Here is a 56340-nt window from a genome sequence, read left to right on the forward strand (position 1 = left end):
CCCCAGCCCTCGCCGTGGTCCGCACGCCACACCCAGGTGTGGTCGATGATCGTGTCGTCGCTGTTGACGACGATGCTCGTGGTCGCCTTGCCGGGACCCGCCCCGCCGATCCGCACGAACACGTCCTGCAGCGAGGTGGGGTTGGCGGAGTGGTCGGCCGAGGCGTTCTCGGGGCCGACCTCGATCAGCGTCTCGGAGTTCACCGGGCCCGCGTCGACCAGCAGGCCCGCGAGCTTCACCCCGTCCACGTCACCGACCTTGATCGCGGTCACCCCGTTGTCCGGGATGATCGTGGCCAGGCCGAGGCCGAGGGCCACGGTGTCCGCGCGGTTGATGGTGATCGTCTCGTCGATGTGGTAGACGCCGGGCGTGAAGAGCAGGTGCAGGCCCTGCTCCACGGCCGCGTTGATCGTTGCGGCGTCCGCGCCCTCCTTCACGACGTAGAACTGGTCCAGCGGGATCGACTCGCCGGCCGGGGTGCCGTCGGCCCACGAGACACCGCGCGCGTTCTCGCGCTTCTCGGGGACGAAGACCTTGTAGTCGGCGCCGTCGAGGTAGAGGAAGGGCTTCTCGCGTGAGATGGGTGTGGTGTCGAGCGTGGTGTACGGCGGCTCCGGGAAGCTGTTGGCCGGTGCGCCCTCGACGCCCGAGAACGTCATGTTCCAGACGCCGTTGACCCAGCCGCCGACGGAGCTGTCGCGGGTGTACCACTGCTGCTGCGAGTACGGGCCGACCTCGCCGTCGATCTTGGAGTCGGCGATGTAGCCGCCGCTGGCCCAGCCGTAACCGTCGGGCGCGAGGTTCAGCCCGCCCTTGACGTGCATCCGGCGGAACGGGGCCGCCTGGGAGACCGCCCAGCGGTTGGTCCCGGAGACCGGGTTGAGCGTCAGGTTCTCCGCCGAACGCCAGAAGTTCTGCGTCGCGTTGCCGTCGAACCAGCCCGCGTCGACCGTCACATCACCGTTGAACGTGGTGTCGTTCGGGTTGAGGCCGAGACCCGCGATCTGCGTGTAGAAGCCGATCTGCGCGTTGATGTTGTCGTACGTGCCCGGCTTGAACATCAGCGCGTGGCGGTCGAGGCCGAACTGCGCGGACTCCTGCTTCTTGAAGATCTCGTCGACCTTGCCCTGGATGTCGGGCGTGGACGGGTCGAAGACATGGACGTTCGGACCGAGGTCGCCGCCGCCCGGCACGGCCTCGGCCTCCTCGCCGAAGGCCGTCTGGGCCGTGGGCACGGACATCAGCATCGCCACGGCGAGCGCGGCGAACCCGAGGGCCCGGGTGCGGAGGCGGGTGCATGGGGCGGTGGGGGGAGTGGGGGGAGCATGCATGAGGTACGTCTCCTGGGTCGTGGTACGTGTGCACGACGAACGGGCGAGAGAGCCTGGGGGGAGGTTTGGGAGAGCGCTCTCTCGTTACGCCGATGTTTCCCCTGTGGGCCTGTACGCGTCAAGAGGTGTGCGTCAGGAGCCTCGGAAGATGCGGCTGAATCCAACAACTGACCCTGAATGTCGGGAAATTGGCGGTCCCGGCGCGGTGGGGGAGGGTCGCTGACTTCAGAAGCTGACGTCGTGCCTGGTCGAGGCGGTGGACAGGCGGACGCGCCGCGCGCGGGGGACCATGGGGCCATGAGTTCCCCCGCCGGTCCGGAACGCCCACCCCGCGAAGCCGATCAGATCAAGGTCTGGTTCCGGGTGGCCCCGCGCGAGGACGGGCCGCCGCCGTACGAGACGGAGGGCTTGTGGGCGACACGGCTCGGCCCGGACACCGCGCGGGTGGACAACGTGCCCTTCCTCCGGGACGGGGTCGCCGAGGGCGAGACCGTACGGTTCCGGACGGACGGCGACGGAGTGCACTGGGCCGTCGGCCGGGTGACGGACTCCGGCAACTGCACGGTCCGGGTGCTGCCCGTGCCGGACGGTCCGCTCGGGCAGGACGTTCGGGCCGTGCACGAGCGACTCGCCGGATTCGGGCTCACGGGCGAGGTCTTCAGCGCCGATTTCCCGCTGGTCGCCCTGACCGTGCCCGGCGGCGCGGACCTGCGCGGGGTGAAGGCGCTGCTCGCCCGGGGCCGGGACGAGGGCTGGTGGCACTTCGAGGTCGCGTGCGACACGGATGCCTGGCGGTCGGCGTAGGACACGGGTGCGGGAGCGTCCACGGGCGCGTGGAGTACCGGTGTGCGGAGACCCCTCTCGGGTTACGCCTCCGGCTCGCCGATCGTCCGGATCACCCGGGCCGGGTTGCCGACGGCCACCACGTTCGCGGGCAGGTCCTTCGTGACGACCGCCCCGGCGCCGACCACCGTGTTCTCACCGATGGTCACCCCGGGGCAGACGATCACCCCGCCGCCCAGCCACACGTTGTCGCCGATGGTGATCGGCTCGGCGGCCTCCCACTTGGCGCGGCGCTGCTCGGGGTCGACGGGGTGGGTCGGGGTGAGGATCTGGACGTTCGGGCCCATCTGGACGTCCGCGCCGATGGTGATGCGGCCGACGTCCAGGAGGACCGCGCCGAAGTTGATGAACGTCCGCGGGCCGATGGTGGTCTGGTAGCCGTAGTCGACCCGCAGCGGCGGCCGTACCTCCACGCCCTCGCCCACTTCGCCGAGCAGCTCGGCCAGCACCGCGCGCCGGGCCTCGGGGTCGGCGGCCGACGTGGCGTTGTAGCGCTCGCTCAGCACGGCCGCGTGCAGGGCCTCCGCCGCCAGTTCGGGGTCGTCGGCGAGGTACAGCTCGCCGGAGAGCATGGCTTCCTTCTGGCTGGGCCTGGCGTTGTCGCTCATGTCGTCTCTTCCGGTGCGGGATGTGCGGTGCGGGGTGTACGGGACGCTCGCGGTGACGGTGATCCGTCCGCTCCGAGCAGTCTGCCCCCGTCGGCGTCGACCGGCGCACGCAGCCCCGGGGCCAGCGCCAGCGTCACCGCCACCGAGAGGCCCGCGACCGCCGCCATGCCCGTCGCCGGGGAGGTCACCTGGGCGATGCCGCCCGCCACGGCCGCGCCCACCCCCTGCATCGCGAGCATCCCCGAGGAGCTGAGTCCGAGCGCGTGGCCGCTCAGCTCCTGCGGGGTGAGGGCCAGCAGCCGTTCCTGGAGCAGCAGGCTCGCGGCGAAGCCGACGCTCGCCACGACGACCACCGCCAGGGCGACGGGCAGCCCCGGGCGCAGCGCGAAGAGCAGGTAGGGCGCGGCCAGCAGCAGCCGCAGCGGCGCCCCCAGCCGGGCCCGCCATCGGGCGGCCACGAACCGCCCGACCAGTGTGTCCCCGGCGAGCATCCCCAGGGCCCCGCAGGCGAAGAGGAGCCCGGCGTGCCCGGGCGCGTACGCCACGTACAGGGACTCGCAGCCGACGACGAGCCCGTTGGGCACCCACAGCGCCAGGAACACGTACCGGCGCGGCGTGGCCGACCAGAGCAGCGCGTTCGTCCGCCAGGTCTCCCCGATCGAGGGGCGGCCGGTCGCCCTCGGGGGCCGGGCGGTCAGCCCGAGCCGGGTCACGGCCGCCGCGACGACGTACAGGGCCGCCCCGACCAGCAGCGTGCCGCGCGCCGAGAACACCGCCACCAGCGCCCCGCCCACCGCGAATCCGCAGATCTGCATCGCACCGCCCGTCATGTTCAGCACCGAGCGGCCGAGCAGGAACCCCTCGCGCGGCACGATCTCGTTGAGCAGCCCGTACCGCACGCCCCCGCCCGGCGACGCCGCCACCCCCATCACCAGCAGAACCGCGAACGCGGCCCACAACGGCAGCCCGGGGACGGCCTGGACGCAGGCGGCCCCCGCCGACAGCAGGGCGAGCGCGGTCAGCGCGGAGCGCGGCGGCAGCCGGTCCGCCGCCGACAGCAGGGTGAGCGCCCCGGCCACCTGGGCCAGCGACGGGCCGAACATCGCCAGCGCGGAGAGCAGGGGCGAGCCGGTCCGGGCGTACACGAGGGTGCCCAGCGCCAGGCCGGTCGCGGTCTGGGCGGCCGTCTGCACGGAGACGGCCGCGAAGAAGGGGGTGAACTCCGGGGTCCGGAACAGTTCGCGGTAGGTGCGCATGGACGGAGTCTCCGGACGCCGTCACCGGGGCCGTTACTGTTTCGCGCGGACGCGAAAGCCTGGGGCGGGTCGGCCCGGAGCCGACAAGGTGGACAGGAAAGAACGGGCGGTGGTGGGCGTGGGCTGGTGGCAGGTCAGTGCGGACACGCTCGCGAGCAGCCGGTTCGTCGTCTCGCCGCTCGCGGAGGCCGTCGCGAGCCTGCTGCTCCTGGAGCGGGCCACCGCCGCGCACCCGGGGGAGCGTGCCTGGCTGGAGGCCCATCTGCCCGCGTACCGGCGGCGGGCGGCCGGCGACCCGGTCTCCGCGCTGGTGATCCGCTCCGCCCTCGCGCCCCGCTGGACCGCCGACTTCCTCACCCCCGCACCGGTCCCCGCCCCGCCGGGCCAGGCCCCGCCCTCCTTCGCCGAGGAGCTGGCACGGGTCCGGGCGACCCCGCCCGACCGGGCGCGCGCCGATCTGGCCGTGGCGCTGGGCGGGCCGCTGCCCGCCGCGCTGGACCGGGACGATCTGGCCGAGCGCGCCGCCGACGCCGTCGCGTGGGTCTGGACGCACACCGTGCTGCCCGACTGGCCGAGGCGGCAGCGGGTCCTGGAGGCCGATGTGGTCGCCCGTACAGCCCAGTTGGGCCGGGCGGGCTGGGCCGAGGCCCTGAACGGCATGCGGCCCGGGGTCCGTTGGCTGGGCGGCAGCCGACTGCAGATCAACACCTACGACAACCCGCCCCGCGAACTGGACCGCGCCCAGCTGCTGTTCATCCCCGTCACCCCGAACCAGTCCTGGGTCTGCTGGGACATCCCGCACCGGTACGGGCTGGTGTACCCGTGCTCCGGCGCGCTCGCCGGGGCCGGGCACATGCCCGTACCCGCCGCCCTGGGCGCGCTCATCGGCCCGGCGCGGGCGGCCGTCCTGTCGCTGCTGGCCTCCCCGCTCAGCACGACGCAGCTCGTCGCGCTGACCGGCCAGGGACTCGGCTCCGTCGGCCGCCATCTGCGGATCCTGCTGGACGCCGGACTGGTCCGCCGCCGCCGGGCGGGCCGCTCCGTGCTCTATTTCCGTACCGAGGCGGGCGACATCCTGGCGCGCGGCGCGGGCTGAGAAGAGGCGAGAGCGCCCGGTGCACGCCCCCGCGCGCCCCCGGGCGGCGGCCTTTCCTGGCGCGGCGAGGATCGGATACGCATCAGTACGAGGTGCGCTCCGCATGGTTGGCGCGCATGTACGAGTCGTGACAACGGTGACTATGGGCACCGCTCGTCGTTATGACAACTTCTCTCTCGCCGCGAACGACGCGGAGGAACCGAGTGAGGGGGCCGTGGGTGAATCCGGAGTACGCCGCGTACTGCCAGGCGGACCGCCGCTTCTACGACGCACCTCACCGTTCCCTCGGGCCGGGCGGAGCCGTCGACGCGGAGAGCTCGTTCTACGCGGCCGTCCGTGGCTCCGCCCCCGAGGGGTGGACCCGCTCCCGGCGCGGTGACTGGCTCTCCTACAGCCCCGACGGGCTGCGGCTGCCGGCCCAGGGCTGGAAGATCCACATATCCGCCGCCCTCGACAACGCGGCCTCCGTGCTCGACCGGGTCACCGCCCACTGTCTGGAGCACCGGATCGCCTTCAAGTGCATACCGAACGCGGGGCTGTTGGCCCTGCGGAACGCCAAGTACGCGGACCGGGCGGGCAGCGGGAAGTTCATCACCGTCTACCCGCCGTCCGAGGAAGCGTTCCCCGAGGTGTGCACCGCCCTGATGCAGCTCCTGGAGGGCGAGCACGGCCCGTACATCCTGAGCGATCTGCGGTGCGGGAACGGGCCCGTGCACACCCGGTACGGTGCGTTCGCCGCCCGCTTCTGCTCCGGTCCGGACGGGCGGCCCGTGCCCGCCGTCGCCGACCCGCAGGGCCGGCTCGTCCCGGACGACCGGGGCCCCGCCTTCCGCGTCCCCTCCTGGGTGACCCCGCCCGGCTTTCTGATGCCGCACCTCGAAGCCCGGGCCGCCGTGGGCCTCGCCGACCTCCCGTACGCCGTCGAGAAGGCGCTGCACTTCTCCAACGGCGGCGGGGTCTACCTCGGCCGCGACACCCGCACCGGCGAGCAGGTCGTCCTCAAGGAGGCCCGGCCGCACGCCGGTCTGGCCGCCGACGGGGCGGACGCCGTGGCCCGGCTCGAACGGGAGAGGACCGCCCTGGAACACCTGGCCGGGCTGGACTGCGTCCCGGACGTCCGGGACGTGTTCCAGGTCGGCGACCACCACTTCCTGGTCCTCCAGTACATCCCCGGCACCACCCTCAACACCGTGTTCGCCCGCCGCTTCCCGCTCGCCCGGCAGCACCCGTCACCCGAACTCCTCGCCGAACACACGGCGTGGGCGGAGGAGTTGTACGGGCAGGTCGAGCGGGCCGTCGAGGCGGTGCACGAGCGGGGCATCGTCATCAGCGATCTGCACATGAGCAACGTCATGGTCGACGAGGAGGCCGGACGGATCGTCCTGCTCGACTTCGAGGCGGCCTCCCCGGCCGCCGATCGCCGCCGCCAGATCGTCGCCAACCCGGCCTTCGTCGCCCCGGCCGACCGGCGCGGCACCGACATCGACCGCTACGCACTCGCCTGTCTGCGGCTCGCCCTGTACCTGCCGCTCACCACCCTGTTCGGCATCGACCGCACGAAGGCCGCCGGGCTCGCCCGCGACATCGCCCGCGCCTTCCCGGTCGCGGAGGAGGCGCTGCGACCGGCGGTCGAGGAGATCCTGCGGGACATGCGGAACGCGGGGGAGGCCGGCGCCCGGCCCGCTCCGGCCGCGACTTCCGGTACGACGCCCGCCTCCGCGTCCGGCCGCGACTCCGGCCAGGCTTCCGGCTCCGGCCGCGACTCCGGCACGGCCTCGGCTTCCGCCTCCGGCCTCGCTTCCGCTTCGCCCGCCGATCTCCGCGACTGGCCGCGCGCCCGCGACGCTCTCGCCCGGGCCGTCACCGCCTCCTGCACACCGGAGCGCGACGACCGCTGCTTCCCCGGGGACATCGCCCAGTTCGCCACCGCCACCGGCGGCCAGTCCTTCGCGTACGGGGCGGCCGGGGTGCTCTACGCCCTCCACGAGACCGGTGCCCCACCGTGCGCACCGGCCGAGGACTGGCTCCTGCGGCACGCCAAGGACCCGGCGTCCGGCAGCCCCCTCGGCTTCTACGACGGGCTCACCGGCATCGCCTGGACCCTGCACCGGATCGGCCGCACCGCCGAGGCCGCCGACCTCCTCCGGATCATCCTCGACCAGCCCCTGGAGGGACTCGCGCCCGGGCTGCACAACGGGTACGCGGGCATCGGCCTCGCCCTCGACGACCTGGCCCGCACCGCATCCGCCACCGACGCCCCGGCCCTGTCCGCCGCCGCGGACCGCTGCACCGCCCTCGCCGTCCGCGCGCTCGTCGACGGTCCGCCGTCGCCCCGCACCGGACTGCTGCACGGCGCGAGCGGCATCGCCCTGCTGCTGATCCGCAGGTACGCGACCACCGGGGACACCGCCCTGCTCGACCTGGCCGCCGCCGCACTCCGCCGCGACCTGGAACGCTGCCGGGCCGGGGACGACGGGTCACTCCTCGTCGTCGAGGGCAAGCGGCTGATGCCGTACGTCGGTTCGGGCAGCGCCGGCATCGCGGCCGTCATCGACGCCTACCTCGCCCAGCGTCCCGACCCGGAGCTGGAGACGGCGGGCCGGGCCCTGCTCCCGGCCGCGCTCTCCGCCTTCTACGTCCAGCCCGGACTGTTCAGGGGCTCCGCCGGACTCCTGCTGCACCTCGCGGCCACCCCGCTGTGCGACCCGGCCGACCGGCAGCGCGCGATCGACCGCCACACCGACCTGCTGGGCAGTCACGCCCTGGCGTTCGGCGGCGGACTCGCCTTCCCCGGGGAGCAGTTGATGCGCCTGTCGATGGACCTGGCCACCGGGACCGCCGGCGCTCTCCTCGCCCTGGGCGCCGCTGCCGGCCGCCCCACCGGACTTCCCTTCCTGCCCGCCGCTCCGGCGGCGGCACACCCCGGCCGCGCGAGCGGCCCCACGAACCGGCCCCGTTAGGGGCCGTCGGACCGGCCCCACCCGGGGTCGTTCCAGCACCACCGCCCAGAGCACCACCAATCGTCCCCGAAAGGACACATCATGGCGCTTCTCGACCTTCAGGCGATGGACACCCCGGCCGAGGACTCCTTCGGCGAGCTCGCCACGGGCAGCCAGGTCTCGCTGCTGGTCTGTGAGTACAGCTCCCTCAGCGTGGTCCTCTGCACCCCGTGACCCGCACCGGCCGGCCCGTCGGTGAGCACCACCGACGGGCCGGCCGGCCACGTGCCCGCTGGGGCCGCACCCCCGACCCGAAAGGCGACCCCGTGCCGCTGCCGCACCCGGACCCGAGCCCCGGCACGGCGTCCGGCGCCCGACGGCTCGCCCGGCAGCACCCGGCCGCCCTCACCTGGCTGTTCCTCTGCTCCACCAGCGGGGCGCTCGCCGCCCTCGCCCTGCCCGCCGCCCTGGGACACACCGTCGACCGGCTCGTCTCCGGCGGGCCCGTGCCCTGGTCCGGGCTGCTGCTCTGCGCCGCCCTCACCCTCGCCGAGACCGGGTTCGACGCGGCGGCCGCCGTGACCGGCACGACCACCAGCGCCCGGCTCACCGCACACCTGCGCACCCGCACCGCCGCCCGGATCCTGGCCGCCGAACCCCGCCGGGCCCTCGCCCTGCCCACCGGCGACCTCACCGCCCGGCTCACCGCCCGCACCGCCGACGCCGCCTCCGCGCCCGTCACCGCCGCCGGAGCCGTCGCGGGCGTCCTGCTCCCGCTCGGCGCGCTCGTCGGGCTCCTCCTCATCGACGTCTGGACGGCCGCCGCCCTCCTCCTGGGTGCCCCTCTGCTGGTCCTCCTGCTCCGCACCTTCACCCGGGGCACCGCCGACGCCGGGGCCGACTACCAGCGGGCCCAGTCGCTCATCGCCCACCGGCTCACCGAGGCGCTGGACGGCGCCGACACCATCCGCGCCGCCCGCACGGGCGCCCGCGAACACCGCCGCGTCCTGGAACCCCTGACCGCCCTCGCCGACCACGGCCGCCGCACCTGGACCGTGTACGGGCGGGCCGTCGGCCGCAGCGGCCTCCTGCTGCCCCTGCTCATGCTGCTGGTCCTCGCGGTCGCCGGACTCCGGCTCGGCGCGGGCGCGATCGGCGTCGGCGAACTCGTCGCCGCCTCCCGCTACGCGAGCCTCGCCGTCGGCATCGGCTCCCTCACCGGAGCGCTCGGCTCCCTGGCCCGCAGCCGCGCCGCCGCCCGGAGCCTCGACCCGCTCCTCACCCTCGCCCCGCTGCCCCACCGCGGCCTGGGCCCGGTCCCCGACGCCCCCGGACACCTCGAACTCCGCGACGTCGGTGTCGAACAGGACGGCCGACCCCTGCTGACCGGGGTCCACCTGACCGTCCCCGGCGGCACGTCCCTGGCCGTCGTCGGACGCTCCGGCTCCGGCAAGTCCCAGCTGGCCGCGGTCGCCGGGCGGCTGCTCGACCCGGACACCGGCAGCGTGCTGCTCGACGGCGTCCCGCTGGACGGCATGGAACCGGCCCGGCTCCGCCGCGAGGTGGCGTACGCCTTCGCCCGCCCCGCCCTCCTCGGCACCACCGTCGAGGACACGATCGCCCACGGCCCCTGGACCGCCGCGCCCGACGCCGTGCGCGAAGCGGCCCGCGCGGCCCGCGCCGACGGGTTCCTCGCGCTGCTCCCGTACGGCTACGCCACCCCGGTCGCCGACGCCCCGCTCTCCGGCGGCGAACGCCAACGCCTGGGGCTGGCCCGTGCGTTCGCCCACCCGGGCCGGCTGCTGATCCTCGATGACGCGCTGTCCAGCCTCGACACCGTGACCGAGCACCACGTCCGCCGCGCCCTCGACGCGCGGGCCGGGCGCTGCACCCGGATCATCGTCGCGCACCGGCTGTCCTCGGCCGCGCGGGCGGACCGGGTCGCCTGGCTGGAGGACGGCCGGCTCCGCGCGACGGGCCGCCACGACGAGCTGTGGGAGGACCCGGACTACCGGGCGGTCTTCAGCACGGACACCAGCGCGCCTTCCCCCCTCGCCGCAGCGGAGCCCCGATGAAGCCCGGCCACGACCCGGCACGCCCCGCGCGCGACACCGCCCTGCGCCGGGTCGCCCGCGAGGCCCGGCCCTTCCTGCGGGCGCGCACCGGGGCGATCCTGCGGCTGTCCGGGTGGTCCCTGCTGGAGTTCGCGCAGACCTTCCTCAGCGGATACGGGGTCGCCCGCGCCCTCGACGACGGCTTCCTCGCCGGACGTCCGGCGACCGGCCTCCTCTGGCTGGCCGTCGCCGCCGTCGCCGTGCTGCCCTCCGTGCTCGCCGCCCGTGGAGTGTTCGGCCGGCTCGCCGACCTGGTGGAGCCGCTGCGGGACGGGCTGGTGCGGCGTGCGGTGGCGCGGGCGCTGTCGGGCGCGCTCGGCCGTTCCGGCCATGTCGGCACCCGGTCCCTCTCCCAGGTCACTCATCAGAGTGAGATCGCCCGGGACGGCTGGGCCGGACTCGTCCTGACCCTGCGGTCGTTCGTGTTCACGGCCGCCGGAGCCGTCACCGGCCTGCTGGCCCTCTCGCCCGCCCTCCTCCTCATCGTGCTGCCGCCCCTGGTCCTGGGGGCCGCGCTGTTCCTCGGCACCCTGCCGCCGATGGCCGCCCGCCAGCGCGCCTACCTCGCCGCCGACGAGGCGTACGCCGCGCACGCGGGGGAACTCGCCGCCTCCGTACGCGACATCGCCGCCGCCGGAACCGCCGAGCGGACGGTGGCCGAGTCCCGGGCCCTCGCCGACGCCCAGCTCGCCGCCTCCCGTTCGCTGGCCCGCTGGTCGGCCGTCCGGGTGGTGGCCCTCGCGGTCTGTGGCCGGTTCCCGCCGCTCCTGCTGCTCCTGGGGGCGCCCTGGCTGCTGCGGAACGGGCTGACACCGGGCGGTCTCGTCGGCGCGCTGACCTACCTCACCCAGGCGCTGGCCCCCGCCGTCCAGGCGCTGATGACCATGCTGGGCACGGCGGGCGGCCGCCTCGTCGTGGTCCTGGACCGCTTCACGGACGCCCCGCCCCCGCCCGCCGACGAACCGGCCCGTGAGGCCGCCCCGCCCGCCTCTCGGAGTGCTGCCCGGGAGGCCACCCCGGTCGCCGAACTCCACGAGGTCACCTTCGCGTACGGGCCCCGCGCCCACCCCGTCCTGGACCGGCTCTCCCTGACGGTCGGGGCGGGCGAGCACCTCGCGGTCGTCGGCCCGAGCGGCAGCGGCAAGTCGACCCTGGCCGCCGTCCTCGCCGGGACCGAGCGGCCCACCGGGGGAGCGGTGCGGTGGCGGGGGCGCCCGGCGCGGCCGGCCGACGCCACCTCCGTACGCGTCCTGCTGCCCCAGCACGCCTATGTGTTCAGCGGCTCGCTGCGGGACAACCTCCGCTACCTCAGGCCCGACGCCCACGACCGGGAGATCGCGGCCATGGCGGACGCGGTCGGCCTGGACACGCTCCTCTCCCGGCTCGGCTCCCTCGACGCGGCCGTCGAACCGGACCGGCTCTCCCAGGGCGAACGGCAGCTCGTCGCGCTCGGCCGGGCCTACCTCGCCGCCCCGCCGCTGCTGATCCTCGACGAGGCCACCAGCCGGCTCGACCCGGCCGCCGAGACCCGCGCCGAGCTGGCGTTCGCCACCCTGCCGGGCGCGCTGGTCGTCGTCGCCCACCGGCTCAGCTCGGCCCGCCGCGCCGACCGGACCCTGGTGATGGACGGCCCCCACACCCAGTGCGGCACCCCCGGCGAACTCCTGCGCTCCAGCGCCCTCTACCGCGACCTGTCCGGCCTCTGGGAGCCGGAGGAAGCGGATGCGGTGCCGGGGCGGGACGTGCCGGAGGAAGCGCGGCGGGAACAGCGGCGGCTCGTCGAGGAGCGCGCCATCAGATCCACCCCGCCTCCTTCGCCCGTCTGATCGCGTCCAGCCGATTCCGCGCCCCGGACTTCCGGATGGCGGCGGCCAGATAATTGCGAACGGTCCCCGGCGTCAGGTGCAGTCGCGCGGCTATCCCGGCCACGTTGTCACCCTCCTCGGCCATCGAGAGCACACTCAATTCCCTCGGCGATAACGGCATGTCGGCCACCTGCAGGAGACTGAAGGCCAGCGATTCGTCGATATGCCGTCCACCGTCCGCCAGTTTGTGCATCACCTCGGACAGGTCGTCCACCGGGCGGTACTTGTCGATGTAGCCGAGCGCTCCCGCCTCGTACGCCCGCCGCAGGCCGCGCGGCTGGTCGCTGCGGGTGAGTACCGCGAGGGGATACGTTCCTCCATGCGGTGCGGTGACCGTCTTCACCTCGTCGAGTACGTCCCGTGCGCCCGGACAGTCGAGGTCGGTGAGCAGCACGTCGGGGCACCCGCCGCTCAACGCCGCACGTATCGCACCGCGTTCGGCGGTGCGGACCTCTATGCCCCGCCCCGTGCCGAGGAGCGATGCCAGCGATGCGCGCCACAACGGCACGGTGTGGACCAGCAGCACGGTTGTCATCAATCTGCCCTCAGCTCTTCTCTTGCGCCCGCCCAACGCGGAATGCGATGGACCGTACGCGCCCCGTGACGGGTTTCCAGTTGAGCGCATGGGCATTCGTGTACGCCGACGAACGGGCCGAATAACGCCACCGTTGGGCGCGGAAGGGGGCGTTCGGATGTAAACCGGGAGCGCACATCGCTCACGGACCCATCCGTCTCGCCACGGCCGGGGCACTGGCACGAGTGAGGTCAGGCGGATTTCCGTGGATCGGCGGAGCCGTGGATCCGCCGATCCACGGAAATGCTTACCGGAGAACCGGGTTCAGTTCAGCAGGGCGCGCGCCGCGTGAGCCTTGCGCCGGATGTTCTCGGCCGTTGTCGGCTCGATCTCGGCGAGGATCTCCGCATATTCCTCCATCTCCGCCGCCCCGCGCAGGAATTCACCGCGCTGGACGAGGAGCTGGGCGTGCTCGTAGCGGAGCCTGGCCGGATGCGAGGGCAGGAGCAGCGACAGCTCCACCGCCCACAGGGCCACGTCCGTGCGCTCGGGCCGGGCCGCCGCCCATGCCCGGATGTTGTTCAGGATCCGCAGCACGATCTCCAGCGGGCGGGCGGGAACCATCATCGACGGCTCCAGCGCCGCCCCGGTCGCCCCGGTGACCAGCAGCTCCGCGTCCTGGCCGGTCAGCGGCGCGCCCCCGGCGAACGGATCGGCCAGCACCGGGTGTTCCCGGTCGCCGAAGCCGACCACGAAGTGCCCGGGCAGCGCCACCCCGTACACCGGGGCGCCCGCCCTTCTCGCGACCTCGATCCAGACGACCGAGAGCAGGATCGGCAGCCCCCGGCGGCGCCGCAGCACCTGCTGGAGGAGCGAGGAGTCCAGCCGCTGGTAGTCGGCCGACGAGCCGCCGAACCCGCACCGCTCACCCAGCAGTTCGGCCAGCGCCGAGGCCCAGCCGGCGGGGGAGCGGGAGCCGTAGGGCAGCAGCCCCGCCAGCCGGTCCAGCTCGATCTGCGCGGCGTCGATGCCGTACGGGTCGGGGACGGGCTCCCCCGGAGTCACCGGGACGACCTCGGCCGGCCCCACCGGCCCGGCCTCCGCGCCCAGCAGCAGGCACAGGAGGGCGAGGTCCGGCCGCTCGGACCGGGCCTCCTCGGCGAACTGCCGCCGCCGCTCGGCCGCCCCGGAATCCAGCCCGCTCATGTCCGACCCACGCCCCTGCTCGTCCTGTCCCCGCCCCGGTCCCGGCCTGTGCGGCGCGCCGCGTGACCCCTCACGCCGAGCGGTAGTGGTGGTACCGGTGATGGCCCGCGAACCCCATGCCGTCGTACAGCGCCCGCGCCCCCTCATTGTCCTCCTCGACCTGGAGCCAGGCCGCCGAAGCGCCCTCGTCCAGCGCGCGGCGGGCCAGCGCGGTCATCACCGTCGTGGCCAGTCCGCGCCGCCGCTGCTCCGGGGCGACCTCCACGGCCATGAAGCCGGCCCACCGGCCGTCCACGACACACCGCCCGATCGCATCCGGTGCGTCGCCGCTCCCCGGCACCGTGGCGAACCAGACCGAAGGACCGCTGCCCAGCACCCGCAGTACATGCGGGCCGGGCTCGGAGAAGCGCTGGTAGCGGGCGAGCCAGGCCGCGTCCGGCTCCCGGGTCAGCCGGACCGCGGACACCTCCGCCTCCCGGTCCCCGACCGGCGCCAGCGCGGCGATCCGCACCTCCGCCGACACCTCGCGCCGCCAGCCGTACTCCTCCAGCTCCGCGCACAGGAGCTCCTGCGTGCCCTCGGCCCCGGTCGCCGTCTGGACGTACGCGGGCAGGCCCCGCTCCTCGTACCAGCGGCGGACGCGCCCGAACGCCTCGCCGAGCGGCAGACCCGGATCGCCGAGCGGCAGGACGGAGTTGGCGCGCCGGGTGAAGCCCCCGGCCGCGCGGAGCCGCCAGTCGCCCAGCGCCTCGCTCTCCACCGGCTGCCAGGCGCGCGCGGTGACGGCCGCCAGCTCCTCGAAGGAGGTGGCGGGACCCCGGCGCCGGGCCGGGGCGGCGGGCACGACCTTGCCCGCGACCAGGGAAGATTCCACGATGTGGACGGATTCCCCGCTCTTTCGTGTGATCGACACCACACCGTCGTTCCATGATGTGAGCACGCCGACCACGTCGGTGAACTGCGCGCCCGTGCCGCCGCTGTCCGTCCGGCGCCGCACGGACACGCGTTTGCCCACGTCAGCGGGTGTGATGCGGACTTCCAGCCGTCCGCCGATGGTGAATTCCACAGCTCTGTCCGCCCCTCCTGTTCGGATCGTGCCCGAGAACGGAGATACTAGGGGCGGGCATCGACGACGCCGCGCTCCCGCGCGAGAGCCAACGCCCTACCGAGGAGGAACGACAGCGTGACCTACGTCATCGCGCAGCCTTGTGTCGACGTGAAGGACAAGGCCTGCATCGAAGAGTGCCCCGTCGACTGCATCTACGAGGGCCAGCGGTCCTTGTACATCCACCCGGACGAGTGCGTCGACTGTGGAGCCTGTGAGCCGGTCTGCCCGGTCGAGGCCATCTTCTACGAGGACGACACCCCGGAGGAGTGGAAGGACTACTACAAGGCGAACGTCGAGTTCTTCGACGACCTCGGCTCGCCGGGCGGTGCTTCCAAGCTCGGTCTCATCGAGCGCGACCACGCGTTCGTCGCCGGACTGCCGCCGCAGAACCAGTAATACGGCGGCACCACGCGCACAGCTCGGTCCCGTACGGCTCGTCCCCGTGCGGGACCGAGCCGTTTCCCCGTGCCGCCGCCGTACCCGAACACCCCGAGAAAGCAGAGCCCCGTGTCCGCAGTCTCCTCCCGCCTCCCCGTCTTCCCCTGGGACAAGCTCGCGCCCTACAAGTCGACGGCCCAGGCCCACCCGGACGGCATCGTGGACCTGTCGGTCGGCACCCCGGTCGACCCGGTCCCCGAGCTGATCCAGCGGGCGCTGGTCGCCGCCGCGGACAGCCCCGGCTATCCGACGGTGTGGGGCACCGAGGCCCTGCGGGACGCGCTCACCGGATGGGTGGAGCGCCGCCTCGGCGCGGTCGGCGTCACCCACGCCAACGTGCTGCCTGTCGTCGGTTCCAAGGAGCTGGTGGCCTGGCTGCCGACGCAGCTCGGGCTCGGCGCGGGCGACAAGGTCGCCTACCCCCGGCTCGCCTACCCGACGTACGAGGTCGGCGCCCGGCTCTGCGGCGCGGAGCCCGTCGTCTACGACGACCCGACCGAGCTGGACCCGGCGGGGCTGAAGCTGCTCTGGCTCAACTCGCCGTCCAACCCGACCGGCAAGGTGCTGTCCAAGGACGAGCTGACCCGGATCGTCGCCTGGGCGCGCGAGCACGGCGTCCTCGTCTTCAGCGACGAGTGCTACCTGGAGCTGGGCTGGGACGCCGAACCGGTCTCGGTGCTCCACCCGGACGTCTGCGGCGGCCACTACGACGGCATCGTGGCGGTCCACTCGCTCTCCAAGCGCTCCAATCTGGCCGGATACCGCGCCGCGTTCATCGCGGGCGACGCGGCCGTGCTCGGTGAGCTGCTGCTGATCCGCAAGCACGGCGGGATGATGACGGCCGCCCCCGTCCAGGCCGCCACCGTCGCCGCCCTCGGCGACGACGTGCACGTCTCCGAGCAGCGCGCCCGGTACGCCGACCGGCGCCTCGCGCTGCGTGCGGCCCTGGAGGCGCACGGCTTCCGCATCGAGCACAGCGAGGCGAGCCTCTACCTGTGGGCGACCCGCGACGAGCCGTGCTGGGACACCGTGGCGTACCTCGCGGAGCGGGGCATCCTGGTCGCGCCCGGCGACTTCTACGGTCCGGCGGGCGCGAGCTTCGTCCGGGTGGCGTTCACCGCGACGGACGAGCGGGTGGCGGCGGCGGTCAAGCGCCTGTCCTGATCCGGATACGCGGGAGGGCCCGGATGCGCGGGGCCCGGCAATGCCGGAGGGCCTGAGGAGTGCGCACTCCTCAGGCCCTCCCGCATGTGCGTGGGGGATCAGCCGATCGGCAGGCCGTTCAGCGGCAGGGCGTCGGTGGGCAGGCCGCCCTTGCCGAGGCTGTCGGTGGGCAGACCGCCACCGAGGCCGTCGGTCGGCAGGCCGCCACCGGCGGCGTCGGCCACCCCGCCGACGGCCTCGCCCGCGTTGCCCGCGGCCTGGCCGGCGGTCTCCTGGGCGGCCGGGACGGCGACCTTGGCGGACTTGCCGACGGTCTCGCCCGCCGCCGGGAGCGCGGTGCCGACGAGCCGGCCGCCGGTCTCACCGGCGGCCTGGGTGCCCTGCTGAGCGGTGCTGTCCAGGGTGTTGCCGACGTTCGCGCCGTCCAGTGCGGTCAGGCCGCCCAGCTCCGGGGCCGCCGGGAGATCTGCGGCGCTCGCGGCACCGGCCGCACCGACCACGGGGGTCGCGCCAGCGGCGATCAGCAGCGCGGCACGAGCGATCCGACGGGTCAGGGGGAGGGACATGATGCTCCTTCAGCGGGTTGTGCACGAATCTGTCTGTCCGGTGATCGGACGCACTGACAACCGCTGCGGGGGAGGGGAAGGTTGCGGCGGGCAAAGGCAAAGACTGAGTAATGCGTCCGATTATCCGCAGCGGAAGAACCCGGGCAAACAATCCATACCGCCGGTACCCGATGAACCGTCACTTCCCTTGCCGTACAAGGGAATCGGGGCAGAGGTGCAAGGCCGCGAGAGGCCGCGTGAAAGGAGCTCGGGAGCCCGGCCCTCATGGCCCGTACGAGTGACAGGGCGTACTACTGAACGACCTGGATCCTGACCGCGGTCGTGCCCGTTTCCTTGCCCTTCGCGTCTTCCGTCCGCCAACCCGTACCGGCTTCCCAGACCCGGTCGGCATAGCTCACGCGCTCGATCCGCAGCGCCTCGGACTGCGCCACGGCCCAGTGCGCCAGCTCCCAGCCGCGCCGCGGCGACGCCTTGTCCTCGGCGCGCGCCGAGGTCGCCGGGACGGGCACCGAGACGGTCGAGGCGGCGGACGCGCCCGCGGCCTTCGCGGCGGGCAGCACGTCCTTGCCGAAGGCCCGCACCAGCTCGGCCCGCACCTGACCGGCATCCCCCGGGCCCTCGGCCGTGGCGGTCGACGGGGTGCAGTTCAGCGAGGCCGGCCGGCGCCCGGTCAGCGCGGCGGCCAGCAGCGCGGCGTCCGGCTCGTGCTTCGCGTACGCCTGCGGGAACCCGCTGCGCTGCACGCGCTGCGCGGCCACGGTCAGCGGCAGCCGCGAGTAGCCCGGGACCTCGGCGAGATGGTCGTAGAACTCCCCGGCGGAGTAGACCGGGTCCATGAGCTGCGCGGGCTTGCCCCAGCCCTGCGAGGGCCGCTGCTGGAACAGCCCCAGCGAGTCCCGGTCCCCGTAGTCGATGTTGCGGAGCGTGGACTCCTGGAGCGCGGTCGCCAGCGCGATCGTCACCGCCCGCTCGGGCATCCCCCGGGTGGTGCCCACCGCGGAGATCGTCGCCGCGTTGACGGCCTGGGCGAGGCTCATCTCGTACCGCTGGGTCTCGCCCTCGTCCCCGTCCTTCGCCTCCACCACACAGCGCGGCGGGTTCTTCGAACCGGAGGAGTCGTACTGCACGGCCAGATAGCCGCCCAGGGCCGCGAGCACGGCGAAGGCGGCCCCGTAGCGGAAGAGGCGTCGTCGGCGAGGGCTGGCTGTCCTGGACACGGGCCCACCGTACTGGAGGGCCCGGGCGGGGCCGATACCCCAGTCGCTTAGGGTCGGGTCCATGGCCGACAGCACCCTTGACCCCGCCCTTGACCTCACCCTGGACGGACCGGCGCTCACCGCCCGGCTCGTCGACTTCCCCTCGGTCAGCGGGGAGGAGAAGGCCCTCGCCGACGCGATCGAATCGGCCCTGCGCGCGCTGCCGCACCTCACCGTCGACCGGTACGGCAACAACGTCGTCGCCCGCACGAACCTGGGCCGCGCCGAGCGCGTCGTCCTCGCCGGGCACATCGACACCGTGCCGATCGCCGACAACGTCCCCTCCCGCCTCGACGGGAACGGCATCCTCTGGGGCTGCGGGACCTCCGACATGAAGTCCGGCGTCGCCGTCCAGCTCCGGATCGCCGCGACGGTCCCCGCGCCCAACCGCGACCTGACCTTCATCTTCTACGACAACGAAGAGGTCGCCGCCCACCTCAACGGCCTCGGCCACATCGCCGACGCGCACCCCGACTGGCTCGCCGGAGACTTCGCCGTCCTGCTGGAGCCCTCCGACGGCGAGGTCGAGGGCGGCTGCCAGGGCACGCTGCGCGTCCACCTGCGCACGACGGGGGAGCGGGCCCACTCCGCGCGCAGCTGGATGGGGTCCAACGCGATCCACGCCGCCGCGCCGATCCTGGCCGCCCTGGCCGTGTACGAGCCCCGCCGCCCCGTCATCGACGGCCTCGAATACCACGAGGGCCTCAACGCGGTCGGCATCGAGGGCGGCGTCGCCACCAACGTCATCCCGGACGCCTGCACCGTCGTCGTCAACTACCGCTACGCCCCCGACCGCACCGAGGAGGAGGCCGTCGCCCACGTCCGCGAGGTCTTCGCCGACTGCGGCGTGGCCGAGATCGTCATCGACGACCACTCCGGCGCCGCCATGCCCGGCCTCTCCCACCCCGCCGCCCAGGCGTTCATGACCGCCGTCGGCGGCACGGCCCGGCCCAAGTTCGGCTGGACCGACGTCTCCCGCTTCGGCGCGCTCGGCGTCCCCGCGGTGAACTACGGACCCGGCGACCCGATGTACGCCCACAAGCGCGACGAGCACGTGGCCGTCGACAAGATCACCCACTGCGAGGAGCGCCTCCGCTCCTGGCTGACCGACTGACCCGCTGACCGCTCGACGCACGACATTCCCCCCTCCGTAACCTCCGCCGATCTACGCTGGCCGGACGAAGCAGGTTGGTGGAGGGAGCGGAACATGGGCAACGCCGAAGACGCACGGATCCCCGAGGGTGCGGAGGTTCCCGAGGGCGCGGTCAGCCCCGGGGAACAGTGGCTGGGCCCGGTCCTGCGCCGCAGGGAGCAGGTCCAGCCCGGTACGACCGATCAGCGGCTGCTGGACTCCGAGGGCGACTCCGAGTGGGTGCACACCGACCCCTGGCGGGTGATGCGCATCCAGTCTGAGTTCGTCGAGGGCTTCGGCGCGCTCGCCGAACTGCCGAGCGCGATCAGCGTCTTCGGCTCGGCCCGCACCCCCGCCGGATCGCCGGAGTACGAGGCCGGGGTGGCGATCGGCAAGGCCCTGGTCGACGCGGGCTTCGCGGTGATCACCGGCGGCGGCCCGGGCGCGATGGAGGCGGCCAACAAGGGCGCCCGGGAGGCCAAGGGCGTCTCGGTCGGCCTCGGCATCGAGCTGCCCTTCGAGTCGGGCCTCAACCCGCACGTCGACATCGGCGTCAACTTCCGCTACTTCTTCGTCCGCAAGACGATGTTCGTGAAGTACGCGCAGGGCTTCGTGGTCCTGCCCGGCGGCCTCGGCACCCTGGACGAACTCTTCGAGGCCCTGACCCTCGTCCAGACCGGCAAGGTCACCCGCTTCCCGATCGTCCTGTTCGGCACGGCGTACTGGGGCGGCCTGATCGACTGGCTCCGCGACACGGTGGTGGCCCAGGGCAAGGCCTCGGAGAAGGACCTGCTGCTGTTTCACGTGACGGACGACGTGGAGGAAGCGGTGATGCTGGTGACGAAGGAGGTCGGGCGGTAGCTGTTTCTGCCCACCCGGCGAAATCAAGCCCGCCCGGCCACCATTAAGCCCGTCCGGCGATTGAGGACATCTTTTCCCCGGCGCCGGGCGGGTCGGGCGGGCCGGCCGGGCCGCGCGAAATCAAGCCCGCCCGGCGATTGAGGGCATCGGTTCCAGCCCCTCCGGCGCTTGAGGAGCGGGAGCGCCCCGGTCCCGCCCGCCGGGGCAGGCGCCAGGCGGCAAGGAACTACGCCAGCCCCCGCCGCGCCACGGCCGGCGGCCGATGCCCGGCAATGGACGCCACCATGTCCAGAACCTGCCGCGTCTCCGCCACCTCATGCACCCGGTACACCCGCGCCCCCAGCCACGCCGACACCGCCGTCGTCGCCAGCGTCCCGATGACCCGCTCCTTCACCGGCCGGTCCAGCGTCTCGCCCACGAAGTCCTTGTTGGACAGGGACACCAGCACGGGCCACCCGGTCCCGGCCATCTCCTCCAGACGCCGCGTCGCCTCCAGCGAATGCCGCGTGTTCTTCCCGAAGTCGTGCCCCGGATCGATCATGATCCCGTCCGGCCGCACGCCGAGCTCCACCGCCCGCTCCGCGAGCCCCACCGTCACCCGCAGGATGTCCGCCATGACGTCGTCGTACGCGATCCGGTGCGGCCTCGTCCGCGGCTCCGCGCCGCCCGCGTGCGTGCACACGAGCCCCACCCCGTACCGCGCGGCGACCTCCGCCAGCTTCGGGTCCACCCCGCCCCACGCGTCGTTCAGCACATCCGCCCCGGCCTCGCAGACCGCCTCGCCCACGTCGTGCCGCCAGGTGTCCACGCTGATCACCACGTCCGGGTGGCGGCGGCGGACCTCGGCGACGAACCCGACCGTGCGGCGCGCCTCCTCCTCGGCGGTCACCTCCTCGCCGGGGCCCGCCTTCACCCCGCCGATGTCGATGATCGCCGCGCCCTCGGCCACCGCCTGCTCGACCCGGGCGAGCGCCGGCTCGTCCCGGAACGTGGCGCCCTGGTCGTAGAAGGAGTCCGGGGTCCGGTTCACGATCGCCATGATCACCGGCTCGTGCGGACCGAATTCCCGCCGCCCCAGCCTGAGTGCCCCGCTGCGCATCCCGTCTTTCCTCCTCATAGAGCCGCCTACGAACCGCCTGCCGACCCTACGGCCTTTCGTGGCCCGGCCCCGACCTGTCGGTGCCGCATGGCACGATCGGAGCCGGACGAGGTTTCCGCCCCCGGGGAGATGCGCGTGTTCTGGTTCTTGCTGCTCACGATGGTCGTGGTCGTCACCGCGGTCACCCTCGCGGTGGTCGGAGGCGGTGGGAGCGCGGTGCTCCAGGACGTACCGCCCGAGCGGTTCACCGACCCGCTGCCGGCCGCCCGCCCCGTCGGCCGGGCGGACATCGAGGCGCTGCGCCTGCCCATGGCCCTGCGCGGCTACCGGATGGTGGACGTCGACGAGGCGCTGTCCCGGCTCGGCGCCGAGCTGGCCGAGCGCGACGCCCGGATCGCGGAGCTGGAATCCACCCTGGCCGGGGCTCAGGCGGCCGCGGTGACGACGGGCACCGACCTGTTCAAGCAGCCCGGCGACCGGCCCGCGGCGGAACCGGCCGACCGCGCGGACGGCCCGGACGGCACCGAGGAGCACGGCCGATGAGCGGTGGAGCCGTGGCCGCCGCCGACGGCAGGCCGCGCTGCCCCTGGGGCCTGTCCACCGAGGACTACCTCGCCTACCACGACACCGAGTGGGGCCGGGCGGTCCACGGGGACGACGCCCTGTTCGAACGGCTCTGCCTGGAGGCCTTCCAGTCCGGGCTCTCCTGGCTCACGATCCTGCGCCGCCGCGACACCTTCCGTACCGCCTTCGAGGGATTCCGCATCGAGGCGGTCGCGAAGTTCACCGACACCGACCGGGAACGGCTCCTGGCCGACCCGGGGATCATCCGCAACAAGGCCAAGGTCGACGCGACCCTCGCCAACGCGAAGGTGCTCGCCGGCTGGCCGGCCGACGAGCTGGACGAGCTGATCTGGTCCTACGCCCCCGACCCGGCCGGCCGCCCCGCCCCGCGCACGCTGTCGGACGTCCCGGCCGTCACGCCGGAGTCCACCGCGCTCGCCAAGGCGCTGAAGAAGCGCTCGATCCGCTTCGTCGGCCCCACCACCGCCTACGCGCTGATGCAGGCCTGCGGACTGGTCGACGACCATCTCGCGGACTGCGTGGCGCGCGGCGGCGGTGTGCCCCGCTGAGGCGCGGCTACTTCCCGAGGTAGACGGGCTTCTCCTTCGCGAGGAACGCCTCCACCGCGATGGTGTGGTCCTGCGACGCGCCCGCCCGGGTCTGGAGTTCGTCCTCCTTCTCCAGCGTCTCGGCGAGCGTGTGCCCGGCGCCGTACGCCATCGACTCCTTCAGTGCCGCGTACGCCACCGTGGGCCCGGCGGCCAGGGTGCGGGCCACCTCCGCCGCCTGCTCGGCCAGCTCGGCCGCCGGGACGACCCGGTTGACGATCCCCAGCTCCAGCGCGTCCTGCGCGGAGATCGACCGGGGGAAGAACAGCAGATCGGCGGCGCGGCTCTGCCCGATCAGCCGGGGCAGGGTCCAGGACACGCCCGAGTCGGCGGTGAGTGCGACGCCCGCGAACGAGGTGTTGAAGGAGGCGGTGTCCGCGACCACCCGGTAGTCCGCCGCGAGCGCGAAACCGAACCCGGCCCCGGCCGCGACGCCGTTCACCCCGGCCACGACCGGCTTCGCCATCTCCGTGATCGCCCGCACGATCGGGTTGTAGTGCTCCCGCACCGTGCTCAGCGCGTTGCCGCCGCCCGAATCGCGGGTCGCCGCGAGCGTGGCGATGTGCTCCTTGAGGTCCTGGCCGACACAGAAGGCGCGCCCGGTGGCCGTGAGCAGCACCGCCCGGACCGCCGGGTCCGCCGACGCCTCCAGCAGCGCGTCCCGCAGCGCGACCTTCGCCGCCGTGCTCAGCGCGTTCATCGCGTCGGGTCGGTTGAGCGTGATCGTCGCGAGCCCCTCGCTCACGTCGTACAGAACGGTGTTCGCCTGCTCGTCGGCCATTCCGGTTTCCCCTCGCTGCTCGGGCGTCGTTGCTCCTTGCAGGCAAGCATGGCCGACGCCGACCGGGGCAGAGATGTGACCTGCGTCTAACAATTGGCTCTCACCTGGGGGTCCGGGGCGGCGCAGTATCGCAGCCGGATCGCCGAATTGGGTGGTTTTGGGAAAGCGCGTTGCGCAAGCGATGCAGACCGATGTTGGTCATCGGGGTCATTGATGCGGGATAATGGCGAAGAAGCAATGTGTTCGATGCCGGTGAGGCAGCGCCTGTCATGGGGCCGCCGGTTGCGATGAGCTGGTTTCAGGAAGGGGAACGAGCATGGCGGCCATGAAGCCGCGGACGGGCGACGGCCCGCTCGAGGTGACAAAGGAGGGGCGGGGCATCGTCATGCGCGTTCCGCTCGAAGGCGGCGGTCGGCTTGTTGTCGAGCTGACTCCGGACGAGGCCGATGCCCTCGGCGACGCGCTGAAGAAGGTCGTCGGCTGACGCGGAACGCCCATCACCTTCACGACTGCCCGGCACGGTCTCCGTGCCGGGCAGTCGTGCGTTCGCCCGTCCTCGGTTCCCGGTCCCGCGCCGCTCAGCCGCGCCGGACCGCGCAGAGCAGCCCGTCGCCGACCGGCAGCAGGGTCGACATCAGCTCCTGGCTCTCGCGCACCGCGCGCAGCAGCTCCCGCAGCCGCAGCACCTCGGCCGGCTGGGCCGCCGAGTCGACCGTACGGCCGTCCGCGAAGACGCCCTCGAAGCAGACCAGACCGCCCGGACGTAGCAGGCGCAACGATTCAGCGAGCACATCGAGGCTCTCCAGCCGGTCCCCGTCGCAGAAGACGAGGTCGTAACCGCCGTCCGCGAGCCGGGGCAGGACGTCCAGGGCGCGGCCGGGGATGAACCGGGCCCGGTTGGTGGCGAAACCCGCCGCGCGGAACGCCTCCCGGGCGAACTGCTGACGCTCGGGCTCGGGGTCCACCGTGGTCAGGACCCCGTCCGGCCGCATTCCGTGCAGGAGATAGATGCCGGACACGCCCGTGCCCGTGCCGATTTCCGCCACCGCTTTGGCGTCCGCGGCCGCGGCCAGCAGGCGCAGCGCGGCGCCGGTGCCCGGTGACACCGGGCGAAGCCCCAGCTCGCGAGCCCGCTCCCGGGCCACGTGCAGTGCTTCGTCCTCGGCGACAAAGGCGTCGGCGAACGCCCAGCTCGTCTGCCGGTTGGCGGTAATGACCCTCTCCTGTCCCCGTAGTTGGCGCAACGGTGACTGTATCCGCTGGACCCGGGAACCCGCAGATGGGACCGGGCGTTGTGCAAGGAGTGGGGAAAGCGCAGCGACCGGGTCCGCGGACCGGACCGGTGAGCTGGGTGAAAGTTCCGGGCGACGCCCGGCCCCAACAGGGAAAAAGGCTTATCCGGAGCTAACGGGCGAGGTGGCTATGGTAGGGGCTCCACTGGACACCACCAGAGCCGATAGGGGAGGTGCGGCTGCGCCTGTGGACCGGGGAGGGGTGCTGCGGCGCCTGCTCAGGTCGGCCGGTGAGCCGAAATCCGTGACCAACATTGCTGACCGTTCTTCCGAAGACTCCGCACCGACCGCGACCTTCGCCTCTGATGCGGACTCTCAGGCGTGGACCCCGCCCTCATGGGAAGAGATCGTCAGCACGCACAGCGGTCGCGTGTACCGCCTTGCCTACCGGCTGACGGGAAACCAGCACGACGCCGAGGACCTGACCCAGGAGGTCTTCGTCCGGGTGTTCCGCTCGCTGTCGACGTACACGCCCGGCACCTTCGAGGGCTGGCTGCACCGCATCACGACCAACCTCTTCCTGGACATGGTCCGGCGCAAGCAGCGCATCCGCTTCGACTCGCTCGGCGACGACGCGGCCGAGCGGCTGCCGAGCCGTGAGCCGTCCCCGCAGCAGATCTTCAACGACACCCACTTCGACGCCGACGTGCAGCAGGCGCTGGACACCCTCGCGCCCGAATTCCGTGCGGCCGTGGTCCTCTGCGACATCGAGGGCCTCAGTTACGAGGAGATCGCCGCCACCCTCGGGGTGAAGCTCGGGACCGTGCGCAGCCGGATCCACCGCGGCCGCTCGCATCTGCGCAAGGCGCTCAAGCACCGTTCGCCCGAGGCCCGCGCCGAGCAGCGCTCCCTGGCGGACGCGGTCCTGGCGGGGGAGGGCGGACTGGCGTGAGTGGCACAGGTCCGACCGGTCCCACCCCTGCCGAAGCGCACCTGGGGGACCGGCTCGCCGCGCTGGTCGACGGCGAGCTGAAACACGACGCCCGTGAGCGGGTCCTGGCCCACCTGGCGACCTGCGCCAAGTGCAAGGCCGAGGCCGACGCCCAGCGCCGCCTCAAGAGCGCCTTCGCCATGTCCGCCTCACCCTCGCCCTCCGAGGGGTTCCTGGCCCGCCTGCAGGGCCTTCCCGGGGGTCCCGGCGGTGACGACACCGGCTCCGGCGGACCGTTCGGCGGCCCGAGGCCCTTCGCCGACGAGTTCTTCCCCGGGCTGCGCCCCGCCGGCGGCAGCACCCGCGCCGACACCGCGCCCTCCCCGCTGGACGGTTTCGGCTACCTCCCCGCCACCCATGGCTCCACCGCCGTGCTGCGCGGCGGGGCCGCCTCCGGTTCGGCCTTCCGCATACACGAGGTGGGCCGGGACGCGGACCGCTCGCCCTGGCGCGGGCGGCGCTTCGCGTTCGCCGCGGCCAGCGCCGTCTCCCTCGCGGCCATCGCGCTGGGCGGCACCCTGCCGCTGGACTCCGGCCCCGAATCCTCCCTGCGCGCCGAAGGCGCCGGGAACAACGTCACCCCGCTCGACGCCGAGACCCGCGCCGAGAACGGCGCCACGGCGGTCAGCCGCCGGGGCGGCGGCGCCCTCGCGGTGACCGGCGAAGGCCGGGCTCCCGAGCGGCCGGGCACCGGCAGCGCCGGGACCGGGACGAACGCGGTGCCCCCGTCGCTCACCGGGACGACCCCGGTGGTTCCGGCCGTCACCCCTCCGGTGAACCGGCAGGGACCGCCGACCGCTCCGCCGCTGTTCGGCACTGCGGCCTCGGGCGGACACCCGGTCATGCTCCCCGTGCTGAACGTGTCCGTGCCGCCGCTGATACGCCCGGCGACCTCCGGCACCCCGCTGCTCGCGGCGGCGCTCGGCAGCGGTGCGGTGCCGAAGACGGTTCCCTCCTCGCTGCCCTCGGGGCCGTCCTCCGGCTCGCCCGCCAACGATCTGGCGAGCCCGCTTTCCCCCCGGCCCTGACGGGGCCCTGCGCAGGGTTTCGCAAACCTGGTTGAATTCCGGTGAGGGACGCCTCTGGGGGGGCGTACGACAGAGGCCAGTTGCGGGGAGAGCATGGACGACGGGAAGCCCACCGGGCCGCAGGCGAAGTGGTGGAGCCGCCCCACGGCGAGGCGTGCCGCCCACCCGGAGGCGGCGAGCGGCCCGGCCCCGGCCCCGGCGGGCGCCGCCCCGGCCCCCGCTGCCCCGGACCAGGCGCCGCCCGCGCCTGACTCCGCTGTGGCATCGGCTGTCCAGGACCAGGCTCCCGCCCCGGCCGACGAGCCCGGCGGGCAGGAGATTCCGCGGCCCCGGCCGTCCGGGCAGCCGCTGCACGAGCCCGACGAGTACAGCACCCCGCCCTACGGCGGTCCCGGTCCCTGGGCGCCCGCCCCGCCGGTGCAGCGGCCGACCCCGGCCCACGGCACCGTCGTACCGCCGGGGGCCGGAGGGCCGTCCCCGCAGTACCCCGCGACGAACGGCGCCGGAATTACGGTCCCGCCGTCGGCCCCCGCACCGCATCCCGCGCCCGCCGACGGCCACACGCCCCTGCACCCCCAGCCCGTAGGGGGCTTCGCTGCCCCGCATCCCGCGCCCGCCGACGGCTTCACGCCACCGCACCCCGCGCCCACGGACACCTACGCACCGCCGCCCCAGCCCCACGCGAACGCCCAGCACACGGCCGCGCACGGGCAGCAGCCCGCTCACCAGGCCCCTGGCCAGCAGCACCAGCAGACGCAGTGGCTCCAGTACGACCCCTGGGGCGCTCCGGGGCAGCCGTTCACCCGGCCCGGTCCCCCCGAGGGCGCCGAGCCCGGGCGGAAGAAGAAGCGGCGCGGCGGGGCCTTCGTGGGGGTGCTCCTGCTGGCCCTGGTCGCCAGCGGCATCGGCGGCGGAGTCGGCGCGTACATCGAGCGCAACGGCGGGCTGACCACCGTCGAACTGCCCCAGGCGGGCCGCGACAACGGCGACCGGGCCCCCGACAGCGTCGCCGGCATCGCCGCCAGCGCCCTGCCCAGCGTGGTCACCCTGCATGTCAGCGGCACCGCCGAGTCCGGCACCGGCACCGGCTTCGTCCTCGACGGCCAGGGCCACATCCTCACCAACAACCACGTCGTCGCCCCGGCCGGATCCAGCGGCGACATCACCGTCACGTTCAGCACCGGGGAGACGGCCTCCGCCGAGCTCGTCGGCAAGGACAGCGGCTACGACCTCGCGGTCGTCCGCGTCCGCGGGGTCTCCGGCCTCAAGCCCCTGCCCCTGGGCAACTCCGACAACGTCCGGGTCGGCGACCCCGTGGTGGCCATCGGCGCCCCCTTCGACCTGTCCAACACGGTGACCTCGGGCATCATCAGCGCCAAGCAGCGGCCGATCACCGCGGGCGGCGAGAAGGGCGACGGCAGCGACATCAGCTACGTCGACGCCCTCCAGACCGACGCCCCGATCAACCCGGGCAACTCCGGCGGCCCCCTCGTCGACTCCCAGGCCCACGTCATCGGCATCAACAGCGCCATCCGCGCCGCCGACAGCGGCGGAGGCCCCGAGTCCGGCGGCCAGTCCGGCTCCATCGGCCTCGGCTTCGCGATACCCATCAACCAGGGCAAGCGCGTCGCCGAGGAGCTGATCAGCACCGGCAAGGCCACCCACCCGGTGATCGGCGTCACGCTGGACATGAAGTACACCGGCGACGGGGCCAAGGTCGGCACGAAGGGCGCCGACGGCGGGCCCGCCGTCGCCAAGGACGGCCCCGCGGACAAGGCGGGCATCAAGTCCGGCGACGTCATCACGCAGGTCGAGGGCCAGCGTGTGCACAGCGGCGAGGAGCTGATCGTGAAGATCCGGGCCCACCGCCCCGGCGACGATCTCGACCTCAAGCTGACCCGCGGCGGCGAGGAACGGACCGTGACCCTGAAGCTCGGTTCGGCGAGCGGCACGTGATCCGGCATGTGAGCGCCACCGCGAGGTACCGCCCGGACACCTTCGACAGGTACCTTTGACCGGTCCGGGCAGCAGGGGGACCCGGGCCGCGATCGCACGGAGAACACGCGGAGAACACGAGGAGCAACAAGGTGTTCAATGACATCGGCGCACTGGAGCTGCTGACGCTCGGGGTGCTGGCCGTGCTGGTCTTCGGCCCCGACAAGCTGCCCAAGCTGATCCAGGACGTCACGCGCACCATTCGCAAGATCCGCGAGTTCTCGGACAGCGCCAAGGAAGACATCCGCACCGAGCTGGGCCCGCAGTTCAAGGACTTCGAGTTCGAGGACCTCAACCCCAAGACGTTCGTCCGCAAGCAGCTGATGGACGGCAACGACGACCTGGGGCTGAAGGAGATCCGCGAGAGCTTCGACCTGCGCAAGGATCTGGCCGACGTCACCGACGCGGTCAACGGCCGGACCCCGGCCGCGTCCGATACCGCCAACAGTGCGGCGAACGGCTCTGCGGGCGCGTCGTCCGGCACCCCCTCCACCAGCCTGACCAAGACCGGCGACACCGCTCCTGACCTGCTGAAGAAGGCTCCTTCGCCAGCTCAGCCCGAGCGCCCGCCGTTCGACTCCGACGCCACCTGAGCCCCGGTCAATCCCGACTCGTCCGGACGGTATCGCTATTCTCCATCTGTCCGGTTGCGAGGACGCCCAAGCCCGCGGGGGGCGGGCAGCTCCGGATCCTGACCGATCGAGGAGCGGCCGCGCACATGGAGACGACGAGTCGGATTGATACGGACGGTGTCCCGGGCACGGCCACGGCGGAGGAGCCGCAGGAGGCCCCGGCGGCCCGGAAGGCCGCCGACGGCTACCGGGCGGCGACCTTCCCCTGGTACGGGCTGGACGAAGCCTTCACGGGCCCGCGCTGGCTGATGCAGGTCGGCACCGCGGCCGACGGCACCGTGCAGCACGGAGCGACGGGGCACGGTGACGAGCCGTCGGTGAAGTCGGACGGCTCCGCCGACAAGGAGCGGTTCGCCGCGGTGATCACGGTGGCCGCTAGCCCCGTGCGGCGCAGCGGTGACGGTACGGGCGTGCTGGACGCCACCACGGTGTCCTCGGCGGCCTGGCTCGCGGGCTCCGGCCTGCTGGCGTACACCTGGCCGCCGCAGATGGACCACACCCTGCGCGACGACTGGCTGGACCAGCAGACCGAGACGGCGTTCACCCTCGCCGACGACCTCGGCAGCGCGCCCTGGACGACGCTCTCCCTGCCGGTGGACGGGGTTCCGGTGGAGTTCCACTACCGCGAGTCCGAGTTCGGCTGGGTCCTCGCCGGGTCCGCCCACGAGGGCGTGCACATCGGGGCGTACGGCCGGGGGATGAGCGCGTACGGCCTCGGCTTCGCAGTCATCAAGGACATCGGGACGTACGCGTAACGACGGCGGGAGCTGGAAGCACGACCAGCACGCGACAGGGCGGGCCGGATGACCACCGGCCCGCCCTGTCGTCCGTGTGTACCGACCCGGTGGGTCAGAACTTGTTGCGCGGGGTGATCCCCAGCGACATGCCCGACAGACCGCGCTGACGGCCGCCCAGCTTCGCCGCGATCGAGCGCAGCGCGCTGCCGGCCGGGGAGTCGGGGTCGGACAGGACGACCGGCTTGCCCTCGTCGCCGCCCTCGCGCAGCCGCAGGTCGATCGGGATCGCGCCGAGCACCGGCACCTCGGCGCCGATCGTGCGGGTCAGGCCCTCCGCGACCCGCGCGCCGCCGCCCGAGCCGAACACGTCGACCATCTCGTCGCAGTGCGGGCACGGCATGCCCGACATGTTCTCCACCACGCCGACGATCTTCTGGTGGGTCTGCACGGCGATCGAGCCGGCCCGCTCGGCGACCTCGGCCGCCGCCTGCTGCGGGGTCGTGACGACGAGGATCTCGGCGCCCGGCACGAGCTGCGCCACCGAGATGGCGATGTCGCCGGTGCCCGGCGGCAGGTCGAGCAGCAGGACGTCCAGGTCGCCCCAGTACACATCGGCGAGGAACTGCTGGAGCGCCCGGTGCAGCATGGGACCGCGCCACACCACGGGCTCGTTGCCCGGGGTGAACATGCCGATGGAGATGACCTTCACGCCGTGCGAGGACGGCGGCATGATCATGTTCTCGACCTGGGTGGGCTTGCCGTCCGCGCCGAGCATCCGGGGCACGCTGTGCCCGTAGATGTCGGCGTCCACGACGCCCACCTTCAGCCCGTCGGCCGCCATCGCCGCGGCGAGGTTCACCGTCACCGAGGACTTGCCGACGCCGCCCTTGCCGGAGGCGACCGCGTACACCCGGGTCAGCGAGCCGGGCTGGGCGAAGGGCACCTCGCGCTCGGCGGTGCCGCCGCGCAGCGAGCTCGCCAGGTCCTTGCGCTGTTCGTCGCTCATGACGTCGAGGGTCACGTCGACCCGCGAGACGCCCTCGACCCGGGCGACCGCGTCGGTCACGTTCCGGGTGATCGTGTCGCGCATCGGGCAGCCGGAGACCGTGAGATACACCGTGACAGCGACTACACCGTCAGGATCGATCTCGACCGATTTCACCATGCCCAGCTCGGTGATCGGGCGGTGGATCTCCGGGTCGTTCACTGTCGACAGTGCCTCAAGCACCGCGTCTTCCGTAGCCATACAGACGATGTTACGGCGCGCGGGCCTACGGACGGGTAGCCCGTCAGCGGTCGCCTTCGTCACTCTCGGCCGGGAACAGCACCTGCCGCTCCTCCATGTCCTTCACCATGTCCTGGAGCTCCGAGCGGATCCAGTCCCGGGTGGCGACCTCGCCCAGGCCCATCCGCAGGGCCGCGATCTCCCGCGTCAGGTATTCGGTGTCGGCGATGGAGCGCTCGTTCTGCTTGCGGTCCTGCTCGTGCGTGACCCGGTCGCGGTCGTCCTGCCGGTTCTGCGCGAGGAGGATCAGCGGCGCGGCGTACGAGGCCTGGAGCGAGAGCATCAGCGTCAGGAAGATGAACGGGTACTGGTCGAACCGCAGGTCCTTGGGCGCGAAGATGTTCCAGAGCACCCAGAGGATGATGATCAGCGTCATCCAGACGATGAACCGCCCGGTCCCGAGGAAGCGCGCGATCCGCTCCGAGAACCGGCCGAACGCCTCCGGGTCGTACTCCGGCAGCAGCCGCCGGCGCGGCGCCTTCGGCTGGTCCAGCCGGGTGCGCGGGGGCCGCACCAGACCGGAGGAACCGGTCGAGGACGCCTTGGCCCGCTCATCGCCCGCCACGATCGACCCCCTCCTCCCCGTGCAGATCCGTCAGGTCCGTCTCGCGCCAGTCGTCCGGCAGCAGATGGTCCAGGACGTCGTCCACGGTCACCGCGCCCAGCAGCGAACCGCTTTCGTCCACGACCGGGGCCGACACCATGTTGTACGCCGCCAGATAGCTGGTGACCAGCGGCAGCGGGGTGTCCGGCCGCAGCGGCACCAGATCGCTGTCCACGATCGAGCTGACCAGGGTGAACGGCGGATCGCGCAGCAGCCGCTGGAAGTGCACCGTGCCCAGGTACTTGCCCGTGGGGGTCTCGTCGGGCGAGCGGCACACGTACACCTGCGCGGCCAGCGCGGGCGACAGGTCCGCCTGCCGCACCCGGGCCAGCGCGTCCGCCACCGTGGCGTCCGGGCGCAGCACGATCGGCTCGGTCGTCATCAGACCGCCCGCCGTGCGCTCCTCGTACGACATCAGGCGGCGTACGTCGGCGGCGTCGTCCGGCCGCATCAGCGCCAGCAGCCGTTCCTTGTCGTCCTCCGGCAGCTCCGAGAGCAGGTCCGCCGCGTCGTCGGGGTCCATCGCCTCCAGGACGTCGGCGGCCCGTTCCTCGGCGAGCTTGCCGATGATCTCCACCTGGTCGTCCTCGGGCAGCTCCTCCAGGACGTCGGCGAGCCGGTCGTCGTCCAGGGCCGCGGCCACCTCCACCCGGCGCTTGGGCGAGAGGTGGTGCAGGGCGTTGGCCACGTCGGTGGGCCGCAGCCGCTCGAACGTGGCGACCAGGTTCTCCGCGCCCTGCCCGTGCTCCTCCAGGGAGAAGCCGCTCACCGCCGACCACTCCACCGTCAGCGTCTCGCCCTTGCGGCGCAGCGCCCCGCCGCGCCCCTTGCGGACGAAGTACTTGTCGATCTCCCAGTCGCGGCGGGCCGGCAGCTGCTGGATGGCCACGTCCAGGACGGTGACCTCCTCGTCGTCTTCCACCAGCCGGACCCGCCGGTCCAGGAACTCGCCGAGGACGAGCCGCTCGGTGGGCCGCTGTTCGAAGCGCCGCATGTTGACGACGCCGGTGGTGATGACCTGGCCGGACTCGACGCCCGTCACCCGGGTCATCGGCAGGAAGATCCGGCGGCGGCTGATCACCTCGACCACCAGGCCCAGGATGCGCGGCGGACGTCCGCCGACCCGCAACATCGCCACCAGGTCGCGGACCCGGCCGACCTGGTCGCCGTTGGGGTCGAAGACGGGCACCCCGGACAGGTGCGAGACGAAGACCCTGGGGGTGACCGCCGCCATCCGACGCCTCCTTCGTCCGTCCGTGTCCGTGTGGTCCCGTATCCGGCGGGAACCGGTTCGTCATCCGACCGGAACCGTTTCGTCCGGTCCGTGGCCGTGCGTCCCCGACCGTCCCGGTCCGCCGTCGCCGACCAGCGGATTTCGCCGGTACGCCGGGATCAGGCTAGCCCGTACCGCCGTGCCGCGCCCCGGCGGACCCGTCCGTACGGCTGGCTGCCGGACGGTGCGCGCTCCCCGGGTACGCTGCCGTCTGCTACCCCCGATCGCAGTGGAGAGGCAGTGCGCCCGTGACCTCTTTTGCCCCGGCCGTGCGGAACCATCGCCGGACCGCCCTCGCTCTCGTGCTGTGCGGAGGGCTCACCGTGGCCCTGGCCGCCTGCGGCACGGAGGAGGACCCGGACAAGGGGACCAACGGCGTCGCCAAACTCTCCGCCGCCCAGATCGACAAGAAGGCCAGAGCGGCGGCCGACGCGGCCAGCGCCGTACGCCTGTCGGGCACGCTCGTCAGCAAGGGCGGCACCTACGAGCTGGACATGAAGCTCAACGCCGAGGGCGGCATGGGCTCGGTGACTTCGAAGAAGCAGAGCTTCGCGCTGCTGCGGGTCGAAGACGAGCTGTACCTCAAGGCGCCCGCCGAGTTCTGGACCCATGAGGGCAGCGGGGGCGAGAGCGAGACCGCCGACGCGGCGGCCGCCGACAAGCTGGGCGGCAAATACGTGAAGGTCCCCGAGGGCGACCCCAGCTACCGCCTGCTGCGCGGTTTCACCGACAAGAAGGTCCTGCTCGACGGGCTCCTCGCGCTCCACGGCACGCTCAACAAGGGCGGCCGGGACACGGTCGCCGGGCAGCGCACCATCCAGATCCTCGGCGGCAAGGGGGAGGGCGGGGCCTTCGACGTCTCGCTGGAGAAGGAGCCGTATCCGGTACGGGTGGCCCGCGGCGGCGGCGGGGGAACGGTCTCGCTGGCCGACTGGGGTCAGGCCTTCCCGCTGGCGGCCCCCGAGAAGGACGACACCGTCGACTACGGCGGCCAGCTCCCCAAGTCCTCCGGCTGAGCCCCGGGCCCGGCCCCGCTCAGCCCTTCCGGCGGCGCTTCAGCAGCAGCCGGGGGACCGCTGCCGGGACGGGCTCCCGGGTGGCGGCCGCGGTCGGCAGCGGAACGGCCGCCAGCGAGGTGTCCGGCAGCGCGGTGCTCACCGCCTCGGGCGTCAGCCGCACCACCGTGCACGTGCGCGCCCACCGCTCGGGCATCTCCTCGGCGTCCGGCGCGTTCAGCCGCTTGCCCTTCAGCTCGGCGACCGCCGCCTCCCACTCCTCGGAGCGCGGCGCCAGGAAACGTACCGCCGCACTCCAGGCGACGATCCGGCCGCCCTTGTCCTTGCTGCGTACGGTCACCTCGGCGCGGCCCCCGTCGGCCAGGCCCTCCGGCAGCGGCTGCTCGCCGGGGCCGCCGCCGACCAGGAGCGCCGCGCCCTCGTGCCAGACGTGCCAGACGGCACGGGCGGGCCCGGAGCCCCGGACCCAGACCAGGCCCGACTTCTTGGTGGCCTCCTCGGCGAGGGCCCGCTCCAGCAGGCCGGCGGCGGCGTCGGTCGCGGCGGCGTCAGTCATGGGGGCGAGCTTAGACGGGCCTCAAGGCTTCTCGTCCAGATCGGGCCGTGCTCACAGCCAGCCGTTGCGCTTGAGGATGCGGTGGATCGAGAAACAGACCACCCCGATGACGCCGAGCACCAGCGGATAGCCGAACTTCCACTCCAGCTCCGGCATGTAGTCGAAGTTCATGCCGTAGACCCCGCAGATCATGGTCGGCACGGCGATGATCGCCGCCCAGGAGGTGATCTTGCGCATGTCCTCGTTCTGCGTGACCGTCGCCTGCGCCAGATTGGCCTGGAGGATCGAGTTCAGCAGCTCGTCGAAGCCGAGGACCTCTTCCTGGACCCGGGCGAGGTGGTCGGCGACATCGCGGAAGTACTTCTGGATGTCGGGGTCGATGAGCCGCATCGGACGCTCGCTCAGCAGCTGCATGGGCCGCAGCAGCGGGGACACGGCCCGCTTGAACTCCAGCACCTCGCGCTTGAGTTGGTAGATCCGGCCCGCGTCGGAGCCGCGTGCGGAGCCCTTCGCCGGGGTGGAGAAGACATCGATCTCGACCTCGTCGATGTCGTCCTGCACGGCCTCGGCCACCGCGATGTACCCGTCCACCACATGGTCGGCGATGGCGTGCAGCACGGCGGACGGTCCCTTGGCGAGCAGCTCCGGATCGTCCTGGAGGCGGTGGCGCAGGGCGCGCAGGGAGCCCTGGCCGCCGTGCCGGACGGTGATGACGAAGTCCCGGCCGGTGAAGCACATCACCTCACCGGTCTCCACGACCTCGCTGGTCGCGGTCAGTTCGGCGTGCTCCACGTAGTGGATCGTCTTGAAGACGGTGAACAGCGTGTCGTCGTACCGCTCCAGCTTGGGCCGCTGGTGGGCGTGGACGGCGTCCTCCACCGCCAGCGGGTGCAGTCCGAACTCCCGGGCGATACCCGCGAATTCGGCCTCCGTCGGCTCGTGCAGACCGATCCAGGCGAAGCCGCCCTCCTCCCGCACCTGGAGCATCGCCTCGTGCGGGGTCGGGGTGGCGGGCGTCACCAGCCGGCGGCCGTCGCGGTAGACCGCGCAGTCGACGACGGCGCTGGAGGCGGACGGGTCGCGGGTGGTGTCGTACGCGCTGTAAGGGGCGCTGTTCTTACGGAGGGACGGGCGCAGGGAGGACGGGCGCACGGCGGCGCGCAGGTCACGGATCATCGACATGGCTGGCTCCTTCACGGAGGGCCGTCGGCGAGGGCGTGGAACAGCCCGGAATGGGGACGTGGGCTCACGTCCGCAAAGCGGGCTCCACCGCGCGGGCGCGATGACGGCGTTCGCTACAGACAGGCAAAATGCGCTACAGGCAGGCAGGAACGAAGGGCTCTTCCGTCACGCGAACCGCTGTCGGGGAGTCGTCCGGACACGACGGCGATGTCGGCCCGGGCGACCGACGAGAAGTGTCGGATCAGCGGGAAAGGTGAGGCTCGGAAGAGCGGTCGGTACTGCACGGTCGACTTGGATCCATAGCAGTCCCCACCTCCTCCGGCCGGTCCCCCGTGGGGGACGACGTGTCGTCGGGACGAAGAAGAGCGACGCTTCTGCGTGCTGTCCCGACCGGCGGCCAGGCTATCAGCCGCTCAAGGCCCAATCCCGTACTTTGCCCATTCACTACGCGATCTATGCTCGCCGCATGGCAGAAATTCTCGCGCTGGTCGAGGCCCGGCTCCGTTCCGCCCTCGGGGAACCGGACGCCCGCGCCGATGTCACGTTCCTCGGCACGGACCGCATCGAGGTGCTGCGCTTCCTCGACGGCGACATCGTGCGCTACGCGACGCTCGGCATGTCGGGCGCGCCGATGGCCGATCCCACCTCCCCGCTCGCCGACCCGGTGAAGGGCCCCCGCGCCGAGCTGGTCCTCTCCGTACGGGGCGGGCTCGCCGACACCGACCAGGTGCTGCGCCCGCTGGCCGTGCTGGCCGCCTCCCCGCAGGTCGAGGGGCTGATCGTGGCCCCGGGCGCCTCGCTGGACCTGGGGGAGCCGCTGTGGACCGGGGCGCCGTTCACCTCGGTGCTGGTCGCGGAGTCCGGCGGTCTGGTGGAGGACCTGGAGCTGGACGAGCCGATGGAGCCGGTGCGCTTCCTGCCGCTGCTGCCGATGACGCACAACGAGGCCGCCTGGAAGCGGGTGCGCGGCGCGCAGGAGCTCCAGGAGCGGTGGCTGACGCACGGTACGGACCTGCGCGACCCGCTGCGCACGTCCGTACCGCTGGACTGACCGGTCCCCCTGAGGAGGCGTCAGTCGGCGAACACCGTCACGCTGTCCTCCATCGCGTGGACCGGCTCCAGCTCCTCGGCCTCGTGGGTCAGGGCCGTACGCCGTACTCCCACGACGGCGGCTCCGGCGAGGGCGGCGAGCGCGGCGACGACGAACGGGACGTGGATGTCGGTCCACTCCTCGATCTTCGGGGCGAGGAAGGGGGCGGCCGCCGCGGCGAACCAGCGGACGAAGTTGTAACCGGCGCTGGCCACCGGGCGCGGGGCGTCGGAGACCCCGAGGGCCAGTTCGGTGTAGACGGTGTTGTTCATGCCGATGAACGCGCCGGAGACGATCGTGGCGACGATCGCCGTGGTGTGGCTGCCGTACCCGAGGACCAGCAGGTCGGCGGCGAGCAGCACCAGCGAGCCCCCGAGCACCTTGAGCGAGCCGAAGCGGCGCTGGAGGCGCGGGGCGACCAGCACGGAGAAGACGGCGAGCAGCAGACCCCAGGCGAAGAAGACCGCGCCCGACTTGTACGGGGTCATGTCCAGCACGAACGGTGTGAAGGCCAGGATCGTGAAGAAGGCGTAGTTGTAGAAGAACGCCGAGGCAGCCACCGAGGCCAGGCCACCGTGGCCCAGCGCCTTCACGGGATCGAGCAGTGAGGTCTTGACGGCGGGCTTCGGCTGCTCCTTGAGGAACGCGGCGATGCAGAGGAAACCGATCGCCATCAGCGCCGCCGTACCGAAGAACGGGTAGCGCCAGCTGGCGTCCCCCAGCAGCGCGCCGAGCAGCGGCCCGCACGCCATGCCGAGGCCGAGCGCCGACTCGTACAGCAGGATCGCCGCCGCGCTGCCGCCCGCCGCCGCTCCGACGATCACCGCGAGGGCCGTCGAGACGAAGAGGGCGTTGCCCAGGCCCCAGCCGGCCCGGAAGCCGACGAGTTCGGCGACGGAGGACGAGGTGCCGGAGAGCGCGGCGAAGACGATCACGAGCGCGAGACCGGCCAGCAGCGTCTTGCGGCCGCCGATGCGGCTGGAGACGAAGCCGGTGACCAGCATCGCGAAGGCGGTGATCAGGAAGTACGAGGTGAACAGCAGCGACACCTGGCTCGCCGAGGCGTTCAGCCCCTGGGCGATGGACGGCAGGATCGGGTCCACCAGGCCGATCCCCATGAAGGCCACGACCGAGGCGCCCGCCGTGGCCCAGACGGCTTTCGGCTGGCGCAGGATGCCGCCTCCGGTCGCTCCTTCGTCGAACGGATCCTCTTCCCGCATGGGCTCTCTCCTTCTTCCTCGGCCCCATCAGATCGATGCGTTATGCACAGAATAAGTTAGACAATCTAATAAATGCAAGCTACATCTACTTTCCCGGCTCAAGGCCACGCTGCGGACGGGTGATCGTCCTTGACGGGAGGACCGGCGGGGAGGACGGTTGGTCCTTATGAGGGGCGAACCCAGTTGCCCGAAGTGCGGTGGCCGGGTCAGGGCGCCCGGTCTCTTCGCCGACGCCTGGCAGTGCTCCGTGCACGGCCAGGTCCACCCGATGCAGCCGGTCGTCCCGCCCAGCGTCGAGGCGCTCGGCGTCGTGGTGCACCGCACCCAGGTCCCCGTCTGGATGCCTTGGCCGCTCCCCGTGGGCTGGCTGTTCACCGGGGCCGCCAGTGCGGGCGACGACCGCAGCGGCGGACGCGCGAGCGCCGTGGCCTGCTCCGGACCCGGTCCGCTGGGCGGGATGGGCGAGCTGCTGCTCGTCGCCGAGGAGCTCGGCGTCGGACTCGGTGCCCGGTACGCCGGCATCGAGGGCCCCGACCCCGGCCACCACCTGAACGTCGACTCCGCCCCCGACGCCAAGGTCCATGCCGCCGGCCGCCCCACCCCGCTCTGGCACGTCCGGAACGCCCCGGAGGACCGCGCCGTGTTCGCCGGCGAGGCGCGGGGCCTGTGGCTCTGGGCGATCCTGTGGCCGGAGCAGTCGGGGCTCCTGATGTACGACGAACTCGTCCTGACCGATCTGCGGGACGCCGGGGGAGAGGTGGACCTCGTCCCCTGCGGCGCGCTCACCCCGCGCCTGCTCACCGCCCCGGAGGCGCCGCCCCGGCAGGGCAAGAGCGAGCGGTAGATCACGTCGGGCAGGGCGCTTTCGCGGCCTGAGGCCTGGCCTGCGACGGTTATCCTTGAGCGGTCCCCCGTCCGCCCGCGAGCCCCGGAGTCAGCCGTCGTGCGTATCGACCTGCACACCCACTCCACCGCGTCGGACGGTACGGACACCCCCGCCGAGCTGGTCGCCAACGCCGCCGCCGCGGGTCTGGACGTCGTCGCGCTCACCGACCACGACACCGTGGGCGGCCACCAACAGGCCATCGACGCGCTGCCCGAGGGGCTCACCCTCGTCACCGGCGCCGAACTCTCCTGCCGCGTCGACGGCGTGGGCATGCATCTGCTCGCCTACCTCTTCGACCCGGCCGACGCCGAGCTGGAGCGCGCCCGGGAGCTCGTCCGCGACGACCGGGTGCCGCGCGCCCAGGAGATGGTCCGCAAGCTGCGCGCCCTCGACGTCCCCATCACCTGGGAGCAGGTCGCCCGCATCGCCGGGGACGGCTCGGTCGGCCGCCCGCACGTCGCTGCCGCCCTCGTCGAACTCGGCGTCGTCCCCACCGTCTCCGACGCCTTCACGCCCGACTGGCTGGGCAACGGCGGCCGGGCGTACGCCGAGAAGCACGAGTTCGACCCCTTCGAGGCCGTCCGCCTGGTGAAGGCGGCGGGCGGCGTCGCCGTCTTCGCCCACCCGGGCGCGGTGAAACGCGGCGCGGTCGTCCCCGAGTCCACGATCGTCGCCCTCGCGGAGGCGGGCCTCGACGGCATCGAGGTCGACCACATGGACCACGACGAGCCCACCCGGGCCCGGCTGCGCGGCCTCGCCCGCGAACTGGGGCTGCTCACGACCGGCTCCAGCGACTACCACGGCAGCCGGAAGACCGTCGAGCTCGGCGCGTACACCACCGATCCCGAGATCTACGGCGAGATCACCCGGCGCGCGACCGGAGCCTTCCCGGTGCCGGGCGCCGGTGGAGCCGTCCGCCGCTGAGGCCCCGAGCTCTTCCGCCGCACCACGTTTCTCTCCCCGCGCCCCCGTGCGTACCGTCGCGTGCCCGACGCACCGCGACGCCCGCTGCCCGGACCCGCGCCCCCTCCGTACCGCCCGCTCATCTCTCGCAAGGCTCACTGTGTTCGACGTCGCTGTCTTCGGATCCCTTTTTCTCACCCTATTTGTGATCATGGACCCGCCCGGGATCACGCCGATCTTCCTCGCCCTCACCGCGGGCCGCCCCGCCAAGGTGCAGCGCAAGATGGCGCTCCAGGCGGTCACGGTCGCGTTCGGCGTGATCGCCGTCTTCGGTCTGCTCGGTCAGCAGATCCTCGACTACCTGCATGTCTCCGTGCCCGCGCTGATGATCGCGGGCGGACTCCTGCTGCTGCTCATCGCGCTCGACCTGCTGACCGGCAAGACGGACGAGCCGACGCAGACCAAGGACGTCAACGTGGCGCTCGTACCGCTGGGCATGCCGCTGCTGGCCGGGCCCGGAGCCATCGTCTCGGTCATCCTCGCGGTGCAGCACGCCGACGGCGTGGGCGGCCAGCTCTCGGTGTGGTCCGCGATCGTCGCCATGCACGTCGTGCTCTGGCTGACCATGCGCTACTCGCTGGTCATCATCCGCGTGATCAAGGACGGCGGCGTGGTGCTGGTGACCCGGCTCGCGGGCATGATGCTCTCCGCCATCGCCGTCCAGCAGATCATCAACGGTGTCACCCAGGTCATCCAGAACTCCTGAGGCCCCGCTCGCGCCCCCGCACGCCACAGCACCCCCGCACGGACGTTCCGTGCGGGGGTGCCTCGTCTTCACAACGTCAGGTGTTACGAGGCCGAACTGTCGGCCGGCCGGATGTAGATGCGCTGGCCCGTCGCCGCGGCCTGCTGCACGATCCGGTTGACGGAGGCGGCGTCCACGACGGTGCTGTCCACGGCGGTACCGTCGACGTCGTCGAGTCGCATGATTTCGAAGCGCACAGTGCTTCCCTTCGTCTGATCCTCCTGCTGGAGAACTACTGGCGCCGGTGGGGCGTCCCACCGGCAAGACTAGGAACGCGAGGTTTCCCTCGCGTTCCACAAGGGTGACAACGAGTTGCCCCTGGCAAACATTCCCTACGCTAAGGAAATTTTTTGGATGTCTAAATACCCGTCGGTAGCCACACCACCACAGACGATGAGGTCCGCATGAACGAGGCGGACCCGCAGCTCATCGGCGGCACCGGGGGAGCCGGCCTCGCCGCCCGCCTGGACCGCACCAACGAGCTGCTCCAGCGCATGCTCGTCGAGGTGGCGAAGACCCCCTCGACGCACGCCATCTTCGTGGACGCCGGCTATGTCTACGCCGCGGCCGGGCTGCTCGTCACCGGCACCGAGGACCGGCGCTCCTTCGACCTCGACGCCGAAGGGCTGATCGAGGCCTTCATCGACAAGGCCCGCACGATCTTCGCGGACAGCAGGCTGCTGCGCGTCTACTGGTACGACGGGGCCCGGCGCCGTATCCACACCACCGAGCAGCAGGCCATCGCCGAACTCCCCGACGTCAAGGTGCGGCTCGGCAACCTCAACGCCAACAACCAGCAGAAGGGCGTCGACTCCCTCATCCGCACCGACCTCGAATCCCTCGCCCGGCACCGCGCCATCAGCGACGCGGCGCTCGTCGGCGGCGACGAGGACCTGGTCTCGGCGGTCGAGGCCGCCCAGGGCTACGGGGCCCGCGTCCACCTCTGGGGCATCGAGGCCGGCGAGGGCCGCAACCAGGCCGAGCCGCTGCTCTGGGAGGTCGACAGCCAGCGCACCTTCGACCTGGACTTCTGCCGCCCCTACGTCACCCGGCGGCCCGTCACCATGTACGAGGACGACACCCCGGCCCCCTCCCGGGAGGACGTCCGCTTCGTCGGTGCGCAGATCGCGGCCGCCTGGCTCGCCGCCCGGGGCCGGGAATCCCTCGCCGACCTGCTGCCGGGCCACCCCTACCTGCCGGGCTCCGTCGACCAGGACCTCCTGGTGGAGGCCGAGCGGCTGCTCCAGCACTCGCTGCGCGGCCACGCCCATCTGCGGCGGGCGCTCCGCGACGGCTTCTGGCAGCACCTGCAGGCGCAGTACTGACGCGGCGGCCCTTCTTCGCGGGTGCGGACCCGGGGCCGGGCGGCGGGGAGCCCGTCAGACGGCCGGCAGGCCGTCCCAGAACGCGGCCAGCGCCTTCGCGGTCTCCTGCGGGCGGGCGGTGTTGGGGGAGTGCTCGGCGCCCGCGATCGTGGTGCGGCGGGCGCCGAGACGCCGGGCCATGGCGTCGAACAGCTCCACCGGCCACACGTCGTCGCGCTCCCCGGACAGCACATGGACGGGCAGTCCAACGGCGGCCAGCTCGTCCACGCGGTCCGGCTCGGCCGCCAACTGGGCCCCGGTGGCGATCAGCTGGGCCGGGTTGTGGGCCAGCCAGCGGCGGCGCAGGTCCGCTCCGTCGCCGGTGTCCGCGTCCTGCGGGGGATCCAGCACCTGCATCGCCTGCCACACCTCGTCCATGGACAGCACGGACAGCGCGTCGCTCAGCATCTTCACCTTGTCCCGCTGGGCCGCGACGACCTCGGCGGGGCCCGAGGACATCAGCGTCAGCGAGCGGAACGGGGAGGCGTCCGACAGGACGGCGGCGCGGGCGATCTGACCGCCGAGCGAGTGCCCGAGCAGATGCAGCTCCCCGGGGCCCTCGCCCAGAGCCGCCGCCTGAGCCAGCACGTCCCGGGCCAACTCGCCTTGGGCGTAACTCTCCTGACGGTCCGTCCCCTGCGACTCGAACTGCCCCCGGCCGTCCACGGCGACCACCCGGTAGCCCGCCCCGGTCAGCGGTTCCAGCAGGGCGACGAAGTCCTCCTTGCTGCCGGTGTATCCGGGCAGCAGCAGGGCGGTGGCCCGGGCCGGGTTACGCGGCACGGCATCCAGGACGGCGAAGTCGCCGCGCTCGGTGGCCAGGACACGGGCGCGGGCGCAGGGCGGCGGGGCGAAGGTGGGCGGGCGGCTCATACGGCGAGGCTATCCCCGCCGCCCCGGGCCTGCCGCCCCCGGGCCGCCTTCCGGACGACGGGACGGCGAACGGCCCCGGCCCCCGCGCGGTGCGGGGGCCGGGGCCGTTGTCGTGCCTGTCGTGCGGTGTCGCCCGAAGCGTCAGCTCTCGGTCGCCGTGACCGAGGCGGTGCCCGCAGGACGGGTCGCCCGGCGGCGACGCGGCTTCGGCTCGGCGGCGGCCTCGCTCACCACGGCCTCGGCCGCGGAGACCACGGCGGCCTCCTGCGTCGCGGTCGAGGTGACGCTGCGGGTGGCCCGGCGGCGGCGCGGCTTGGCCTCCGCCCCGTCGGCCGGAGCCTCGACGGCGGACTGCTCGGTGGCGACGGCCTTCGACGCGGCCTTGGTCGCCTTCGCCGTGGCCTTCTTCTCCGCGGGCTCCGCCGTCTCCGCCTTGGCGCGGGACTTCGTCGCCCTGGTCGCCCGGGCCTTCGGCTCGGCGGCCGGAGCGGACTCGGTGGCCTTGGACTCGGCCTTGGGCTCAGCCTTCGCCTTGGGCTCGGCCTTCGCCTTCGACTCCGTCTTCGGCTTCGTGGCGCGGGCCGGACGGCGACGCGTCTTGACCTCGGGCTCCGGCTCGGCGGCCGGGGCGATCTGGAAGTCGACCTCGTCGGCCGGCTTCACGACCCGGGTGCGACGGCGCGGCTTGACGGCCTTCGGCTCGGCGACCGGCTCGATCACACCCGCCGCGACGGCCACGGTCTGGAACTCGACCGGGGCCGGGGCGGCCGGAGCCGCTGCGACGGGTGCGGCCGTCTCCTCGGCCACCGGCTTCGCCGCGGCGCGGCTGCGACGACGGCGCGGCTTGGTCTCCGCCACCGGCTCCGCGACCGGCTCGGCCACGGGCGCGGCCTCGACCACGGGTGCGGCCTCGGCCACCGGGGCGGGAACCGCCGGGGCCTCGGCGACCGCCACGGCCGCCTCGGCGACGGCCTCGGGGGTGCCGACCCGCGTACGGCGGCGACGGCGCGGTGTACGCGGCGCCTCGGCGGCCTCGTCACCGGCCGGGGAGGCCGGGGCGGCCTCCTTGGCGGGTGCGGGCACCGTCGCGGCGCCCGCCTCCGCAGCGGCTCCGCCACGGGTGCGGCGGCGCTGACGCGGCGTACGGGTGCGCGGCTCGCGCTCCTCACGGGCCGGGGCCGCAGCGGCGGCCTTGCGGCCGCGGCCGCCGGTCTCGCCGAGGTCCTCGACCTCCTCCGCCCGCAGACCGGCACGGGTCCGGTCGGCACGCGGCAGAACACCCTTGGTGCCCGCCGGGATGCCCAGCTCCTCGAACAGGTGCGGCGAGGTGGAGTACGTCTCCGGCGGGTCCGGGAACTTCAGGTCCAGGGCCTTGTTGATCAGCTGCCAGCGCGGGATGTCGTCCCAGTCGACCAGCGTGATCGCGATGCCCTTGGCGCCCGCGCGGCCGGTGCGGCCGATGCGGTGGAGGTAGGTCTTCTCGTCCTCCGGCGACTGGTAGTTGACGACGTGGGTCACACCCTCGACGTCGATACCACGCGCGGCGACGTCGGTGCAGACCAGGACGTCGACCTTGCCGTTGCGGAAGGCGCGCAGCGCCTGCTCGCGGGCGCCCTGGCCGAGGTCGCCGTGGACCGCGCCGGAGGCGAAGCCGCGCTTCTCCAGCTGCTCGGCGATGTCGGCGGCCGTGCGCTTCGTCCGGCAGAAGATCATAGCCAGGCCGCGGCCCTCGGCCTGGAGGATGCGCGCGAGCATCTCCGGCTTGTCCATGTTGTGGGCGCGGTAGACGTGCTGGACCGTGTTCTTCACGGTCGTGCCCTCGTCGTCGGGCGACGTGGCGTTGATGTGCGTCGGCTGCGACATGTAGCGGCGGGCGAGGCTGATGACGGCACCGGGCATGGTGGCCGAGAACAGCATCGTCTGGCGCTTGGCCGGCAGCATCGTGATGATGCGCTCGACGTCGGGCAGGAAGCCCAGGTCCAACATCTCGTCGGCCTCGTCGAGGACGAGCCCGCGGATGTGGGAGAGGTCGAGCTTGCGCTGGCCCGCCAGGTCCAGGAGACGGCCCGGGGTGCCGACGATCACGTCGACGCCCTTCTTGAGGGCCTCGACCTGGGGCTCGTACGCCCGGCCGCCGTAGATCGCGAGAACGCGGACGTTACGGACCTTGCCGGCCGTGAGCAGGTCGTTGGTGACCTGCTGGCACAGCTCTCGGGTGGGGACGACGACGAGCGCCTGCGGCGCGTCGGTCAGCTGCTCGGGCTTGGCCCGCCCGGCCTCGACGTCGGCGGGGACGGTCACGCGCTCCAGGAGCGGGAGACCGAAGCCGAGCGTCTTTCCGGTGCCGGTCTTGGCCTGGCCGATGACGTCGGAGCCGGAGAGGGCTACGGGGAGCGTCAGCTCCTGGATGGGGAAGGGGGACATGATGCCGACTGCCTCAAGGGCTTCGGCCGTCTCGGGGAAAATGCCGAGGTCGCGGAACGTAGTCAGGGTGCTGCCTCTTCTGTGAGACGCGGTCCGAGGCGAACGCTGGGGGTCGTACCGTGCCGGGGTTGGTCATCCGGCCGTGGTGGGGCCGGGTGGCGCGGGACCACTGCCGTCGCTCGAGCGCTCGTGCCGCTGAGGGGGCCCCTCATCTGCAGTCGTACGTGTCGTACGCACCGCGTGGAGGGCTGTCGGGTCGGAGCCGATCGGGCCTCCGACCGGGCATCCTCATTCAAGGGCGCGCCTCTGGCACAGCACAGTGCTCAGTAAGCGCAATACCACTGTACCCCGGATTCTCGCATGTGTGTTGGACGAATTCATCGGAACGGTATGGGGCCCCCGGCTGACCAGGCCCTTCCGCCCTGCGCCGGGAGGGCTATCGTTCCGTTTCATGGAGACGCCAGACCACGCCACCGACACCCCCGCCGACTCTTCCGGAGCCACCGGGATCGCCACCCAGGACTGGGCCACCGCGGCCGCCGACCCGCAGTACCGCGCCGCGGTCGTGGACCTGCTCGGCGCCCTCGCCTACGGAGAGCTGGCGGCCTTCGAGCGGCTGGCCGAGGACGCGAAGCTCGCGCCGACCCTCGGGGACAAGGCGGAGTTGGCGAAGATGGCCGCCGCCGAGTTCCACCACTTCGAGCAGCTCACCGAGCGGCTCACCGCGGTCGACGAGGAGCCGACCGCCGCGATGGAGCCGTTCGCCAAGGCGCTCGACGACTTCCACCGCCAGACCGCCCCGTCCGACTGGCTGGAGGGCCTGGTCAAGGCGTACGTCGGCGACTCGATCGCGAGCGACTTCTACCGCGAGGTCGCGGCCCGGCTCGACACCGACACCCGGTCCCTCGTGCTGTCCGTGCTCGACGACACAGGCCACGGGAACTTCGCGGTGGAGAAGGTGCGCGCCGCCATCGAGGCCGATCCCCGGGTCGGCGGACGGCTCGCGCTGTGGGCCCGCCGGCTGATGGGCGAGGCGCTCTCGCAGGCCCAGCGGGTGGTCGCCGACCGCGACGCCCTCTCGACGATGCTGGTGGGCGGCGTCGCGGACGGCTTCGACCTGGCCGAGGTGGGCCGGATGTTCTCCCGGATCACGGAGGCCCACACCAAGCGGATGGCCGCTCTCGGCCTGGCCGCGTAAGGCCGCCGGCTACTGGGCCGCCGCCGACCGGGTGAGGCGGCGGCCGCGTGGTCGGATCAGGAGCGAGAGCGTCACCGCTCCGACCGACACGGCTCCGATCAGCGTCGCCAGGACATGGCCGGGACCCAGCGCGGCATGCGTCAGATACGCGCCGAACAGGGCGCCCAGCGTGCCGGTGAGATAAACCGCACGGCCGGCCGGCAGACGGTCGGCCAGTGATCGGAGCGCCACCCAGGACAGGGCCAGTCCGAGCACGGCGGCGCCGAAGGATTCCCAGATCACAGAAGATCACCTCGCGGGGGTGTGCGGGGCGGGCAAATCGGTCGTAGGCGGTACTACCCCCCGGCCACGGCGAGCAATCCTCCGACCGCCCCTTCCGACCCGTACGGGAACGTCGGAGCCGCACCCCTGCACGCGACACAGGAGCGGCCCGGCGGGAAGATCCCGCCGGGCCGCTCCTGTGATCAACGCGTCCGTGGACTACAGCGCCCCGAACCCCACCCGCCGGGTGGTCGGCTCACCGATCTCCACATACGCGATCCGGTCGGCCGGCACGAGAACCTTGCGGCCCTTGTCGTCCGTGAGGCTGAGCAGCTCCGCCTTGCCGCCCAGTGCCGCGGCGACCGCGCTCTCGACGTCCTCGGCGGAAAGCCCGCTCTCCAGAACGATCTCGCGGGGCGTGTGCTGCACCCCGATCTTGACCTCCACGGCTATGTCCCTCCGACGGTCAGTCCCTGCGCGGCGAACCGCGCCGTACGCAGCCACATTAGCCCGGCGGAAGCGGCGCTCAGGGCCCGACCGGCAACGCCCGCAGCGAACACGGTGTCAGGGGTCCCGGCGCGGAGGGGTCAGTGCTGCTCGACACCGTGCAGCGGGAAGCCCGCGATGCCCCGCCACGCCAGCGAGGTGAGGAGCTGCACGGCGGTGTCGCGAGGGATGGCGGACCGGCTGGAGAGCCAGTAACGGGCCACCACCTGGGAGACGCCGCCGAGCCCGACCGCCAGCAGCATGGACTCGTCCTTGGACAGGCCCGTGTCCCCGGCGATCACGTCCGAGATGGCCTCGGCGCACTGGAGGGACACCCGGTCGACCCGCTCGCGCACGGCGGGCTCGTTGGTCAGGTCGGACTCGAAGACCAGGCGGAACGCGCCGCCCTCGTCCTCCACGTACGCGAAGTAGGCGTCCATCGTCGCCTCGACGCGCAGCTTGTTGTCCGTCGTCGAGGCCAGCGCCGTGCGGACGGCCTGGAGCAGCGACTCGCAGTGCTGGTCGAGCAGGGCCAGGTAGAGCTCCAGCTTCCCGGGGAAGTGCTGGTAGAGCACCGGCTTGCTGACCCCGGCCCGCTCGGCGATGTCGTCCATCGCGGCGGAGTGGTAGCCCTGCGCGACGAAGACCTCCTGTGCGGCGCCCAGCAGCTGGTTGCGTCGGGCGCGGCGGGGCAGGCGGGTGCCCCGCGGGCGCGCCGCCTCTGTCTGCTCGATGGCTGTCACGCCGCCTCCCAAATATGTGTTCCAGCACAGCCGGTCCGTGCACGCTGCGCCGTACAGCCATCGTACTTTTGGGTAACCCGGGTGTGCGCGGCGCGGACGCAGAATTTCACGGACCGGACGGCTGTGGAAGTCACAGTTCTTTGCGATCGTGAGTGAAACCGGGGCGTTTCAGCGGTAATCGTCCTCGTCGAGGGGAATCACCCTGCGCTGTTCCGCGACGTCGGCCTCGTTGGCGGCGGCCGGGTCGACGCTCTCCGCCCGCTCGTCGTGCTCCGGCCGGACGTCCGCGCGCTGTTCGGCGGCATCCGCCTCCGGAGCCTCCGGCCCCGGCTCGTCCGGCTCCGCGCTCTCGAAGGTGTCCGGGTCGCTCGGGTCGACCGTCATGTGGCAGCTCCCTTCCTGTCGTTCCCCATGAAGCCTAGGAGCTACCCGTCTACCCCGCGATGCGGCCTTGTGACGGCGAACACATGAATCAGTGCGTGATCGTCTCGTAACATTGGCGCATGTCTTCGACCGAACTGCCGGGTATCCAGGCCGCCGCCGCAGCGGTGGCCCCCACGGTCAGTGCCGTCCGCGTCGCCGACGGCGAACGGCTGCGCTCCGTGTCCCTGCCGGGGGTCGGTCTGAACATCCGCTGCCGGCCGGGAGACCGGACCGGACTGCCCCCCGCGCTGTACGTGCACGGGCTCGGCGGTTCGTCGCAGAACTGGTCCGCGCTGATGCCCCTGCTGTCCGACGTGGTCGACGGGGAAGCCGTCGACCTGCCCGGATTCGGGGATTCGCCGCCGCCCGACGACGGCAACTACTCGGTGACCGGACACGCTCGTGCGGTGATCCGGCTGCTGGACGCGGAGGAGCGGGGGCCCGTCCATCTGTTCGGCAATTCGCTGGGCGGCGCGGTCGCCACCCGGGTCGCCGCCGTCCGCCCCGATCTCGTGCGCACCCTCACCCTGATCTCGCCCGCCCTGCCGGAGTGGCGGGTGCAGCGGCCGGCCGTCCCGACCGGTCTGCTGGCGGTGCCGGGGGTCGCTTCCCTGTTCTCCCGGCTCACGAAGGACTGGACCGCGGAGCAGCGCACGCGTGGAGTCATGGCACTCTGTTACGGCGATCCGGCACGGGTCTCCGAGGAAGCCTTCCGTCATGCGGTGGCCGAGATGGAGCGCCGGCTGGAGCTGCCGTACTTCTGGGACGCGATGACGCGTTCGGCCCGGGGCATCGTCGACGCGTACACCCTGGGCGGCCAGCACGGACTGTGGCGCCAGGCCGAGCGGGTCCTCGCACCGACCCAGCTCGTGTACGGCGGACGGGACCAGCTCGTCTCGTACCGGATGGCACGCAGGGCGTCCGCGGCCTTCCGCGACGCCCGGCTGCTGACCCTGCCCGACGCGGGGCACGTGGCGATGATGGAGTACCCGGAGGCGGTCGCCCAGGCGTTCCGGGAACTGCTGGACGATAGCGGCGGGAGCTGATCCGGGGCGTGGGACGACACAGTCGAAAGGGCTCCGGGGCGACTCGCCCGGACGCGACAGCGGCGGAGCCGGGGGGCGAGCGCGCCGCGGCGCACCCCGCGTCCGGCACCGGCCGCCGCAGGCGGACCGCATCCGCACCGGCCGCGGACGGGCGCAACCTCTTCTCCCCCCTGACCGGTGACGGGCAGGGCCCGTTCCCGCCCGACGCTCCGCAGGTGCGCGGCGGTCACCCCGAACAGCATGAGAAGGGCGGCGGCTGGGGCGGCACCTGGAGCACCGGGCCGCAGCCCCGCTACGGGCAGGGGCCCGGCGCACCCGGATCACACGGCGCCCCCCATTCCCAGGCGCCGCACCAGTACCCCGGCCCGGACGGCCGTCCCGGCGACGCCCGGCCGCATCCCGGCGGGCCGGGCGGGTCCGCCGGCTCCTCCGGACCTCAGGACACCTCCGCCCGGCAGCAGGCCGTGGCCCGCCAGGTCTCCGCCCAGCGGGCGGCCCAGCGCGCCGCGGACGGCCGGGCCGCACAGCAGCCCGCCGGACCGCCGGTGCCGGGCCCGCGCCAGGAGTTCCTGGAGGCCTTCGACGCCGACGCCCCCGGGGCCGCGTCCGCGCCGTCGGCCGGGAGCCCGGACGGCCCGGACGACACCGAGGCCGCGGAGCCCGACGAACAGGCCGCGCCCCGTGGCTCCAAGGGGCGGACGTTCACCGGGATCGCCGCCGCCGCGGTGACCACCGTGCTCGCGGTCGTGGTGGCCGGACAGGTCGCCGAGGACTCCGGCGGCCGTGCCGCGGCCGCGCGCGCCGCCGAGGTGGAGCGGCAGGGCCTCGGCGACGAGGCCTCCCGCTCCGACGCCCGCCCGACCCCGGAGCAGCCCGCGCGGAAGCCCGAGGTCAAGCCCCTCTCGTACGCGGCCAAGATGGCGCAGCCGTATCCGCTCGCCGCCGACCTGAAGGCGACCGGCGAGTTCGAGGCGGTGCCCGGACTGGCGAAGGCCCCCGGCAAGGGGCAGAAGCACCGCTACCGGATCGATGTGGAGGAGGGACTCGGCCTCGACGCCGGTCTGTTCGCCGAAGCCGTGCAGAAGACGCTCAACGACGACCGGAGCTGGGCGCACAACGGCGCGATGACCTTCGAGCGCATCTCGTCGGGGCAGCCGGACTTCGTGATCACGCTCGCCAGCCCCGGGACCACCGGCGACTGGTGCGCCAAGTCCGGCCTGGACACCACGGTCGACAACGTCTCCTGCGACTCCGCGTCGACCGACCGCGTCATGATCAACGCCTATCGCTGGGCGCAGGGCGCCGCCACCTTCGGCCCGGACAAGCTGCTGCCCTACCGTCAGATGCTCATCAACCACGAGGTCGGCCACCGGCTCGGGTACAACCACGTGAGCTGCCGCACGCCCGGCGCTCTGGCCCCGGTCATGCAGCAGCAGACCAAGACCCTCGAACTCGAAGGCATCAAGTGCAAGCCCAACCCCTGGGTGCACCCCAAGGGTTGATCCCCCAGGCCTGACAACCCGGCAGGAGTTGGCCCGGGCCTGACGCTCCGTGACAACCGACCGCCGTATCGCGACGGAACGCGACCGGCACGGGAAAGTTACGACGGTTCACCCCTTTCGGTGGCGCGACGGACAACCGTCCGTCGCGCCACCGGCGTATCCGCTTACGGTCGTCCCGCTGTGAGTCGCCGGTTCAACGGCGGCCGCCCACAAGGGAGATCGGGGGTGCACTCGTGCGGATCGGACTGCTCACCGACGGTGGTTATCCGTATGCGACCGGTGAGTCCAGACTCTGGTGCGACCGACTGGTGCGCGGGCTGCCGCAGCACGAGTTCGACCTGTTCGCGCTGAGCCGCTCCGCCCATCAGGAGGCCCAGGGCTGGGTCCAACTGCCCTACCAGGTCAGCCGGGTGCGCACCGCGCCGCTGTGGGCCCCCGAGGACGGCACCCTGCGCGGCAGCGGCGAACGCGGTCTGCTGGCCCGGCTGGTGACCGGCGGCGAGCAGTCCTACGGGCGGCGCGACCGCAAGCGCTTCACCGAACACCTCACCGCCCTCGCCACCGCCGTCTGCACCCCCGACCGGGCCGGCACGGAAGCGGGCGAGGGCCCCGGCGCCGAGCTCTTCACCGCAGGGCTCTACGGGCTGGCCGAGCTGGCCCGCGAGCGCGGCGGACTCCATCTCGCCCTGCGCTCCGAGACCACCGTGCGGATCCTGGAGGCGGCCACCCGCGCCCACGGCACCGGCCGGACCGTGCGGAGCGCCACCGTCCCCGACCACCTCGCCTTCGCCGCCGAGCTGGAACGCGCCCTGCGCCCGCTCTCGCTCGACTGGTACGACCAGGAGAGCCTCGGCGCGGTCGACCTCTGCCATGCGGCCTCCGGCGGGGCGGCCGCCCTCCCGGGACTCCTGGCCAAACGCTTCTTCGGCGTGCCGCTGCTGGTCACCGAGCACGGCGTCCCGCTGCGCGCGCACTACCTGGCCGCCGCGTCCGGCACCCCGTACGGAGCCTCCGTACGGGCCCTCCTCGCCGCGTTCCACGGCCGCCTCGCCACCGAGATCTACCGGCAGGCCGCGCTCGTCACCCCCGGCAACACCCACGTCCGCCGCTGGCAGCAGCGCTGCGGAGCCGACCCCGCCCGGCAGCGCACCGTCTACCCGGGCATGGCGGCGGAGCGCTTCGGCCCGGTCGGCGAGGACGCCGAACGGCTCGGCGCGGCAGGCGAGGGCGCCGAGGCGGACGGCCCCGACACACTGGTCTGGGTCGGCCGGATCGAACCCGCCAAGGACCTGATCGCCCTCCTCCACGCCTTCGCCGAGGTCCGCCGCGCCCGGCCCGACGCCCGGCTGCGGATCTTCGGCGCCCCGGCGGAGGGCGACGAGGCCACCACCTACCTCGCGCACTGCACGGCCCTGGCCGCCCAGCTCTTCCCGGACGAGGCCACCGGCGCCCACACCGAGGGCAGCAGCCCGGTCACCTTCGAGGAGATCGGCGGCCCCGAGATCCCCGATCTCGCCGAGGCGTACGGGGCGGGGGGCGTGATCGTCCTCTCCAGCACCGTCGAGGGCTTCCCGGTCAGCCTCGTCGAAGCCATGTTCTGCGGCCGGGCCACCGTCTCCACCGACGTGGGCGCGGTCGTCGAGGTCATCGGCGGCACCGGTCTGGTGGTGCCCCCGCGCAACCCCAAGGCGCTTGGCGACGCCTGTGTCGCGCTGCTGCGCGACCCCGAGCGCCGGGCCAGGCTGGGCGCCGCCGCCCGGGCCCGCGCGCTCGAACTCTTCACCGTCGAACAGAACCTCGCGGCATTTCGCGGCATTTACCTGGAGCTGATGTCGCACACCCCGGTGCGCCGGGACGCCGACACGGTGGACGCCCACGGCGACCCGCTGCCGTTCGCCACCCCGCCGGAGGCCCACCTCCTCGGCCACTGGACCCAGCCCGGGGCACACCTCCGGCCACCGGAGGACCCGGAGGGCCCTGCCGCCGTGCCCAGTTGGGCCGCCCCGTCCGGAGCCCGCCTGCCGGACCGGCCCGGCGAGCCCGAGCCGGAGCACGCGCGGGAGCCGGAGCCCGAGGGCGTCTGCGCGGTCGCGGCAGCACCGGCGGGGGACGGCGATGCGTGACCACCCGGCCCTCGACGGCCCGGCCCGCCACGGCCCGGCCCTCCGCGACCGGCCGTCCCACCGACCGGCCCCCCACGACCCGACGCTTCACGACCACGGAGACCCCCCGATGACCCGTCCGGACGACCCGGCGACGACCCCCGCTGCCGCCCCGGAACGCCCCGCGGAGATCCCGCCCCGCGCCTCGGCCCGCCGGGCGTCGGGCGCCACCGCCCGACGGGGCCCGGCCGACCCGGTGAAATCCCTGCTGCACGACCACCGCGACCTGTGCGAACGGGCCGTGGACCCGCTGGAGATCGCCGCAGGACTGGAGGCCCACGGCCTCACCGACCGCACCGCCGCCCGCTACCGCCACCGGGACGTCTTCGCCCTCGCCGAGGAGCTGTACGCCCGCATGCCGCCCCGGGCCCACGATCCCGCCGCCGGCGGACCCCCCGGCCCCGGTCCCGACACCGAGGCGCGGGCCGCCTGGACGCTCCTCGCCCTGCTCCCCGGGGCCGCCTGCCTCGCGACCGCCGGGGTGCTCCGGGTCACCGAGGGCGTCCTCGGCGACGGGACGCGGGCCCTCGTCACCGTCGTCGGGGCGCTGCTCGCCTGCCTGGCGCTCCGGGCCTGCCTCGGCCGCGGCCCCCTGCGCGCCCCCGAAGGAGCGGGCCGCGCCGGGATGTACGCCTGCTGGCTGCTCAGCTACGCGGTGTACGGCGAGGAACTGCTCGCCCAGGTCATGACCGGCGGCCCGGACGGCCCGTGGGACGGCAGCCCCGCCCCGCTGCTCGGCCTCGCCGCCGCGATCGCCCCGGCCGCCTGGTGCGCCCACCTCTTCACCGTCCGCGCCCACCGCAAACTGTCCGGCAGCCGTGCTCTTGAGGAGTTCGGCGCGGGCGTGCGCCCCCTGCTCCTGGCGGCCGTCTCCCTCTTCCTCGGCGCGCTGCTGCCCCTGCTGTACCTGGCCGACCTCGGTCTCGGCGGGGGAGGAGTGACCGTGGCGGCCGTCGCCCTCGGGGTGCTGTTCTTCGTGGCCCGGCTGCTCGCCGTGCACGGACTGCCCGAGCCGGGCACCGTCGCGCTCGCCGCCGCCTGTGCCGTCGAGGCCGCCGCCCCGGCCCTCGTCCTCGCCGCCCGGCTTCCCGGCCTCGAACCCCTCGCCCAGCCCGTGGACGCCCTCGTCTCGGCAGGCGGGACCGGGGCTGTCTCCGCCCTCGCCTGCGGCGGGGCCGCGCTCGGACTGCTGCTGCACGCCGCTCTCGCGCTCTCCCGGGCCTCCGCCCACACCCGGGCCTGAGCACCCGAGGGCCCCACCGACGTACCACCGCACCACCCACGCACCACCCCGCACCACTCCCGCGGAGCCGACGCCGCGGGCCCGCCCGGCACCGTACGACCGACTGACTGACCTAGGAGAAACCCGCCATGACCCCCCAGTCCCCCGCACCGGCAGTGAGCCGTCGGCACCGAGGCGGTGCGCGATGAGGGTGCTGCTGCTCGGAGCCAACGGATTCCTCGGCCGCTTCGTCGCCGACCGTCTCCTCGCCGACCCCGCCGTCCACCTCACGGCCCTCGGGCGCGGTGACGACGCCGACGTCCGGTTCGACCTCGCGGGCGGCAGCCCCGGGGCCCTCACCCGCTTCCTGGACGCCGTCCACCCCGGGGTCGTCGTCAACTGCGCGGGCGCCACCCGCGGCGGCGCCCGGGACCTCACCCGGCACAACACCGTCGCCGTCGCCACCGTCTGCGAGGCGCTGCGCCGCAGCGGTTGCGGCGCCCGGCTCGTCCAGGTCGGCTGCGCCTCGGAGTACGGGCCCTCGCAGCCCGGGTCCTCCACCGCCGAGGACGCTGTCCCGCGCCCCGGCGGCCCGTACGGCGTCAGCAAGCTCGCCGCCACCGAACTGGTCCTCGGCTCCGGCCTCGACGCCGTGGTCCTGCGGGTCTTCTCGCCGGTCGGCCCCGGCACCCCGGCCGGCTCCCCGCTCGGCCGGCTCGCCGAGGCCATGCGCCGGGCCATGCAGGCGGGCGACGGCGAGCTCAAGCTCAGCGGGCTCGGCGTGCAGCGGGACTTCGTCGACGTACGGGACGTGGCGCGGGCCGTCCACGCCGCCTCGCTCTCCGCTGCCCAGGGCGTCGTCAACATCGGCACCGGGCGCGCGGTCCGGCTCCGCGACGCCGCCGCCGTGCTCGCTCGTGTCGCCGGGTACGCGGGCGCGCTCCACGAGCTGGACTCGCCCCCGCCGCGGCTGCCCATCGGGGCCCCGCGCACCTCCGCCGAGTCCGTCATGGAGCACCTCTCCGCCACCCCGTCCCCGTATCCGGACGGCTGCGGCGCCTGGCAGCAGGCCGACGTCCGCACCGCGCGCGACCGGCTCGGCTGGCGCCCCCGGATCAACCTGGAGGAGTCCCTCGCGGACATCTGGATGGAGGCGGCGTGCCGCATCTGACCGCCTCCGCCGACGCCCGCCGGATCGCGGGCGGCGAACAGCTCGGCTTCGGCGTCCCCGGCTACGCCCACCCGCTGCTCGCCCCCGCCGAATGGGCCGAGCTGGCCCGCCCCGGCACCCCGCTGCACTGGGCCGTCCTCAACATCGCGAACGGCCCCGGCTCCCGGCCCGACCCGCACTGCCTGGAGGCGGCGGGCCGGCTGCGCAACGCCCGCGAACGCGCCCTGCACGGCGAGACCCCGGACGACACCGTCCGGGCCTCCGGCGGCCGGCTGCTCGGCCACCTCGACCTGGCCCACGGCGAGCGGCCCTTCGGCGAGCTGATCGCGGACGCCCGGTCCTTCATCGACTGGTACCGCATCGGCGGCTTCTACCTCGCCCGCTGCCCCGCCGACCGCGCCCGCCTGCCCGCCGTCCGGCGGCTCACCGGCACCCTGCACGCCCTGCTGGCGGAGAGCGACAGCGCCGACGGCGGGGGCCGCCTGGTGCTGGGCCACGGCACCCATCCGTACCCCGGGTACGCGGAGGCCGCCGACCAACTGGTCACCTTCCAGGGGCCGTGGACCGACTACCGCTGGTCCCAGGTGGCCGAGTGGACGGCCGACTACCCGCCGGAGCGGTTCGCCCACTTCGTCCACGGGGTCCCGCGCACCCACCTTGAGGAGGCCATGCGCGTCGCCC

Annotated in this window: 55 protein-coding genes (1 of these 55 only partly in view); 31 read left to right on the forward strand and 24 right to left on the reverse strand. The window is 73.3% G+C overall.

All coding sequences use genetic code 11. From position 1 onward, the window contains the following. The coding region (locus IE134_RS28520) for a pectate lyase-like domain-containing protein (protein WP_506417276.1) at positions 1–1331 on the reverse strand (1331 nt) is incomplete at its 3' end. A 297-nt stretch (positions 1332–1628) separates the two neighbouring features. On the opposite strand from IE134_RS28520, the gene IE134_RS28525 reads away from it, so the two are divergent. Then, positions 1629–2135, forward strand: a complete 507-nt coding sequence (locus IE134_RS28525) for a DUF4265 domain-containing protein (RefSeq protein WP_030716900.1) — start codon at positions 1629–1631, stop codon at positions 2133–2135. A gap of 62 nt (positions 2136–2197) precedes the next feature. Here IE134_RS28525 and IE134_RS28530 read toward each other — a convergent pair whose 3' ends face one another. Next, the gene (locus tag IE134_RS28530; RefSeq protein ID WP_030716896.1) at positions 2198–2782 is read right to left on the reverse strand and encodes a sugar O-acetyltransferase; all 585 of its coding nucleotides are present in this window, start codon (positions 2780–2782) and stop codon (positions 2198–2200) included. Continuing rightward, complete coding sequence (locus tag IE134_RS28535; protein WP_030716892.1) at positions 2779–4038, reverse strand: MFS transporter; 1260 nt, start codon at positions 4036–4038, stop codon at positions 2779–2781. The genes IE134_RS28530 and IE134_RS28535 overlap by 4 nt, the downstream gene beginning before the upstream one ends. Positions 4039–4156: 118 nt before the next feature. Here IE134_RS28535 and IE134_RS28540 point away from each other — a divergent pair, with 118 nt between their 5' ends. The 5 genes from IE134_RS28540 to IE134_RS28560 all read left to right on the forward strand — a co-directional run bounded on the left by IE134_RS28540 (position 4157) and on the right by IE134_RS28560 (position 12013). Then, positions 4157–5134, forward strand: coding sequence for an ArsR/SmtB family transcription factor (locus IE134_RS28540; protein ID WP_098020474.1), 978 nt, complete (start codon positions 4157–4159; stop codon positions 5132–5134). 218 nt (positions 5135–5352) lie between these two features. After that, positions 5353–8094 carry a class III lanthionine synthetase LanKC gene (gene lanKC, locus IE134_RS28545; protein WP_030716883.1) on the forward strand — a complete coding sequence of 914 codons (2742 nt, stop codon included), beginning with the start codon at positions 5353–5355 and terminating at the stop codon, positions 8092–8094. An 81-nt stretch (positions 8095–8175) separates the two neighbouring features. Further along, positions 8176–8307, forward strand: coding sequence for a SapB/AmfS family lanthipeptide (locus tag IE134_RS28550; RefSeq protein ID WP_003966507.1), 132 nt, complete (start codon positions 8176–8178; stop codon positions 8305–8307). Positions 8308–8399: 92 nt separating this feature from the next. Then, positions 8400–10148, forward strand: coding sequence for an ABC transporter ATP-binding protein (locus IE134_RS28555; RefSeq protein ID WP_189432126.1), 1749 nt, complete (start codon positions 8400–8402; stop codon positions 10146–10148). Continuing rightward, positions 10145–12013, forward strand: a complete 1869-nt coding sequence (locus IE134_RS28560; RefSeq protein WP_189432128.1) for an ATP-binding cassette domain-containing protein — start codon at positions 10145–10147, stop codon at positions 12011–12013. Before IE134_RS28555 ends, IE134_RS28560 begins: the two co-directional genes overlap by 4 nt. On the opposite strand, the gene IE134_RS28565 is transcribed toward IE134_RS28560, so the two are convergent. The 3 genes from IE134_RS28565 to IE134_RS28575 all read right to left on the reverse strand — a co-directional run bounded on the left by IE134_RS28565 (position 11982) and on the right by IE134_RS28575 (position 14838). Then, the gene (locus tag IE134_RS28565; protein ID WP_030716872.1) at positions 11982–12587 is read right to left on the reverse strand and encodes a response regulator transcription factor; all 606 of its coding nucleotides are present in this window, start codon (positions 12585–12587) and stop codon (positions 11982–11984) included. The two genes, IE134_RS28560 and IE134_RS28565, sit on opposite strands and share 32 nt — an antisense overlap. A gap of 303 nt (positions 12588–12890) precedes the next feature. After that, positions 12891–13772: a transglutaminase-like and tetratricopeptide repeat-containing protein gene (locus IE134_RS28570; RefSeq protein ID WP_030716871.1), complete on the reverse strand. Its 882-nt coding sequence runs from the start codon at positions 13770–13772 to the stop codon at positions 12891–12893. Between the two features lie 70 nt (positions 13773–13842). Then, entirely contained in the window at positions 13843–14838 is a 996-nt protein-coding gene (locus tag IE134_RS28575) for a GNAT family N-acetyltransferase (protein WP_098895566.1), read from the reverse strand. 117 nt (positions 14839–14955) lie between these two features. Here IE134_RS28575 and fdxA point away from each other — a divergent pair, with 117 nt between their 5' ends. Both fdxA and IE134_RS28585 read left to right on the forward strand, forming a co-directional pair. Then, a complete protein-coding gene (fdxA, locus tag IE134_RS28580) occupies positions 14956–15276 on the forward strand; it encodes a ferredoxin (RefSeq protein ID WP_003966501.1) in 321 nt (106 codons plus the stop codon). A gap of 111 nt (positions 15277–15387) precedes the next feature. Continuing rightward, on the forward strand, positions 15388–16482 hold the full coding sequence (locus IE134_RS28585) for a bifunctional succinyldiaminopimelate transaminase/glutamate-prephenate aminotransferase (protein ID WP_030716868.1): 1095 nt from the start codon (positions 15388–15390) through the stop codon (positions 16480–16482). Positions 16483–16580: 98 nt separating this feature from the next. On the opposite strand, the gene IE134_RS28590 is transcribed toward IE134_RS28585, so the two are convergent. Together IE134_RS28590 and IE134_RS28595 are read right to left on the reverse strand one after the other, a co-directional pair. Beyond that, positions 16581–17048 carry a hypothetical protein gene (locus IE134_RS28590; protein ID WP_030716865.1) on the reverse strand — a complete coding sequence of 156 codons (468 nt, stop codon included), beginning with the start codon at positions 17046–17048 and terminating at the stop codon, positions 16581–16583. A 290-nt stretch (positions 17049–17338) separates the two neighbouring features. Further along, a complete protein-coding gene (locus IE134_RS28595; RefSeq protein WP_229823757.1) occupies positions 17339–18265 on the reverse strand; it encodes a hypothetical protein in 927 nt (308 codons plus the stop codon). Between the two features lie 61 nt (positions 18266–18326). Here IE134_RS28595 and dapE point away from each other — a divergent pair, with 61 nt between their 5' ends. Next, positions 18327–19418: a succinyl-diaminopimelate desuccinylase gene (dapE, locus tag IE134_RS28600; RefSeq protein ID WP_030716855.1), complete on the forward strand. Its 1092-nt coding sequence runs from the start codon at positions 18327–18329 to the stop codon at positions 19416–19418. Between the two features lie 93 nt (positions 19419–19511). Continuing rightward, a complete protein-coding gene (locus IE134_RS28605; RefSeq protein WP_010061632.1) occupies positions 19512–20297 on the forward strand; it encodes an LOG family protein in 786 nt (261 codons plus the stop codon). A 226-nt stretch (positions 20298–20523) separates the two neighbouring features. Here IE134_RS28605 and folP read toward each other — a convergent pair whose 3' ends face one another. Then, a complete protein-coding gene (folP, locus tag IE134_RS28610) occupies positions 20524–21396 on the reverse strand; it encodes a dihydropteroate synthase (protein ID WP_030716853.1) in 873 nt (290 codons plus the stop codon). A 129-nt stretch (positions 21397–21525) separates the two neighbouring features. Here folP and IE134_RS28615 point away from each other — a divergent pair, with 129 nt between their 5' ends. After that, a complete protein-coding gene (locus IE134_RS28615) occupies positions 21526–21939 on the forward strand; it encodes a hypothetical protein (RefSeq protein ID WP_030716850.1) in 414 nt (137 codons plus the stop codon). Then, positions 21936–22529: a DNA-3-methyladenine glycosylase I gene (locus IE134_RS28620; RefSeq protein ID WP_189432130.1), complete on the forward strand. Its 594-nt coding sequence runs from the start codon at positions 21936–21938 to the stop codon at positions 22527–22529. Before IE134_RS28615 ends, IE134_RS28620 begins: the two co-directional genes overlap by 4 nt. A gap of 7 nt (positions 22530–22536) precedes the next feature. Here the strand turns inward: IE134_RS28620 and chcB are convergent, their stop codons facing one another. Beyond that, positions 22537–23349, reverse strand: a complete 813-nt coding sequence (chcB, locus tag IE134_RS28625; RefSeq protein ID WP_189432132.1) for a 2-cyclohexenylcarbonyl CoA isomerase — start codon at positions 23347–23349, stop codon at positions 22537–22539. Between the two features lie 316 nt (positions 23350–23665). Between chcB and IE134_RS28630 the strand changes: the two genes are divergently transcribed. Further along, entirely contained in the window at positions 23666–23833 is a 168-nt protein-coding gene (locus IE134_RS28630) for a DUF3117 domain-containing protein (protein ID WP_003966491.1), read from the forward strand. A 94-nt stretch (positions 23834–23927) separates the two neighbouring features. Here IE134_RS28630 and IE134_RS28635 read toward each other — a convergent pair whose 3' ends face one another. Continuing rightward, a complete protein-coding gene (locus IE134_RS28635; protein ID WP_078566537.1) occupies positions 23928–24593 on the reverse strand; it encodes an O-methyltransferase in 666 nt (221 codons plus the stop codon). A gap of 178 nt (positions 24594–24771) precedes the next feature. On the opposite strand from IE134_RS28635, the gene sigE reads away from it, so the two are divergent. From sigE to IE134_RS28660, 5 genes are all read left to right on the forward strand, one after another. Further along, positions 24772–25533, forward strand: coding sequence for an RNA polymerase sigma factor SigE (gene sigE, locus IE134_RS28640; RefSeq protein ID WP_172593797.1), 762 nt, complete (start codon positions 24772–24774; stop codon positions 25531–25533). Further along, on the forward strand, positions 25530–26600 hold the full coding sequence (locus IE134_RS28645; RefSeq protein WP_030716842.1) for an anti-sigma factor family protein: 1071 nt from the start codon (positions 25530–25532) through the stop codon (positions 26598–26600). Before sigE ends, IE134_RS28645 begins: the two co-directional genes overlap by 4 nt. 93 nt (positions 26601–26693) lie before the next feature. Then, positions 26694–28556: a S1C family serine protease gene (locus tag IE134_RS28650; protein ID WP_189432134.1), complete on the forward strand. Its 1863-nt coding sequence runs from the start codon at positions 26694–26696 to the stop codon at positions 28554–28556. A 131-nt stretch (positions 28557–28687) separates the two neighbouring features. Beyond that, positions 28688–29188: a sec-independent translocase gene (locus IE134_RS28655; protein ID WP_030716837.1), complete on the forward strand. Its 501-nt coding sequence runs from the start codon at positions 28688–28690 to the stop codon at positions 29186–29188. Between the two features lie 125 nt (positions 29189–29313). Next, entirely contained in the window at positions 29314–29982 is a 669-nt protein-coding gene (locus tag IE134_RS28660) for a hypothetical protein (RefSeq protein WP_030716836.1), read from the forward strand. A gap of 94 nt (positions 29983–30076) precedes the next feature. Here the strand turns inward: IE134_RS28660 and IE134_RS28665 are convergent, their stop codons facing one another. Genes IE134_RS28665 through IE134_RS28675 form a run of 3 tightly spaced genes read right to left on the reverse strand, consistent with a single transcriptional unit; the run spans position 30077 to position 33087 of the window. Continuing rightward, positions 30077–31210 (reverse strand): Mrp/NBP35 family ATP-binding protein, encoded by a 1134-nt coding sequence (locus IE134_RS28665; RefSeq protein ID WP_030716834.1) that lies wholly within the window; start codon positions 31208–31210, stop codon positions 30077–30079. 43 nt (positions 31211–31253) lie between these two features. Next, positions 31254–31814, reverse strand: a complete 561-nt coding sequence (locus tag IE134_RS28670) for a DUF1003 domain-containing protein (RefSeq protein ID WP_030716831.1) — start codon at positions 31812–31814, stop codon at positions 31254–31256. Further along, on the reverse strand, positions 31801–33087 hold the full coding sequence (locus IE134_RS28675; RefSeq protein WP_030716828.1) for a magnesium transporter MgtE N-terminal domain-containing protein: 1287 nt from the start codon (positions 33085–33087) through the stop codon (positions 31801–31803). Before IE134_RS28675 ends, IE134_RS28670 begins: the two co-directional genes overlap by 14 nt. Before the next feature lie 287 nt (positions 33088–33374). Here IE134_RS28675 and IE134_RS28680 point away from each other — a divergent pair, with 287 nt between their 5' ends. Then, on the forward strand, positions 33375–34142 hold the full coding sequence (locus tag IE134_RS28680; protein WP_030716825.1) for a hypothetical protein: 768 nt from the start codon (positions 33375–33377) through the stop codon (positions 34140–34142). Between the two features lie 19 nt (positions 34143–34161). Here IE134_RS28680 and IE134_RS28685 read toward each other — a convergent pair whose 3' ends face one another. After that, entirely contained in the window at positions 34162–34698 is a 537-nt protein-coding gene (locus IE134_RS28685; protein ID WP_189432136.1) for a hypothetical protein, read from the reverse strand. Positions 34699–34749: 51 nt separating this feature from the next. After that, entirely contained in the window at positions 34750–35880 is a 1131-nt protein-coding gene (locus tag IE134_RS28690; protein WP_030716818.1) for a magnesium and cobalt transport protein CorA, read from the reverse strand. A 466-nt stretch (positions 35881–36346) separates the two neighbouring features. Between IE134_RS28690 and IE134_RS28695 the strand changes: the two genes are divergently transcribed. Next, positions 36347–36931 (forward strand): suppressor of fused domain protein, encoded by a 585-nt coding sequence (locus IE134_RS28695; RefSeq protein ID WP_030716815.1) that lies wholly within the window; start codon positions 36347–36349, stop codon positions 36929–36931. Positions 36932–36951: 20 nt separating this feature from the next. Here IE134_RS28695 and IE134_RS28700 read toward each other — a convergent pair whose 3' ends face one another. Further along, the gene (locus IE134_RS28700) at positions 36952–38190 is read right to left on the reverse strand and encodes an MFS transporter (RefSeq protein WP_030716813.1); all 1239 of its coding nucleotides are present in this window, start codon (positions 38188–38190) and stop codon (positions 36952–36954) included. 166 nt (positions 38191–38356) lie between these two features. On the opposite strand from IE134_RS28700, the gene IE134_RS28705 reads away from it, so the two are divergent. The 3 genes from IE134_RS28705 (at position 38357) to IE134_RS28715 (ending at position 40745) form a co-directional block, all read left to right on the forward strand. Then, the gene (locus tag IE134_RS28705) at positions 38357–39034 is read left to right on the forward strand and encodes a DUF6758 family protein (RefSeq protein ID WP_010061611.1); all 678 of its coding nucleotides are present in this window, start codon (positions 38357–38359) and stop codon (positions 39032–39034) included. A 99-nt stretch (positions 39035–39133) separates the two neighbouring features. Continuing rightward, positions 39134–40000 (forward strand): PHP domain-containing protein, encoded by an 867-nt coding sequence (locus IE134_RS28710; protein WP_030716810.1) that lies wholly within the window; start codon positions 39134–39136, stop codon positions 39998–40000. 139 nt (positions 40001–40139) lie between these two features. Then, on the forward strand, positions 40140–40745 hold the full coding sequence (locus IE134_RS28715; protein WP_010061609.1) for a MarC family protein: 606 nt from the start codon (positions 40140–40142) through the stop codon (positions 40743–40745). Between the two features lie 83 nt (positions 40746–40828). On the opposite strand, the gene IE134_RS28720 is transcribed toward IE134_RS28715, so the two are convergent. Then, a complete protein-coding gene (locus tag IE134_RS28720; protein ID WP_006127395.1) occupies positions 40829–40981 on the reverse strand; it encodes a DUF8834 family protein in 153 nt (50 codons plus the stop codon). Between the two features lie 207 nt (positions 40982–41188). Here IE134_RS28720 and IE134_RS28725 point away from each other — a divergent pair, with 207 nt between their 5' ends. Further along, entirely contained in the window at positions 41189–42109 is a 921-nt protein-coding gene (locus tag IE134_RS28725) for an NYN domain-containing protein (RefSeq protein ID WP_030716807.1), read from the forward strand. Between the two features lie 54 nt (positions 42110–42163). Here the strand turns inward: IE134_RS28725 and IE134_RS28730 are convergent, their stop codons facing one another. Both IE134_RS28730 and IE134_RS28735 read right to left on the reverse strand, forming a co-directional pair. After that, positions 42164–43021: an alpha/beta fold hydrolase gene (locus IE134_RS28730; protein ID WP_030716804.1), complete on the reverse strand. Its 858-nt coding sequence runs from the start codon at positions 43019–43021 to the stop codon at positions 42164–42166. Between the two features lie 141 nt (positions 43022–43162). Next, complete coding sequence (locus IE134_RS28735) at positions 43163–45445, reverse strand: DEAD/DEAH box helicase (RefSeq protein ID WP_030716802.1); 2283 nt, start codon at positions 45443–45445, stop codon at positions 43163–43165. Between the two features lie 451 nt (positions 45446–45896). Between IE134_RS28735 and IE134_RS28740 the strand changes: the two genes are divergently transcribed. Further along, on the forward strand, positions 45897–46643 hold the full coding sequence (locus IE134_RS28740; RefSeq protein ID WP_010061604.1) for a ferritin-like fold-containing protein: 747 nt from the start codon (positions 45897–45899) through the stop codon (positions 46641–46643). 9 nt (positions 46644–46652) lie between these two features. On the opposite strand, the gene IE134_RS28745 is transcribed toward IE134_RS28740, so the two are convergent. From IE134_RS28745 to IE134_RS28760, 4 genes are all read right to left on the reverse strand, one after another. After that, the gene (locus tag IE134_RS28745) at positions 46653–46925 is read right to left on the reverse strand and encodes a hypothetical protein (protein WP_010061603.1); all 273 of its coding nucleotides are present in this window, start codon (positions 46923–46925) and stop codon (positions 46653–46655) included. Positions 46926–47123: 198 nt separating this feature from the next. Next, a complete protein-coding gene (locus tag IE134_RS28750) occupies positions 47124–47351 on the reverse strand; it encodes a DUF3107 domain-containing protein (RefSeq protein ID WP_010061602.1) in 228 nt (75 codons plus the stop codon). Positions 47352–47491: 140 nt separating this feature from the next. Continuing rightward, positions 47492–48133 (reverse strand): TetR/AcrR family transcriptional regulator, encoded by a 642-nt coding sequence (locus IE134_RS28755; protein ID WP_010061601.1) that lies wholly within the window; start codon positions 48131–48133, stop codon positions 47492–47494. Positions 48134–48301: 168 nt separating this feature from the next. Beyond that, the gene (locus tag IE134_RS28760; RefSeq protein ID WP_030716799.1) at positions 48302–48517 is read right to left on the reverse strand and encodes an Rv3202a family protein; all 216 of its coding nucleotides are present in this window, start codon (positions 48515–48517) and stop codon (positions 48302–48304) included. A gap of 119 nt (positions 48518–48636) precedes the next feature. Between IE134_RS28760 and IE134_RS28765 the strand changes: the two genes are divergently transcribed. The 6 genes from IE134_RS28765 to IE134_RS28790 form a co-directional block, all read left to right on the forward strand. Beyond that, entirely contained in the window at positions 48637–49602 is a 966-nt protein-coding gene (locus IE134_RS28765; RefSeq protein ID WP_030716797.1) for an alpha/beta fold hydrolase, read from the forward strand. Between the two features lie 8 nt (positions 49603–49610). Beyond that, positions 49611–51104: a DUF3152 domain-containing protein gene (locus IE134_RS28770; protein ID WP_030716794.1), complete on the forward strand. Its 1494-nt coding sequence runs from the start codon at positions 49611–49613 to the stop codon at positions 51102–51104. Between the two features lie 233 nt (positions 51105–51337). After that, complete coding sequence (locus tag IE134_RS28775; protein ID WP_189432138.1) at positions 51338–53227, forward strand: DUF3492 domain-containing protein; 1890 nt, start codon at positions 51338–51340, stop codon at positions 53225–53227. Positions 53228–53336: 109 nt separating this feature from the next. Beyond that, a complete protein-coding gene (locus IE134_RS28780) occupies positions 53337–54509 on the forward strand; it encodes a hypothetical protein (protein WP_078614442.1) in 1173 nt (390 codons plus the stop codon). Between the two features lie 184 nt (positions 54510–54693). Further along, positions 54694–55659 carry an NAD-dependent epimerase/dehydratase family protein gene (locus IE134_RS28785; protein ID WP_010061594.1) on the forward strand — a complete coding sequence of 322 codons (966 nt, stop codon included), beginning with the start codon at positions 54694–54696 and terminating at the stop codon, positions 55657–55659. After that, positions 55647–56340 carry the 5' portion of a spherulation-specific family 4 protein gene (locus IE134_RS28790; RefSeq protein ID WP_189432142.1) on the forward strand. The gene runs 140 nt beyond the window's last position, so the window shows 694 of its 834 coding nt (coding positions 1–694); it begins with the start codon at positions 55647–55649; the stop codon falls past the right edge of the window. Before IE134_RS28785 ends, IE134_RS28790 begins: the two co-directional genes overlap by 13 nt.

Source organism: Streptomyces rubiginosohelvolus (assembly GCF_014649875.1).
Classification (GTDB): domain Bacteria; phylum Actinomycetota; class Actinomycetes; order Streptomycetales; family Streptomycetaceae; genus Streptomyces; species Streptomyces rubiginosohelvolus.

Excerpts from the sequence above, each read along its gene's own strand:
- IE134_RS28525 (WP_030716900.1), top strand. The coding sequence starts at position 1,629 with ATGAGTTCCCCCGCCGGTCCGGAACGCCCACCCCGCGAAGCCGATCAG.
- IE134_RS28530 (WP_030716896.1), bottom strand. The coding sequence starts at position 2,782 with ATGAGCGACAACGCCAGGCCCAGCCAGAAGGAAGCCATGCTCTCCGGC.
- IE134_RS28535 (WP_030716892.1), bottom strand. The coding sequence starts at position 4,038 with ATGCGCACCTACCGCGAACTGTTCCGGACCCCGGAGTTCACCCCCTTC.
- IE134_RS28550 (WP_003966507.1), top strand. The coding sequence starts at position 8,176 with ATGGCGCTTCTCGACCTTCAGGCGATGGACACCCCGGCCGAGGACTCC.
- IE134_RS28560 (WP_189432128.1), top strand. The coding sequence starts at position 10,145 with ATGAAGCCCGGCCACGACCCGGCACGCCCCGCGCGCGACACCGCCCTG.
- IE134_RS28565 (WP_030716872.1), bottom strand. The coding sequence starts at position 12,587 with ATGACAACCGTGCTGCTGGTCCACACCGTGCCGTTGTGGCGCGCATCG.
- IE134_RS28570 (WP_030716871.1), bottom strand. The coding sequence starts at position 13,772 with ATGAGCGGGCTGGATTCCGGGGCGGCCGAGCGGCGGCGGCAGTTCGCC.
- IE134_RS28590 (WP_030716865.1), bottom strand. The coding sequence starts at position 17,048 with ATGTCCCTCCCCCTGACCCGTCGGATCGCTCGTGCCGCGCTGCTGATC.
- dapE (WP_030716855.1), top strand. The coding sequence starts at position 18,327 with ATGGCCGACAGCACCCTTGACCCCGCCCTTGACCTCACCCTGGACGGA.
- IE134_RS28605 (WP_010061632.1), top strand. The coding sequence starts at position 19,512 with ATGGGCAACGCCGAAGACGCACGGATCCCCGAGGGTGCGGAGGTTCCC.
- folP (WP_030716853.1), bottom strand. The coding sequence starts at position 21,396 with ATGCGCAGCGGGGCACTCAGGCTGGGGCGGCGGGAATTCGGTCCGCAC.
- IE134_RS28615 (WP_030716850.1), top strand. The coding sequence starts at position 21,526 with ATGCGCGTGTTCTGGTTCTTGCTGCTCACGATGGTCGTGGTCGTCACC.
- IE134_RS28620 (WP_189432130.1), top strand. The coding sequence starts at position 21,936 with ATGAGCGGTGGAGCCGTGGCCGCCGCCGACGGCAGGCCGCGCTGCCCC.
- chcB (WP_189432132.1), bottom strand. The coding sequence starts at position 23,349 with ATGGCCGACGAGCAGGCGAACACCGTTCTGTACGACGTGAGCGAGGGG.
- IE134_RS28630 (WP_003966491.1), top strand. The coding sequence starts at position 23,666 with ATGGCGGCCATGAAGCCGCGGACGGGCGACGGCCCGCTCGAGGTGACA.
- sigE (WP_172593797.1), top strand. The coding sequence starts at position 24,772 with ATGGTAGGGGCTCCACTGGACACCACCAGAGCCGATAGGGGAGGTGCG.
- IE134_RS28650 (WP_189432134.1), top strand. The coding sequence starts at position 26,694 with ATGGACGACGGGAAGCCCACCGGGCCGCAGGCGAAGTGGTGGAGCCGC.
- IE134_RS28660 (WP_030716836.1), top strand. The coding sequence starts at position 29,314 with ATGGAGACGACGAGTCGGATTGATACGGACGGTGTCCCGGGCACGGCC.
- IE134_RS28665 (WP_030716834.1), bottom strand. The coding sequence starts at position 31,210 with ATGGCTACGGAAGACGCGGTGCTTGAGGCACTGTCGACAGTGAACGAC.
- IE134_RS28675 (WP_030716828.1), bottom strand. The coding sequence starts at position 33,087 with ATGGCGGCGGTCACCCCCAGGGTCTTCGTCTCGCACCTGTCCGGGGTG.
- IE134_RS28685 (WP_189432136.1), bottom strand. The coding sequence starts at position 34,698 with ATGACTGACGCCGCCGCGACCGACGCCGCCGCCGGCCTGCTGGAGCGG.
- IE134_RS28690 (WP_030716818.1), bottom strand. The coding sequence starts at position 35,880 with ATGTCGATGATCCGTGACCTGCGCGCCGCCGTGCGCCCGTCCTCCCTG.
- IE134_RS28695 (WP_030716815.1), top strand. The coding sequence starts at position 36,347 with ATGGCAGAAATTCTCGCGCTGGTCGAGGCCCGGCTCCGTTCCGCCCTC.
- IE134_RS28700 (WP_030716813.1), bottom strand. The coding sequence starts at position 38,190 with ATGCGGGAAGAGGATCCGTTCGACGAAGGAGCGACCGGAGGCGGCATC.
- IE134_RS28705 (WP_010061611.1), top strand. The coding sequence starts at position 38,357 with ATGAGGGGCGAACCCAGTTGCCCGAAGTGCGGTGGCCGGGTCAGGGCG.
- IE134_RS28725 (WP_030716807.1), top strand. The coding sequence starts at position 41,189 with ATGAACGAGGCGGACCCGCAGCTCATCGGCGGCACCGGGGGAGCCGGC.
- IE134_RS28730 (WP_030716804.1), bottom strand. The coding sequence starts at position 43,021 with ATGAGCCGCCCGCCCACCTTCGCCCCGCCGCCCTGCGCCCGCGCCCGT.
- IE134_RS28735 (WP_030716802.1), bottom strand. The coding sequence starts at position 45,445 with ATGTCCCCCTTCCCCATCCAGGAGCTGACGCTCCCCGTAGCCCTCTCC.
- IE134_RS28740 (WP_010061604.1), top strand. The coding sequence starts at position 45,897 with ATGGAGACGCCAGACCACGCCACCGACACCCCCGCCGACTCTTCCGGA.
- IE134_RS28760 (WP_030716799.1), bottom strand. The coding sequence starts at position 48,517 with ATGACGGTCGACCCGAGCGACCCGGACACCTTCGAGAGCGCGGAGCCG.
- IE134_RS28765 (WP_030716797.1), top strand. The coding sequence starts at position 48,637 with ATGTCTTCGACCGAACTGCCGGGTATCCAGGCCGCCGCCGCAGCGGTG.
- IE134_RS28780 (WP_078614442.1), top strand. The coding sequence starts at position 53,337 with ATGACCCGTCCGGACGACCCGGCGACGACCCCCGCTGCCGCCCCGGAA.
- IE134_RS28785 (WP_010061594.1), top strand. The coding sequence starts at position 54,694 with ATGAGGGTGCTGCTGCTCGGAGCCAACGGATTCCTCGGCCGCTTCGTC.